General features: G+C 59.5%; 49 protein-coding genes (1 of these 49 running past the window's edge). 21 read left to right on the plus strand and 28 right to left on the minus strand.

Translation table 11 applies throughout. The features are described from left to right. The first annotated feature begins 131 nt into the window (after positions 1 to 131). Positions 132 to 1,280: an acyl-CoA dehydrogenase family protein gene (locus ACSFE6_RS07640; RefSeq protein ID WP_435427032.1), complete on the plus strand. Its 1,149-nt coding sequence runs from the start codon at positions 132 to 134 to the stop codon at positions 1,278 to 1,280. Positions 1,281 to 1,416: 136 nt separating this feature from the next. Here ACSFE6_RS07640 and ACSFE6_RS07645 read toward each other — a convergent pair whose 3' ends face one another. The 17 genes from ACSFE6_RS07645 to ccoN (ACSFE6_RS07725) form a co-directional block, all read right to left on the minus strand. Then, positions 1,417 to 1,965: an adenine phosphoribosyltransferase gene (locus ACSFE6_RS07645; protein WP_435427033.1), complete on the minus strand. Its 549-nt coding sequence runs from the start codon at positions 1,963 to 1,965 to the stop codon at positions 1,417 to 1,419. 78 nt (positions 1,966 to 2,043) lie between these two features. Further along, entirely contained in the window at positions 2,044 to 2,778 is a 735-nt protein-coding gene (gene fnr, locus ACSFE6_RS07650; protein WP_435427034.1) for a fumarate/nitrate reduction transcriptional regulator Fnr, read from the minus strand. A gap of 91 nt (positions 2,779 to 2,869) precedes the next feature. Beyond that, a complete protein-coding gene (gene hemN, locus ACSFE6_RS07655) occupies positions 2,870 to 4,252 on the minus strand; it encodes an oxygen-independent coproporphyrinogen III oxidase (protein WP_435427097.1) in 1,383 nt (460 codons plus the stop codon). Between the two features lie 121 nt (positions 4,253 to 4,373). Beyond that, on the minus strand, positions 4,374 to 5,057 hold the full coding sequence (locus ACSFE6_RS07660; protein ID WP_435427035.1) for a sulfite exporter TauE/SafE family protein: 684 nt from the start codon (positions 5,055 to 5,057) through the stop codon (positions 4,374 to 4,376). Continuing rightward, the gene (ccoS, locus tag ACSFE6_RS07665) at positions 5,050 to 5,268 is read right to left on the minus strand and encodes a cbb3-type cytochrome oxidase assembly protein CcoS (RefSeq protein ID WP_435427036.1); all 219 of its coding nucleotides are present in this window, start codon (positions 5,266 to 5,268) and stop codon (positions 5,050 to 5,052) included. Before ccoS ends, ACSFE6_RS07660 begins: the two co-directional genes overlap by 8 nt. A gap of 22 nt (positions 5,269 to 5,290) precedes the next feature. Further along, positions 5,291 to 7,741 (minus strand): heavy metal translocating P-type ATPase, encoded by a 2,451-nt coding sequence (locus ACSFE6_RS07670; protein WP_435427037.1) that lies wholly within the window; start codon positions 7,739 to 7,741, stop codon positions 5,291 to 5,293. A 155-nt stretch (positions 7,742 to 7,896) separates the two neighbouring features. Further along, positions 7,897 to 8,436: a FixH family protein gene (locus tag ACSFE6_RS07675; protein WP_435427038.1), complete on the minus strand. Its 540-nt coding sequence runs from the start codon at positions 8,434 to 8,436 to the stop codon at positions 7,897 to 7,899. A gap of 11 nt (positions 8,437 to 8,447) precedes the next feature. Further along, positions 8,448 to 9,863 carry a cytochrome c oxidase accessory protein CcoG gene (gene ccoG / locus ACSFE6_RS07680; protein ID WP_435427039.1) on the minus strand — a complete coding sequence of 472 codons (1,416 nt, stop codon included), beginning with the start codon at positions 9,861 to 9,863 and terminating at the stop codon, positions 8,448 to 8,450. 208 nt (positions 9,864 to 10,071) lie between these two features. Next, entirely contained in the window at positions 10,072 to 10,236 is a 165-nt protein-coding gene (locus ACSFE6_RS07685) for a hypothetical protein (protein ID WP_435427040.1), read from the minus strand. A 126-nt stretch (positions 10,237 to 10,362) separates the two neighbouring features. Beyond that, positions 10,363 to 11,346, minus strand: coding sequence for a cytochrome-c oxidase, cbb3-type subunit III (ccoP, locus tag ACSFE6_RS07690; protein ID WP_435427041.1), 984 nt, complete (start codon positions 11,344 to 11,346; stop codon positions 10,363 to 10,365). Then, on the minus strand, positions 11,343 to 11,528 hold the full coding sequence (locus ACSFE6_RS07695; RefSeq protein WP_032831505.1) for a CcoQ/FixQ family Cbb3-type cytochrome c oxidase assembly chaperone: 186 nt from the start codon (positions 11,526 to 11,528) through the stop codon (positions 11,343 to 11,345). The genes ccoP (ACSFE6_RS07690) and ACSFE6_RS07695 overlap by 4 nt, the downstream gene beginning before the upstream one ends. A 5-nt stretch (positions 11,529 to 11,533) precedes the next feature. After that, on the minus strand, positions 11,534 to 12,142 hold the full coding sequence (ccoO, locus tag ACSFE6_RS07700; RefSeq protein WP_435427042.1) for a cytochrome-c oxidase, cbb3-type subunit II: 609 nt from the start codon (positions 12,140 to 12,142) through the stop codon (positions 11,534 to 11,536). Then, a complete protein-coding gene (ccoN, locus tag ACSFE6_RS07705) occupies positions 12,142 to 13,584 on the minus strand; it encodes a cytochrome-c oxidase, cbb3-type subunit I (protein ID WP_435427043.1) in 1,443 nt (480 codons plus the stop codon). Before ccoN (ACSFE6_RS07705) ends, ccoO (ACSFE6_RS07700) begins: the two co-directional genes overlap by 1 nt. A gap of 492 nt (positions 13,585 to 14,076) precedes the next feature. Then, entirely contained in the window at positions 14,077 to 15,033 is a 957-nt protein-coding gene (ccoP, locus tag ACSFE6_RS07710) for a cytochrome-c oxidase, cbb3-type subunit III (RefSeq protein WP_435427044.1), read from the minus strand. Continuing rightward, positions 15,030 to 15,230, minus strand: a complete 201-nt coding sequence (locus ACSFE6_RS07715; RefSeq protein WP_435427045.1) for a cbb3-type cytochrome oxidase subunit 3 — start codon at positions 15,228 to 15,230, stop codon at positions 15,030 to 15,032. Before ACSFE6_RS07715 ends, ccoP (ACSFE6_RS07710) begins: the two co-directional genes overlap by 4 nt. 3 nt (positions 15,231 to 15,233) lie before the next feature. Then, complete coding sequence (gene ccoO / locus ACSFE6_RS07720) at positions 15,234 to 15,842, minus strand: cytochrome-c oxidase, cbb3-type subunit II (protein ID WP_435427046.1); 609 nt, start codon at positions 15,840 to 15,842, stop codon at positions 15,234 to 15,236. 10 nt (positions 15,843 to 15,852) lie between these two features. Then, complete coding sequence (gene ccoN, locus ACSFE6_RS07725) at positions 15,853 to 17,277, minus strand: cytochrome-c oxidase, cbb3-type subunit I (protein WP_435427047.1); 1,425 nt, start codon at positions 17,275 to 17,277, stop codon at positions 15,853 to 15,855. A gap of 86 nt (positions 17,278 to 17,363) precedes the next feature. On the opposite strand from ccoN (ACSFE6_RS07725), the gene ACSFE6_RS07730 reads away from it, so the two are divergent. Then, on the plus strand, positions 17,364 to 18,041 hold the full coding sequence (locus tag ACSFE6_RS07730) for an alpha/beta family hydrolase (RefSeq protein WP_435427048.1): 678 nt from the start codon (positions 17,364 to 17,366) through the stop codon (positions 18,039 to 18,041). Positions 18,042 to 18,246: 205 nt separating this feature from the next. Here ACSFE6_RS07730 and ACSFE6_RS07735 read toward each other — a convergent pair whose 3' ends face one another. Together ACSFE6_RS07735 and acnA are read right to left on the minus strand one after the other, a co-directional pair. Next, positions 18,247 to 19,812, minus strand: coding sequence for a methyl-accepting chemotaxis protein (locus ACSFE6_RS07735; protein ID WP_435427049.1), 1,566 nt, complete (start codon positions 19,810 to 19,812; stop codon positions 18,247 to 18,249). Between the two features lie 312 nt (positions 19,813 to 20,124). After that, positions 20,125 to 22,866, minus strand: coding sequence for an aconitate hydratase AcnA (gene acnA, locus ACSFE6_RS07740; protein ID WP_435427050.1), 2,742 nt, complete (start codon positions 22,864 to 22,866; stop codon positions 20,125 to 20,127). Between the two features lie 222 nt (positions 22,867 to 23,088). Between acnA and rlmM the strand changes: the two genes are divergently transcribed. Both rlmM and tusA read left to right on the plus strand, forming a co-directional pair. Then, a complete protein-coding gene (gene rlmM, locus ACSFE6_RS07745; RefSeq protein WP_435427051.1) occupies positions 23,089 to 24,162 on the plus strand; it encodes a 23S rRNA (cytidine(2498)-2'-O)-methyltransferase RlmM in 1,074 nt (357 codons plus the stop codon). Positions 24,163 to 24,331: 169 nt separating this feature from the next. Further along, complete coding sequence (tusA, locus tag ACSFE6_RS07750) at positions 24,332 to 24,583, plus strand: sulfurtransferase TusA (RefSeq protein WP_007987255.1); 252 nt, start codon at positions 24,332 to 24,334, stop codon at positions 24,581 to 24,583. 126 nt (positions 24,584 to 24,709) lie between these two features. Here tusA and ACSFE6_RS07755 read toward each other — a convergent pair whose 3' ends face one another. After that, entirely contained in the window at positions 24,710 to 26,119 is a 1,410-nt protein-coding gene (locus tag ACSFE6_RS07755; RefSeq protein WP_435427052.1) for an MATE family efflux transporter, read from the minus strand. A 254-nt stretch (positions 26,120 to 26,373) separates the two neighbouring features. Here ACSFE6_RS07755 and pdxB point away from each other — a divergent pair, with 254 nt between their 5' ends. Further along, positions 26,374 to 27,516 (plus strand): 4-phosphoerythronate dehydrogenase PdxB, encoded by a 1,143-nt coding sequence (pdxB, locus tag ACSFE6_RS07760; RefSeq protein ID WP_435427053.1) that lies wholly within the window; start codon positions 26,374 to 26,376, stop codon positions 27,514 to 27,516. A gap of 161 nt (positions 27,517 to 27,677) precedes the next feature. Here pdxB and ACSFE6_RS07765 read toward each other — a convergent pair whose 3' ends face one another. Further along, positions 27,678 to 27,857, minus strand: coding sequence for a PA1571 family protein (locus ACSFE6_RS07765; protein ID WP_435427054.1), 180 nt, complete (start codon positions 27,855 to 27,857; stop codon positions 27,678 to 27,680). A 250-nt stretch (positions 27,858 to 28,107) separates the two neighbouring features. Here ACSFE6_RS07765 and ACSFE6_RS07770 point away from each other — a divergent pair, with 250 nt between their 5' ends. Beyond that, entirely contained in the window at positions 28,108 to 29,895 is a 1,788-nt protein-coding gene (locus ACSFE6_RS07770) for an ABC transporter transmembrane domain-containing protein (RefSeq protein WP_435427098.1), read from the plus strand. Between the two features lie 99 nt (positions 29,896 to 29,994). Here ACSFE6_RS07770 and ACSFE6_RS07775 read toward each other — a convergent pair whose 3' ends face one another. After that, on the minus strand, positions 29,995 to 31,923 hold the full coding sequence (locus ACSFE6_RS07775; RefSeq protein WP_435427055.1) for a transglycosylase SLT domain-containing protein: 1,929 nt from the start codon (positions 31,921 to 31,923) through the stop codon (positions 29,995 to 29,997). A gap of 213 nt (positions 31,924 to 32,136) precedes the next feature. Here ACSFE6_RS07775 and ACSFE6_RS07780 point away from each other — a divergent pair, with 213 nt between their 5' ends. Then, positions 32,137 to 34,056 carry an ATP-binding cassette domain-containing protein gene (locus ACSFE6_RS07780; RefSeq protein ID WP_435427056.1) on the plus strand — a complete coding sequence of 640 codons (1,920 nt, stop codon included), beginning with the start codon at positions 32,137 to 32,139 and terminating at the stop codon, positions 34,054 to 34,056. Between the two features lie 186 nt (positions 34,057 to 34,242). Here the strand turns inward: ACSFE6_RS07780 and ACSFE6_RS07785 are convergent, their stop codons facing one another. Then, entirely contained in the window at positions 34,243 to 34,683 is a 441-nt protein-coding gene (locus tag ACSFE6_RS07785; RefSeq protein WP_435427057.1) for a universal stress protein, read from the minus strand. Positions 34,684 to 34,787: 104 nt separating this feature from the next. Between ACSFE6_RS07785 and ACSFE6_RS07790 the strand changes: the two genes are divergently transcribed. The 9 genes from ACSFE6_RS07790 to ACSFE6_RS07830 all read left to right on the plus strand — a co-directional run bounded on the left by ACSFE6_RS07790 (position 34,788) and on the right by ACSFE6_RS07830 (position 45,038). After that, on the plus strand, positions 34,788 to 35,225 hold the full coding sequence (locus tag ACSFE6_RS07790) for a hypothetical protein (protein ID WP_435427058.1): 438 nt from the start codon (positions 34,788 to 34,790) through the stop codon (positions 35,223 to 35,225). A 608-nt stretch (positions 35,226 to 35,833) separates the two neighbouring features. Continuing rightward, complete coding sequence (gene fadB, locus ACSFE6_RS07795) at positions 35,834 to 37,981, plus strand: fatty acid oxidation complex subunit alpha FadB (RefSeq protein WP_435427059.1); 2,148 nt, start codon at positions 35,834 to 35,836, stop codon at positions 37,979 to 37,981. 29 nt (positions 37,982 to 38,010) lie between these two features. Continuing rightward, entirely contained in the window at positions 38,011 to 39,186 is a 1,176-nt protein-coding gene (gene fadA, locus ACSFE6_RS07800) for an acetyl-CoA C-acyltransferase FadA (RefSeq protein ID WP_435427060.1), read from the plus strand. Positions 39,187 to 39,284: 98 nt separating this feature from the next. Then, on the plus strand, positions 39,285 to 39,521 hold the full coding sequence (locus tag ACSFE6_RS07805; protein ID WP_007986363.1) for a DUF1653 domain-containing protein: 237 nt from the start codon (positions 39,285 to 39,287) through the stop codon (positions 39,519 to 39,521). A gap of 114 nt (positions 39,522 to 39,635) precedes the next feature. Further along, positions 39,636 to 42,263: a type I DNA topoisomerase gene (gene topA, locus ACSFE6_RS07810; RefSeq protein WP_435427061.1), complete on the plus strand. Its 2,628-nt coding sequence runs from the start codon at positions 39,636 to 39,638 to the stop codon at positions 42,261 to 42,263. A 225-nt stretch (positions 42,264 to 42,488) separates the two neighbouring features. Next, on the plus strand, positions 42,489 to 43,013 hold the full coding sequence (locus ACSFE6_RS07815) for a DUF6586 family protein (protein WP_435427062.1): 525 nt from the start codon (positions 42,489 to 42,491) through the stop codon (positions 43,011 to 43,013). Positions 43,014 to 43,063: 50 nt separating this feature from the next. Beyond that, entirely contained in the window at positions 43,064 to 44,098 is a 1,035-nt protein-coding gene (locus ACSFE6_RS07820) for a hypothetical protein (RefSeq protein WP_435427063.1), read from the plus strand. A 3-nt stretch (positions 44,099 to 44,101) separates the two neighbouring features. Next, entirely contained in the window at positions 44,102 to 44,659 is a 558-nt protein-coding gene (locus ACSFE6_RS07825) for a LemA family protein (protein WP_435427064.1), read from the plus strand. A gap of 145 nt (positions 44,660 to 44,804) precedes the next feature. Then, on the plus strand, positions 44,805 to 45,038 hold the full coding sequence (locus ACSFE6_RS07830) for a hypothetical protein (RefSeq protein ID WP_007933173.1): 234 nt from the start codon (positions 44,805 to 44,807) through the stop codon (positions 45,036 to 45,038). 93 nt (positions 45,039 to 45,131) lie between these two features. On the opposite strand, the gene sulA is transcribed toward ACSFE6_RS07830, so the two are convergent. Together sulA and lexA are read right to left on the minus strand one after the other, a co-directional pair. Next, on the minus strand, positions 45,132 to 45,608 hold the full coding sequence (gene sulA / locus ACSFE6_RS07835; RefSeq protein ID WP_435427065.1) for an SOS-induced cell division inhibitor SulA: 477 nt from the start codon (positions 45,606 to 45,608) through the stop codon (positions 45,132 to 45,134). 10 nt (positions 45,609 to 45,618) lie between these two features. Continuing rightward, on the minus strand, positions 45,619 to 46,227 hold the full coding sequence (lexA, locus tag ACSFE6_RS07840; RefSeq protein WP_433739572.1) for a transcriptional repressor LexA: 609 nt from the start codon (positions 46,225 to 46,227) through the stop codon (positions 45,619 to 45,621). Positions 46,228 to 46,456: 229 nt separating this feature from the next. Here lexA and ACSFE6_RS07845 point away from each other — a divergent pair, with 229 nt between their 5' ends. The 3 genes from ACSFE6_RS07845 (at position 46,457) to ACSFE6_RS07855 (ending at position 49,083) form a co-directional block, all read left to right on the plus strand. Beyond that, entirely contained in the window at positions 46,457 to 47,164 is a 708-nt protein-coding gene (locus ACSFE6_RS07845; RefSeq protein ID WP_435427066.1) for a TetR/AcrR family transcriptional regulator, read from the plus strand. 170 nt (positions 47,165 to 47,334) lie between these two features. Continuing rightward, positions 47,335 to 48,333: a beta-N-acetylhexosaminidase gene (gene nagZ, locus ACSFE6_RS07850; RefSeq protein ID WP_435427099.1), complete on the plus strand. Its 999-nt coding sequence runs from the start codon at positions 47,335 to 47,337 to the stop codon at positions 48,331 to 48,333. A 12-nt stretch (positions 48,334 to 48,345) separates the two neighbouring features. Further along, on the plus strand, positions 48,346 to 49,083 hold the full coding sequence (locus ACSFE6_RS07855) for an S-methyl-5'-thioinosine phosphorylase (protein WP_435427067.1): 738 nt from the start codon (positions 48,346 to 48,348) through the stop codon (positions 49,081 to 49,083). A 115-nt stretch (positions 49,084 to 49,198) separates the two neighbouring features. Here ACSFE6_RS07855 and ACSFE6_RS07860 read toward each other — a convergent pair whose 3' ends face one another. The 3 genes from ACSFE6_RS07860 to mfd are packed head-to-tail and all read right to left on the minus strand — an operon-like array spanning position 49,199 to position 55,929. After that, on the minus strand, positions 49,199 to 51,889 hold the full coding sequence (locus ACSFE6_RS07860; RefSeq protein WP_435427068.1) for an SNF2-related protein: 2,691 nt from the start codon (positions 51,887 to 51,889) through the stop codon (positions 49,199 to 49,201). A 10-nt stretch (positions 51,890 to 51,899) separates the two neighbouring features. Then, positions 51,900 to 52,469, minus strand: a complete 570-nt coding sequence (locus tag ACSFE6_RS07865; protein ID WP_435427069.1) for a CsiV family protein — start codon at positions 52,467 to 52,469, stop codon at positions 51,900 to 51,902. A 10-nt stretch (positions 52,470 to 52,479) separates the two neighbouring features. Then, positions 52,480 to 55,929 (minus strand): transcription-repair coupling factor, encoded by a 3,450-nt coding sequence (mfd, locus tag ACSFE6_RS07870; RefSeq protein WP_435427070.1) that lies wholly within the window; start codon positions 55,927 to 55,929, stop codon positions 52,480 to 52,482. Positions 55,930 to 56,034: 105 nt separating this feature from the next. Here mfd and ACSFE6_RS07875 point away from each other — a divergent pair, with 105 nt between their 5' ends. After that, a complete protein-coding gene (locus ACSFE6_RS07875) occupies positions 56,035 to 56,271 on the plus strand; it encodes a hypothetical protein (RefSeq protein WP_435427071.1) in 237 nt (78 codons plus the stop codon). A gap of 20 nt (positions 56,272 to 56,291) precedes the next feature. Then, positions 56,292 to 57,341, plus strand: partial view of a glyceraldehyde-3-phosphate dehydrogenase gene (locus ACSFE6_RS07880; protein ID WP_435427072.1) — the 5' portion only. The gene runs 414 nt beyond the window's last position; the window shows 1,050 of its 1,464 coding nt (coding positions 1-1,050); its start codon is at positions 56,292 to 56,294; the stop codon falls past the right edge of the window.

Genomic DNA, 57,341 nt, shown 5'->3' on the forward strand with positions numbered 1-57,341 from the left:
CACATTGGATCACTTGTGGGAGCGAGCCTGCTCGCGAACGGCGCACCTCGGACTACCTGAATCACACAATTCTGTTGAAAACCAAGCAAGCGCTCGGTTAGCTTCGCTGAACCCTTCAGTGGAGTTCGCCGATGCCTGCCTTTCAGGAATATTTCGACCCCAGCCACCAATTGGTCCGTGACAGCGTCAGACGATTCGTCGAGCGCGAGATTCTTCCGGACATCGACCAGTGGGAAGAAGCCGAAAGCTTTCCCCGTGAGCTTTACCTCAAGGCCGGCGCAGCGGGGATTCTTGGCATCGGTTACCCGGAATCGCTTGGAGGGAGCCACGAAGGTGATCTATTCGCCAAGGTCGCTTCCAGCGAAGAGCTGATGCGCTGTGGTTCCGGCGGTCTGGTAGCGGGCCTGGGGTCGCTGGACATCGGTCTGCCACCGATTCTCAAGTGGGCCAGGCCTGAGGTCCGTGACCGGGTCGTGCCGCAAGTGTTGTCGGGTGAGAAGATCAGTGCCTTGGCCGTCACTGAACCCGGCGGCGGTTCAGACGTCGCCAATCTGCAAACCCGCGCTGTGCGAGACGGCGACTTTTACCGGGTCAGCGGCAGCAAGACCTTCATCACCAGCGGCGTGCGCGCGGACTTCTATACCGTCGCGGTGCGCACGGGCGAGCCGGGTTTCTCCGGTATCAGCCTGTTGATGATCGAGAAGGGAGCCCCCGGTTTCACCGTGGGTCGGCAGTTGAAGAAAATGGGGTGGTGGGCGTCGGATACGGCCGAGCTGTTCTTCGACGATTGCCGTGTGCCCGTGGGCAATTTGGTCGGCAGCGAGAACATGGGCTTTGCCTGCATCATGGGCAATTTCCAGAGTGAACGCCTGGCGCTGGCCCTGATGGCCAACATGACCGCGCAGCTTGCGCTGGAAGAAAGCCTGAAGTGGGCGCGGGAGCGTGAAGCCTTTGGCAAACCTATCGGCAAGTTCCAGGTGATCAAGCATCGCCTCGCCGAAATGGCCACTGAGCTGGAAGTCTCCAGGGAGTTCACCTACCGGCAGGCCGCGAAAATGGCGGCGGGGCAGAGCGTGATCAAGGAAATTTCCATGGCCAAGAATTTTGCCACTGACACGGCTGATCGCATTACCCACGATGCGGTACAGATTCTTGGTGGTCTGGGTTACATGCGGGAGAGTCTGGTTGAGCGTCTGTACCGGGATAACCGGATTCTTTCGATCGGCGGCGGTACGCGGGAAGTGATGAACGAGATCATCAGCAAGCAGATGGGGCTTTGAGATTTGCGGTGCCGCGGATGACGCTATCGCTGGCAAGCCAGCTCCCACAGTGTTCTCTGCCGTTCACAAGATTTGTGTACGCCGCGGATCCCTGTGGGAGCTGGCTTGCCAGCGATGGCGTCAGCGCAGACGCTGCTTATTTATCGGTCAACGCAAACTGCGTCAGGCAAAACGTAGGAATGCCCATGTCTTCCAAGCGCTGCGATCCACCCAGCTCCGGCAGGTCAATGATCGCCGCCGCCTCATGTACCCGGGCGCCCATGCGGCGGATCAGGTTCGCCGCTGCAATCAGGGTGCCACCCGTGGCGATCAAGTCATCGAACATCACCACCGAGTCACCCTCGCACAAGCTGTCGGCGTGCACTTCGAGGAAGGCTTCGCCGTACTCGGTCGCATAGCCTTCGGCCAGCACGTCAGCCGGGAGTTTGCCTTGCTTGCGGAACAGCACCAGCGGTTTGTTCAGCTGATAGGCCAACACCGAACCGATCAGAAAACCGCGGGCATCCATAGCACCGATATGGGTGAAATCGGCCTCTACATAGCGATGGGCGAAGCTGTCCATCACCAGGCGTAGGGCCTTGGGCGACTGGAACAACGGGGTGATGTCGCGAAAGATCACGCCCGGCTTGGGAAAGTCGATCACGGGGCGGATGAGGGATTTGATATCGAAAGAATCGATGACCATAGTCGTAGAGTCCTGGCAGGGCTGCAAACGGCGCAGTATACCCGCGGCTGAAACGCTTCGCTCAACCGCGGATCGAGATCAACCTTCGATCGAGCCGCCGGCCAGAGCGCACAGCTGGATCGGGTCGAGAATGCGGATTTCCTTGCCTTCGGCAGCGATTATCTCGTTCTGCTGGAAGCGCGTGAAAACCCGTGACACGGTTTCCACCGCCAGGCCCAGGTAGTTGCCGATTTCGTTGCGCGACATGCTCAGACGGAACTGATTGGCCGAGAAGCCCCGGGCGCGGAAACGTGCGGACAGGTTGACCAGGAAGGTGGCGATGCGTTCGTCGGCGGTTTTTTTCGACAGCAGCAACATCATCTGTTGATCGTCACGAATCTCGCGGCTCATCACCCGCATCAGCTGACGGCGCAGCTGTGGCAATTGCAGGGCCAGTTCGTCGAGGCGTTCGAACGGGATTTCACACACCGACGTGGTTTCCAGCGCTTGCGCCGATACCGGATGCTTTTCGGTGTCCATGCCCGACAGGCCGACCAGTTCGCTCGGCAGGTGGAAACCGGTGAGCTGCTCTTCACCGGCATCGCTCAGATTGAAGGTCTTGAGCGCGCCGGAGCGTACTGCGTAAACGGAGTCGAACGTGTCGCCCTGGCGGAATAGAAATTCACCTTTTTTCAGCGGACGGCCACGTTTAACGATTTCGTCCAGAGCGTCCATGTCTTCCAGATTCAGAGAAAGTGGCAAGCACAGCGGGGCCAGACTGCAATCCTTGCAATGGGCCTGGTTATGAGCACGCAGTTTTACTGGCTCGGACATTTCTTCAATCCTTGTGGGAAAACACACATAAGACGTAAGGGTAACCCACAGAAGGACTTTGAGGCCAGCATACGGCGCTTTTGTCGCACCTCTAAATGACCCTGGAAAACCGCTGACGGCTGTGTTGTTCCAGGTACGCATCGAACACCATGCACACCGAGCGCACCAGCAAGCGCCCGGCAGGCAGCACGGTTATTTTTTCTCGATCCAGTTCAATCAGGCCATCCTTGGCCATGTGCTGCAATTGCGGCCAAAGTTCGCCGAAATAGCCTTGAAAATCGATATTGAAAGCCTGCTCGATATCGGCGAAATCCAGGCTGAAATTACAGATCAGCTGTTGAATCACCGCACGTCGGAGCCGGTCATCGGCGTTGCACACCAGTCCACGGCTGGTGGCTAACTGAGCGGTGGCGAGGGTGTTCTGGTACTCGTTCAAGTCGCTGCTGTTCTGGCAGTACAAGTCGCCGATCTGGCTGATCGCCGACACGCCCAACCCGATCAGATCGCAATGGCCATGGGTCGTGTAACCCTGGAAGTTGCGTTGCAGGGTCGATTCTTCCTGGGCGATCGCCAGTTCATCGTCGGGCAGGGCGAAGTGATCCATGCCGATGTAGCGGTAACCGGCGCCGGTCAGTTGTTCGATGGTGCGCTGAAGCATTTCCAGCTTCTGTGCCGGAGTCGGCAATTCATTGCTGTTGATCCGCCGTTGTGGCATGAACCGTTCCGGCAGGTGTGCATAATTGAAGACCGAGAGCCGGTCCGGTTGGAGTCTGATGACCTCTTCCACGGTGCGGGCAAAGTTCTCGGGTGTCTGTCTCGGTAAACCGTAGATCAGGTCGATATTGATCGAGCGGTACTGCAGGGTGCGGGCGGCGTCGATCACCGCGCGGGTCTCCTCCAGGCTTTGCAGGCGATTGACCGCGCGCTGCACCGCCGGATCGAGGTCTTGCAGGCCAATGCTGACCCGATTGAAACCCAGCTCGCGCAACAGGCCCATGGTCGACCAATCGGCTTCGCGGGGGTCGATTTCGATGCCGTAGTCGCCGGAATCGTCGTCCAGCAAATTGAAGTGCTTGCGTAGGTGCGCCATCAGTTGGCGCAGCTCGTCATGGCTGAGAAAGGTCGGCGTGCCACCACCGAAGTGCAATTGCTCAACCTTTTGCGCGGGGTCGAGGTGGCAGGCGATCAGTTGGATTTCCTGCTCCAGGCGCTGCAAGTAGGGGAGTGCGCGGCCGCGATCCTTGGTGATGACTTTGTTGCAGGCGCAGTAGTAGCAAATGTTCGCGCAGAAGGGGACGTGTACATACAGCGACAATGGGCGCATGGCCTTGCGGCTGTCACGCAGGGCGTGAAACAGGTCGAAAGTGCCGACCTGGCCATGGAACTGCACGGCGGTCGGATAGGAGGTGTAGCGCGGTCCCGCCAGGTCATAACGGCGGATCAGGTCGGTATCCCAACGAATGGCGTCGAGCATCATGCGGGCATCCCCCGGAACAGGCTGGCAGTTTTCGGCCAGTCTAGGGGGTGTGACATTTAGGGATCTTGATTTGCATCAAGGGTGATTGTTGGCTTGGATGGTTTTTTGTGGCGAGGGATCAGTGCCCCATGAGCCAATGCTGATGCGGCCCCGGCAAGGTCCAGAGCCCAAACAGCATCACCAGCAACCCACCGGCCAGCCGCACGCTACGTTTGCGCAGCAGCGCTGTCATCCGTTCCGCCGCCAGCCCGGTGGCGAGCAGGACCGGCCAGGTACCGAGGCCGAACGCCAGCATCAGCAACGCACTGTCCAGCGCATTACCCTGGCTGGCCGACCATAAAAGGGTGCTGTAGACCAGGCCGCAGGGCAGCCAGCCCCAGAGTGCGCCGAGTAACAGGGCGCGGGGGATGTTTGAAACCGGCAGCAGTTGGTTGGCGACCGGCTGGATATGCCGCCACAGGCCGCGACCGAGGCTTTCGATGCGTGTCAGGCCGCTCCACCAGCCGGCCAGGTACAGGCCCATGGCAATCAGCAACAGCCCGGCGAGTATTCGCATGAACATCGCCGCCGGGCTGTTGGCCACCGCCCAGCCCGCCAGGCCGATCAGCAGTCCGGCGGCGGCGTAGCTAAGGATTCGCCCAAGGTTGTAGGCCAGCAACAGATGAAAGCGGCGGCTGCGTTGTTCCTTGGGAATCGCCAGGGTCAGCGCGCCCATCAAGCCGCCGCACATCCCCAGGCAATGACCGCCACCGAGCAGACCGAGAATCACCGCCGACACCAGCAAGGGCGCCAACTCAAGCATGGGGCGGAGCCTTGTCGTCGGGTTGGGCGGGATGGCCGCTGGCCTCGTCGACGGCCGCAGTGTGGTTCGGGTCCTGATCGTCGAACAGGATGCTATGGGCCGGACCGTCGAGGTCGTCGTACTGACCGCTGTCGACCGCCCAGAAGAAGATATAGATAGCGATGGCCACGATCAGCAGTGCGGCCGGGATCATCACGTAAAGAGCTGGCATCTGGACTCCATGCCCGCGCGGCTCAGGCCGGCAACGGGCGGGTTTCTGGTGCGGTACCGACAGCCGGCGTGCTCGGCAGGCGAGTCAGGCGCAAGGCGTTCAATACCACGGTCAGCGAACTGATGGACATGCCGACCGCCGCCCACACCGGAGTGATCCAGCCGAGGGCAGCGAACGGCAACATGAGGCCATTGTACAGCCCGGCCCACAACAGGTTCTCAATGATGACCCGGCGGGTGCGCCGGGCCAGGTTGAAGGCTTGTACAAGGGCATCGAGGCGATTGGACAGCAACACTGCGTCAGCGCTGGTTTTCGCCAGATCGGTGGCCGAACCCATGGCCACACTGATGTCGGCAGCCGCCAGCACCGGCACGTCGTTGACCCCGTCGCCGAGCATCAGCACTTTGCGACCTTGCTGATGCAATTGTTGCAGTACCGCCAGTTTGTCGTCCGGGCGCAAGCCTGCGCGAGCCTCATCTATGCCAAGTTCGGCCGCGACACTGGCTACCATCGGCGAGCTGTCGCCTGACAGCAACAAGGTGCGCCAGCCGCGTGCCTTGCAGGCTTCCAGCAGGGCCGGGGCGTCGGCGCGCAAACGGTCGTCGAGCACGAACCAGGCCAGGGGTCCTTGTGGGTCGCCGAGCAACAGCCATTGGCCCGGCTCATCCGGCATTGATGGCGTGACTGCGCCGCTGAGTTCACAGACAAAATCGGGTTGGCCGATGCGTAAACGCTGTTCGCCAACCTGTCCTTCAAGGCCAAGCCCCGGCGTACTGTGCACGTCCTCTGCGGCCATTGGTGCACGACCGAAGGCGCGTGCGATAGGGTGTTCGGAGCGGTTTTCCAGTGCGGCGGCGAGACTCAGGCACTGATCGCTGTCGAGGGCGCCGAGGGGGCGGATCGAACGCAGTGCCAGACGCCCTTCGGTGAGGGTGCCGGTCTTGTCGAAAATCACCGTATCGATCTGGTTCAAGCCTTCCAGCACATGGCCACGTGTCAGCAACAAGCCCAGCTTGTGCAGGGTCCCGGTGGCGGCGGTGAGGGCGGTTGGCGTTGCCAGGGACAAGGCGCACGGGCAGGTTGCGACCAGCATCGCCAGCACGATCCAGAAGGCTCGCGATGAGTCCAGCTCCCACCACAGCAGGCCAATGCAGGCGGATGCGATGAGTGTCAGCAACAGGAACCATTGCGCGGCACGGTCGGCGATTTCCGCCAGTCGCGGTTTTTCCGCCTGGGCACGATCGAGCAGGCGGACGATGGCCGAGAGACGGGTGTCCTGGCCAAGGGCTTGGACTTGCACGGTTAACGCGCCTTCGACATTCAGGGTGCCAGCGGTGACGGCGTCGCCTGGCATGCGAGGTTGCGGCAGGTATTCACCGGTCAGCAGCGATTCGTCGATGCTCGATTGGCCGTCGAGGATTTTGCCGTCAGCTGGGAGGACCGCGCCCGGATGCACCAGTACCTGATCGCCCAACCGCAGTTCGCTCAGCAGGATTCGTTCGCTTTGGCCGTCACTGTTCAGGCGCAGGCAGGAGGCGGGCAACAGGTTGACAAGCTGTGCGGTGGCGGCAGCGGTGCGTTCCCGGGCGCGGCGCTCCAGGTAGCGACCGGCCAGCAGGAACAGCGCAAACATGCCGACCGCATCGAAATACAGTTCGCCGACACCAGTGATCGAAGTCCAGATCCCGGCGACGTAGGCGCTGCCGATGGCCAGCGACACCGAAACGTCCATGGTCAGGTGGCGGGTGCGCAGGTCGCGCATGGCGCCCTTGAAGAACGGTGCGCAGCTGTAGAACACGATCGGGGTGGTAAGAAACAGCGCCACCCAGCGCAGGATGGTGTGGAGTTCCGGGCTGAGATCAATGTTGAATTCAGGCCAGGTGGCCATGGTCGCCATCATCGCCTGGAACCACAGCAGGCCAGCCACACCGAGCTGGCGCAGGGCCAGACGGTTTTCGCTGGCCAGTTGTTCGCTGGCGCGGTCGGCTTGATAGGGGTGTGCGGCGTAGCCGATGTGCCGCAGCTCGGCGAGCATCCGGCTGAGTGGCATTTGTGCGTCGGCCCAGCGCACGTGCAGTCGATGGTTCGACAGATTCAGGCGTGCTTCGGCCACCGCCGGCAAGGTGCGCAGATGTTTCTCGATCAACCAGCCGCAGGCGGCGCAACTGATGCCTTCCATCAACAGCGTGGTTTCAGCCAGTTCGCCCTCATGGCGGACAAAGGGCTGCTGCACCTCGGCGCGGTCGTACAGCACCAGTTCATCCACCAATTGCACCGGCAGCGCTTCGGGGTTGGCCGATGCTTCGCTGCGATGCTGGTAATAGTTCTCCAGCCCCCCGGCGACAATCGCCTCGGCCACGGCTTGGCAACCCGGGCAGCAGAACTCACGGGTTTGTCCCAGGACCGCAGCGGTGAAACGACTGCCAGCCGGGACGGGTAGGGCGCAGTGGTAGCAGGGGAGTGGGGAGGTCATGGAATATTCACTGATACTGCTGAATCTCTATCGCTGGATAGGGCCTCTTCGCGAGCAGGCTCGCTCCCACAATGGGTCGATGGTGCTCTCAATCTTGTGCGCGACACCGAACAACTGTGGGAGCGAGCCTGCTCGCGAATGCGCGAAGCGCGGTTTTACTTTTTCAGGTCTTCCGCGCCCTGTAGTGGTTCATCACCGAGCAGCAGGTCCTTGTCATGGCTGACCGATTCTTCTTCGAACATGCGCCAAACGTGGTCGTCCTGGTTGCCCAGCAGCTCGACAAAGCGGCGGCCTTCGATCTTGTCGCTCAGTTGGCCAATGTAGCGGCCCTGCTCGGTTTCGCTGCGGGTCAGGACGATCTTGCGGTCTTTCTCCGGTTGCGTCGGTGAAATCAGGTTCAGTTCAAGGGTTTTCGGTTGGCTGTTGCCGCTCAGGCGCAGGTCGACTTCACCGGTCACGCCATCCAGGTGAACGCTGGCACGCATCAACAGGGTTTGCGCCAGCAATTCACGGTCGAGGGAGCGGTTGATCCCTTTGCCGGCCTCGTAGTAGTTATCGTTGACCAGGTTGTCGGGGTTGTTCACCGCGATGGTCACCATGGACAAGGTCAGGGTCACCGAGCAGGCCAGAATCCCGATGATGATCCATGGCCAAAGGTGCTTGTACCAGGGGCTTGCGGCGTTTGCTGCGGACATGATCACTTCTCTCAACGATTTTGTGGGCCGATGAATCGGCTCTTGGCTTCAACGTGAATGCTGGCGTCATCGGCATCCTTGAGGATGAATTTCACCTCGTTGGTGCTCGATGGCAGGTGTTCCGGGGCCACGGACAGCTCGGCCGGTTGGCTGACGATATCGCCGGCCGCAACCTTGATCTCACGCCGGCCTTGAAGCTTGAGGTCCGGCAGGCCGGTGGCTTCAAGGACATAGGTATGGTCGCGCTGATCCTTGTTCATGATCTTCAGGCTGTAGACGTTTTCGATCCGGCCTTCGGCGTTTTCGCGGTACAGCACGCGGTCCTTGCTGACGTCGAATCCCACCAGGGAGCGCATGAAGAAGGCGGTCACCAACAGGCTGATCATGGCCAGCAAAACCAAGGCATAGCCAATCAGGCGCGGACGCAGTTTATGGGTTTTCTGCCCGGACAGGTTGTGTTCGGTGGTGTAGCTGATCAGGCCGCGCGGGTACTCCATCTTGTCCATGATGGCGTCGCAGGCATCGATGCAGGCGGCGCAACCGATGCATTCGATTTGCAGGCCGTCGCGGATATCGATACCGGTCGGGCAGACCTGAACGCACATGGTGCAGTCGATGCAATCGCCCAGACCCTGTGCCTTGTAGTCGATGCCTTTTTTGCGCGGGCCACGGCCTTCGCCGCGGCGCGGGTCGTAGGACACGATCAGGGTGTCCTTGTCGAACATCACGCTTTGGAAGCGCGCATACGGGCACATGTAAATGCACACCTGCTCGCGCAACCAACCGGCGTTGCCGTAGGTGGCGAGGGTGAAGAAGCCCACCCAGAAATACGACCAGCCATCGGCCTCGCCGGTGAAGAAGTCGATGGTCAATTCGCGGATCGGTGAGAAGTAGCCGACGAAGGTCATGCCGGTCACGAAGCCGATCAGCAGCCACATGATGTGCTTGCTGAATTTGCGCAGGAATTTGTTGGCGCTCATTGGCGCCTTGTCGAGCTTGATGCGTTGGTTGCGGTCGCCTTCGGTGACCTTTTCACACCACATGAAAATCCAGGTCCAGACGCTTTGCGGGCAGGTATAACCGCACCAGATCCGGCCGGCGTACACCGTGATGAAGAACAGGCCGAATGCGGCGATGATCAACATGCCGGACAGCAGGATGAAGTCCTGGGGCCAGAAGGTCGCGCCGAAGATGAAAAATTTACGCTCCGGCAGATTCCACCAAACCGCTTGATGACCGCCCCAGTTCAGCCACACCGTACCGAAATACAGCAGAAACAACACGGCACCGCCCGCCATTCGCAGGTTGCGGAACAGGCCGGTGAAGGCGCGGGTGTAGATCTTTTCTCGAGAGGCGTAAAGGTCGACGCTGTTGTTCGCGTTTTTGGCTGGCGGGGTAACGTCGTGTACCGGAATCTGGTTGCTCATCGGTTGCATCCCACGGCAGTGGAAAAATGCCTCGGTCAGTACGTGCCGACCGGGGTCAAAAAGGGGGTGTAGCAGTGGCGCAATGATACGCCTGTCGCTCTAGCTCAAGGGTGCGACCTTTGGTCACGTTGGTGGAAATCAACTGACCGTGTAATGACCTGTATCAATTGACTAATGAATTATGGCCGGTTTTGCGGGTGGGAGAGTGTCAATCCGGCAATGGCCTGCTGAGGATGATTGCTCGCTCAGGGTTGAAGTCGATGTTGTCTTGAGGCATCCGCAGACTTTCGACAAGGTTGGAATCGCTCTTGTACCCGGTGTTTTGCGCTTTTTGTTGGCCATCTTGTGTCGGCAAATCGGGTGCGTGGCTCATGAATAATCCTTTTGTGAAAATCCTGACGCCCCAAGCGTGGAGCCATTTGCATTTCAGAGCAACGATAAAAAAGGCCCCGCCAATTCACATTGGCGGGGCCTTTTAACATCGCATCAAGCGTTTGCCTTACTGAGCCTCTTGTGCTGCAGCCTTGTCGCCATGTGACAGGCTGTAGACGTAAGCGGCCAGCAGGTGAACCTTGTCGTTACCCTGCATTTGCTCTTGCGCAGGCATCTGGCCCTGACGGCCGTAACGGATGGTCTGCTGCAGTTGAGCGAAGCTCGAACCGTAGATGAACGCGGCCGGGTGAGTCAGGTTAGGTGCGCCCATGGCTGGGGTGCCTTTGCCTTCCGGACCGTGGCAAGCCACGCAGTTGGCGGCGAACAGTTTCTGCCCGGCAACCGGGTCAGCCTTGGCGCCTTCCGGCAGCTTGCGGCCATCGAGGTTGGTCAGGACGAATGCAGCCACATCCGCAACGCCTTGCTCGCCAATCACTTCGGCCCACGCCGGCATGACCGCGTGACGGCCACCCATGATGGTGGTCTTGATGGTTTCCGGTTCGCCGCCCCAGCGCCAATCGGCGTCGGTCAGGTTAGGGAAGCCATAAGCGCCTTTGGCGTCGGAACCGTGGCAGACCGAGCAGTTGGAGGCGAACAGGCGGCCACCCATCTTCAGGGCTTGCGGGTCCTTGGCGACTTCTTCGATCGGCATGGAAGCGAACTTGGCGAAGATCGGACCGAACTTGGCGTCCGAACGAGCCATTTCCTTTTCCCACTCGTGTACGCCGGTCCAGCCGGTCTGGCCGTTGGCGAACGGGGTCTGCTTCTCGGTATCCAGGTAGTTGTAACCTGGCAGCAGGCCTTTCCAGTTGCCCAAGCCTGGGTACAGCACCAGGTAGCCCAGGGCGAAAATGATGGTGCCCACGAACAGCATGAACCACCATTTCGGCAGCGGGTTGTCGTATTCCTCGATCCCGTCGAAGGAATGTCCAACCGTCTCATCGGTGGCTTCGGTGCGCTGGCCCTTGCGGGTCGACAGCAACAGCCAGGTCAGGGAAAAGATCGTACCGAGACTGAGGACTGTGACGTACAGACTCCAGAATGTAGTCATTCTTTGTTACTCCTAGAAGCTTGCTCGACGTGCTTGATGGCTTCGGGATCATCCGCGAAAGGCAGCAAGGTCGCGTCTTCAAACTCCGACTTGCGCTTGGGGCTGAAGACCCACAAGGCCAGACCGACGAAGGCCACCATGACAACAACGGTGCCCAGGCCACGAATCATCCCGATATCCATTTAGATCACCGTTTGCTTTTGATGATGGTGCCCAGGCCTTGCAGATAGGCCACCAGCGCGTCCATTTCGGTTTTGCCCTTCACGGCATCCTTGGCACCGGCGATGTCTTCGTCGGTGTAAGGGACGCCGAGCGCGCGCAAGACTTCCATTTTCTTGGCGGTGTCTTTGCCGTCGAGCTTGTTTTCCACGAGGAACGGGTAGGCCGGCATTTTCGACTCAGGCACTACGTTGCGCGGGTTGTACAAGTGCGCACGTTGCCAGTCATCGGAGTAACGACCACCGACACGGGCCAGGTCCGGACCGGTACGTTTGGAACCCCACAGGAACGGGTGATCCCAGACGCTTTCACCGGCGACCGAGTAGTGGCCGTAGCGTTCGGTTTCAGCACGGAACGGGCGGATCATCTGCGAGTGGCAGCTGACGCAGCCGTTGGCGATGTAGATGTCGCGGCCTTCCAGTTCAAGGGCGGGGCGAGGCTTCATGCCTTCGACCGGCTTGTTGGTGACGTCCTGGAAAAACAGCGGAACGATCTGGGTCAGGCCGCCGACGCTGACGGCGATGACCATGAAGAAGGCCAGCAGGCCAATGTTCTTCTCGACTGCTTCATGCTTCATCAGTGAGCTCCAACTACAGCAATCTGTTCGGCGGCTTTGGCTTCAGCCGGGTTCGAGGCGCGTACGGTACGGAACACGTTGTAAGCCATAAACAGCATGCCGGCAGCGAAGAACGCACCGCCCAGGGCACGGACGATGAAACCAGGATGGCTGGCTTGCAGGGCTTCGACGAAGGAGTAGGTGAGGGTGCCGTCATCGTTGATTGCACGCCACATCAGGCCCTGGGTGATGCCGTTGACCCACATCGAAGCGATGTACAGAACGGTACCGATGGTCGCGAGCCAGAAGTGCGTGTTGATCAGGCCGGTGCTGTGCATCTGCGCGCGGCCGAACAGTTTCGGGATCATGTGGTAGATCGCGCCGATCGAAATCATCGCTACCCAGCCCAGGGCGCCAGCATGTACGTGGCCGATGGTCCAGTCGGTGTAGTGCGAGAGCGAGTTGACGGTCTTGATCGCCATCATCGGACCTTCGAAGGTCGACATGCCGTAGAACGCCAGGGAGACCACCAGGAAGCGCAGGATCGGGTCGGTGCGCAGCTTATGCCAGGCGCCCGACAGGGTCATCATGCCGTTGATCATGCCGCCCCAGCTCGGTGCCAGCAGGATGATCGACATCGCCATGCCCAGCGATTGTGCCCAATCCGGCAGTGCGGTGTAGTGCAGGTGGTGCGGACCGGCCCAGATGTACAGGGTGATCAGTGCCCAGAAGTGCACGATGGACAGGCGATAGGAGTAGATCGGACGTTCGGCCTGCTTCGGTACGAAGTAGTACATCATGCCGAGGAAGCCGGTGGTCAGGAAGAAGCCCACGGCGTTGTGGCCGTACCACCACTGGATCATCGCGTCAGTCGCACCCGAGTAGGCGGAGTAGGACTTGAACAGGCTGACTGGCAACGACATGTGGTTGACGATGTGCAGCATCGCGGTCACGACGATGAAGGCACCGTAGAACCAGTTGCCCACATAGATGTGCTTGGTCTTGCGCTTGACGATGGTGCCGAAGAACACCAGACCGTAGGTGACCCAGACGATGGCCAGCAGAATAGCGATAGGCCATTCCAGCTCAGCGTATTCCTTGGTGGTGGTGTAACCCAACGGCAAGGTAATACCGGCAGCAACGATCACCGCTTGCCAACCCCAGAAGGTGAAGGCCGCGAGGCTGTCGGAAATCAGTCGCGTTTGGCAGGTTCGCTGCACGACGTAATAAGAAGTGGCAAACAGTGCACATCCACCGAAGGCGAAAATCACCAGGTTGGTGTGCAACGGGCGCAGGCGTCCAAAGCTCGTCCATGGCAGACCGAAATTCAATTCCGGCCAGACCAGTTGAGAGGCGATGAAGACACCGAGCCCCATGCCAAGGATCCCCCAGACCACCGTCATGATGGCGAACTGGCGGACTACCTTATAGTTATAAGCAGTCGGACTGATTGCTGTGCTCATTCTAAGGTTCCACGGTTTGGGTGTTTTATTAGGATTAAAAATCGGCCGCAAGTATGTAGAAAGCGTAGGGTCATTGCAACGCGCCATGACCTGGGTCAATGCTTTCAAATGCTGATTCTGCGGCCTTTCCATGCGCCGCGTAGGGTCAAAATTGTCCGCGAACAAAACGTCCCGTAAGACTGATCAGGCGAGGGGGTCAGGTCGGATGTAACGAGGTGTGTTCAAACGCAACGATTGGGTGACCGAAGGTCATTGGCGCGACAGCCGGTATCTACCAGCCTTTGCGGCCTGTCTTCGGGCAGATTCGTCGAACACATCGTTCAGGGTCGACCTGGAACCGGCACTGGCCAGTCCGCATCGGGGGAAGCTTAGACCCGAATCAGGGGAACCGAAAGGAAGACTCAATGAGGGTGCGACAAAAAGAAGCAGCTGCAAGCCGCAAGCTACAAGCTCCAAGATAGAGCCCGTTGCCTGCGGCTTTTGCTTTTGTAGTTACTTGTCGCTTGTAGCTTGAAGCTTGCCGCTCAACTGCTCCTCTCCTTTCGAGAGGCTGTACACATAAGCCGCGAGCAGCTGAACCTTATCATTGCCGAGCAGTTCGTTCTGCGCCGGCATATGGCCCTGGCGGCCATGGCGGATCGTTTGTTCAAGCTGCGCCAGGCTTGTTCCGTAGATAAAACCGGCCGGATGCGTCAGGTTCGGCGCGCCCATGGCTTCGGTGCCCTGGCCGTTTGCTCCGTGACAGGCTGTGCAGGTGGTACTGAACAGTTGCTGTCCGGTTTGCAGGTTGGCATCGCTGTCGGCAGGCAGCGGCAGGCCAGCCAAGTCGTGGCGAACATAAGCCGCCACGTTTTTCACGCCGGCCTCACCGAGGATTTCACCCCAGGCCGGCATTGCCGCCATGCGACCGCCCATGATGGTGGTCTTGATGGTTTCCGGGGCACCGCCCCAGCGCCAGTCGCTGTCGGTCAGGTTAGGGAAGCCGTAAGCACCCTTGGCGTCTGAGCCGTGGCACACCGAACAGTTGGACGCGAACAGCCGGCCACCCATTTTCAATGCTTGTGGGTCCTTCGCCACTTCTTCCAATGGCATGGCTGCGAATTTGGCGAAGATCGGGCCGAACTTCGCATCCGCCTTGTCCATCTCCTTTTCCCATTCATGTACGCCAGTCCAGCCATTTTCGTAGCCAGGCAGGATGCCTTTCCAGTTGCCGAGGCCCGGGTAGAGAATCAAATAGCCGACACCAAACACCAGGGTGCCGACAAACAGCATGAACCACCATCGCGGCAACGGATTGTCGTACTCCTCGATGCCGTCGAAGCTGTGGCCCATGGTCTGGTCGGCGCTACCCTTGGTTTCACCCCGGCGGGTGGCGATCAGCAGCCAGGTCAGGCCGATCAGGCTGCCGATGGTCAGTACGCAGATCCACGTACTCCAGAAGGTGGTCATGGCCGGGTACTCCTTGCGGCGGATTCTTGTTCAGTACGGTTGTCGGATTGCGGCTCGTCGGCGAACGGCAGCAGGCGCGCTTCGGCGAATTCCGGGCTGCGCTTGGCGTTGAATACCCACAGGGTCAGGCCGACGAAGGCCACGAAGACCACGACGGTGCCCAGGCCGCGGATCATTCCAGTGCTGATTTCAAACATGGCTCACCTCTTGCTCTTGATGGCAGTGCCGAGCACTTGCAGGTAGGCGACCAGTGCGTCCATCTCGGTCTTGCCTTTGACCGACTCTGTTGCGCCGGCGATGTCGGCGTCGGTGTACGGCACACCCAGGGTACGCATGGCCTTGAGCTTGGTTTCGGTATGGCTGGTGTCGAGCTGATTGGCTACCAGCCATGGGTAGGCCGGCATCTTCGATTCCGGCACGACGTTGCGCGGGTTGTACAAATGCGCGCGGTGCCAGTCATCCGAGTAACGCGCGCCGACCCGGGCCAGGTCCGGTCCGGTACGTTTCGACCCCCACAGGAACGGATGATCCCAGACGCTTTCACCCGCAACCGAGTAGTGGCCGTAGCGTTCGGTTTCCGCGCGGAACGGACGAATCATCTGCGAGTGGCAACCCACGCAGCCTTCACGGATATAGATGTCGCGACCTTCCAGTTGCAGTGCGGTGTAGGGCTTCATGCCTTCCACCGGTTTGTTGGTCACGTCCTGGAAGAACAGTGGGACGATCTGGGTCAGGCCGCCGATGCTCACAGCCAGCACCATCAGGATCATGAGCAGGCCGACATTTTTCTCGATTGTTTCGTGTTTCATGGCGGACTCCTCAGGCCATCTGCGCGGCTGCGGCGACTTCGGCAGGCTGCGAGGCCCGCACGGTACGCCAGGTGTTGTAAGCCATCAGCAACATGCCGCTGAGGAAAACTGCCCCGCCGATCAGTCGCACGATGAAGCCTGGATGGCTGGCCACCAGGGTTTCGACGAAGGAGTAGGTCAGCGTGCCGTCCTCGTTCACTGCACGCCACATCAGGCCCTGGGCGATGCCGTTGACCCACATCGAAGCGATGTACAGTACGGTGCCGATGGTGGCGAGCCAGAAGTGCGCGTTGATCAGGCCGATGCTGTGCATCTGCTCGCGGCCGAAAACTTTCGGGATCATGTGGTACAGCGCACCGATGGAAATCATCGCCACCCAGCCGAGTGCGCCGGCGTGTACGTGGCCGATGGTCCAGTCGGTGTAGTGGGAGAGGGCGTTTACCGTCTTGATCGCCATCATCGGCCCTTCAAAGGTCGACATGCCGTAGAACGCCAGGGAAACCACCAGGAAGCGCAGGATCGGGTCGCTGCGCAACTTATGCCAAGCGCCCGACAGGGTCATCATGCCGTTGATCATGCCGCCCCAGCTCGGTGCCAGCAGGATCAGCGACATCACCATGCCCAGCGACTGTGCCCAGTCCGGCAGAGCCGTGTAGTGCAAGTGGTGGGGACCTGCCCAGATGTACAGGGTGATCAGCGCCCAGAAGTGCACGATCGACAGGCGATAGGAGTACACCGGGCGTTCAGCCTGCTTCGGCACGAAGTAATACATCATGCCGAGGAAACCGGCGGTGAGGAAAAAGCCTACGGCATTGTGGCCGTACCACCACTGCACCATGGCGTCGGTCGCACCGGCGTACAGCGAGTAGGATTTGGTGAAGCTCACCGGCAATTCCATGTTGTTGACGATGTGCAGGATGGCGACGGTGATGATGAACCCGCCAAAGAACCAGTTGCCGACATAGATGTGCTTGGTCTTGCGCTTCATCACCGTGCCGAAGAACACGATGGCATAGGCGACCCAGACGATGGTGATCAGGATGTCGATCGGCCACTCCAGCTCGGCGTATTCCTTGGAGCTGGTGTAACCCAGCGGCAGGCTGATGGCCGCCAGCAGAATCACCAGTTGCCAGCCCCAGAAACAGAACGCGGCGATTTTCGGCGCGAACAGCTGTGTCTGGCAGGTGCGTTGCACCGAGTAGAACGAACTGGCAAACAGCGCGCAGCCGCCAAAGGCGAAGATCACCGCGTTAGTGTGCAGCGGACGCAAACGTCCGAAGCTGGTCCACGGCAAATTGAAGTTGAGTTCGGGCCAGACCAACTGGGCAGCGAGAAAAACCCCGAGCCCCATGCCGACGATGCCCCACACCACCGTCATAATGGCGAATTGGCGGACCACCTTATAGTTGTAGGCGGTACTGATAGAAGTGTTCATGGTTCCCCATCCACGGTTCAGCCCAAGCGAGCGCCAACGGCACATCCTCGGGCTGGAGTTATAGGCAGACTAAAAGCGAGGCAAGCATGGACAAACGGCACAAGGCCGGTATTGACGGGGATCAATGGGCGCAGTGCGTGCAGGATCATGGATGGCTGTGGAATGCCGCTGTGGCGCCAGCGTCGGCGACACTGATCCTCGCCCATGGCGCCGGTGCGCCGATGGACAGCGACTGGATGAACGACATGGCCGCACGCCTCGCGGCGCTTGGCGTCAACGTGCTGCGTTTCGAGTTTCCGTACATGGCGCAACGTCGTGTCGATGGCGGCAAGCGTCCACCCAATCCAGCACCCAGACTCCTCGAATGCTGGCGTGAGGTGTATGCCGAGGTGCGGCGCCATGTCACTGGGGCGTTGGCCATCGGCGGCAAGTCCATGGGCGGGCGGATGGCGAGTTTGCTGGCGGATGAACTGGGGGCGGATGCGTTGGTGTGTCTGGGGTATCCGTTTTATGCGGTGGGCAAGCCGGAGAAACCTCGGGTCGAGCATTTGGCTGGGTTGAAGACGCGGACGTTGATCGTGCAGGGGGCGCGGGATGCGTTGGGCAGTCGTGAGGCGGTTGAGGGGTATTCGCTATCGCCGAGCATTCAGGTGTTTTGGCTGGAGGCGGGGGATCATGATCTGAAGCCGTTGAAGGCTTCCGGGTTTAGTCATGAGCAGCATCTCGCGGCTGCGGCGCAGAAGGTTGCGGCATTTCTCCAGTGAGATTTGCGGTGCCTTTCAAGGCCTTTTCGCGAGCAGGCTCGCTCCCACAGTTGATTTTTTTCGGACATGAAATCTATGCCCGCTGCAGATCCTTTGTGGGAGCGAGCCTGCTCGCGAAGGCGGCTTTTCAGGCGACATCACTTTCAAAATGGCAATAAAAAACCCGGAGGCTTCCACCGTCCAGGTTTTGTTATTCCAGCATCAATCAGCGATTGAATCGCTCCACCAACGAATACTGGGTATTCGCGGTTTTGGTCAGCTCTTCACTCAACAGCGCCGAGTTCTGCGCCTGTTCCGAGGTCTGGTCGGCCAGTTCGGAAATGTTGCTGATATTGCGGCTGATTTCTTCGGCCACGGCGCTTTGCTCTTCGGTCGCGGCGGCGATCTGGGTGGTCATGTCAGTAATGTTGGCTACCGCTTCGCTGATACCCACCAGTGCCTGATCCGCTTCCAGTACCCGTGCCACGCCTTCTTCGGCCTGGCGATGCCCGGCTTCCATGGTCTGTACGGCGGTGCTGGCGGTTTGCTGCAGCTTGGCGATCAGGGCGTGAATCTGCCCGGTGGATTCGCTGGTGCGTTGCGCCAGTTGCCGAACCTCATCCGCCACCACCGCAAAGCCACGACCCATTTCACCGGCGCGCGCCGCTTCGATGGCGGCGTTGAGCGCCAGCAGGTTGGTCTGGTCGGCAATGCCCTTGATCACATCGACCACGCCGCCGATTTCGTCGCTGTCCTTGGCCAGTTGAGTCACGGTCATACCGGTTTCACCGACCGCCACCGACAGACGCTGAATGGCTTCACGGGTTTCCCCGGCAATGTCACGACCGCGGCCGGTCAGGCGATTGGCCTCTTGAGTCGCATCGGCGGTGCGCTGCACATGGCTGGCCACTTCCTGAGTGGTGGCGGCCATCTGGTTGACTGCCGTGGCCACCTGCTCGGTTTCGACGCGCTGACGCTCTAGACCGGAGGAACTGTTATGCGCCAGAGCGTCGGATTGCTTCGCCTGGTCGGTCAGATGCTCGGCGGTGTCCTGCAGACGGGTCAGGCAGGTTTTCAGGCGAGCATCCTGGCTGAGGATCGACATTTCCAGGCGCGCCTGGACACCGCGACTGTCGGTGTACATCTGCGCGATCAGCGGATCGGAGGTGGTCTGTTCGGCCAGGCGCAACAAACGCTTGATCCCGCGTTGTTGCCAGCTCAGCCCCATCAGACCCAGCGGCACCGAGAGACCGGCGGCCAGGGCGAACCCCCAATGGGAGTTGAGCGAGGCACCGATCATGAAGCTCAACTGGCTGACCAGAATGAACGGCAGCCAGTCCTGCAGGACCGGTAGCCATTTATCGGTGCCCGGAATGGCCGACTTGCCCTGATTGATGCGTTGGTAGAGCGCTTCGGCGCGGCTGATCTGTTCGGCGGTGGGTTTGACCCGCACCGACTCGTAACCGATCACCTGATTGCCTTCGAAGACCGGCGTCACATAGGCGTTGACCCAGTAGTGGTCACCGGTCTTGCAGCGATTCTTGACAATGCCCATCCATGGCAAGCCTTGTTTCAGTGTGCCCCACATGTGCGCGAACACCGCGGCTGGCACATCTGGGTGACGCACCAGGTTGTGCGGCGCACGGATCAGTTCCTCACGAGAGAACCCGCTGATCTCGACGAAGGCGTCGTTGCAGTAGGTGATCACGCCCTTGGCATCGGTGGTGGAAATCAACCGTTGCTGAGCCGGAAAGGTCCGTTCACGTTGTGTAATTGGCTGGTTATTACGCATGGCTTTTTTAATCCGCAAGGCTTTCAAGTGCTGTATCGGCAAGGGTTGCGATTTGTTGAGGTTATTTTTCGATAATCAGCGATGCGTCGCAAAATGCCCCTTGCGTCAGCCGGCAAGCATCGGATAGGTGAACAGCTCAAAGTGCAGGAGGTTGTATCGAATTGTGATGTGTCCGTCCCATTGTGGGAGCGAGCCTGCTCGCGATTGCGTTATATCAGTCAACAATGATTTTGAATGGGGCGCCCCCTTCGCGAGCAGGCTCGCTCCCACAAAAAGACACCGCCCGAAGGCGGTGTCTTTGCCTGCGGTAAATTACGAAGCAATCAACTGCCGCAACACATAATGCAAAATCCCGCCCGACTTGAAGTATTCCACTTCGTTGAGCGTATCGATCCGGCACAGCACTTCGACTTTCTCGCGGGTGCCGTTTTCACGGGTGATGTTCAGGGTCAGGTTCATCCGCGGCGTTAGTTCGATGCCAGTCAGACCGAGGATGTCCAGGGTTTCGGTGCCTTTGAGATTCAGGCTCTTGCGATTCTGATCGAGTTTGAACTGCAGCGGCAGCACGCCCATGCCCACCAGGTTGGAGCGGTGAATCCGTTCGAAGCTTTCGGCGATGACCGCTTTGACGCCCAGCAAATTGGTGCCTTTGGCCGCCCAGTCGCGGCTCGATCCAGTGCCATATTCCTGCCCTGCGATCACCACCAGCGGTATGCCCGCGGCCTGGTAACGCATGGCTGCGTCGTAGATCGCCAGCTTTTCCCCGGTCGGTATGTAGAGTGTGTTGCCGCCTTCTTCGCCGCCCAGCATTTCATTGCGAATGCGGATGTTGGCGAAGGTGCCGCGCATCATCACTTCGTGGTTGCCGCGTCGCGAACCGTAGGAGTTGAAGTCCCGAGGCTCCACGCCTTTTTCACGCAGGTAACGGCCGGCTGGGCTGTCGGCCTTGATGTTGCCGGCGGGGGAGATGTGGTCGGTGGTGACCGAATCACCGAGCAACGCCAGGACACGGGCACCGTTCACGTCTTTGACTACTGGCGGTGGCCCGCCGATGTCGTCGAAAAATGGCGGATGCTGGATGTAGGTCGAATCGTCCTGCCAGACATAGGTGGCCGCTTGCGGCACTTCGATGGCCTGCCACTGGGCGTCACCGGCGAACACCTCGGCGTACTCCTTGTGGAACATGGAGGTATTGACCCGCTCCACAGCGTCGGCGATTTCCTGGCTGCTCGGCCAGATGTCGCGCAGGTAGACCAGCTTGCCGTGTTTGTCCTCGCCCAAAGGTTCGCGGCTGAGGTCTATGCGCACGGTGCCGGCCAGCGCATAAGCGACCACTAGCGGCGGCGAGGCCAGCCAGTTGGTTTTCACCAGTGGATGGACGCGACCTTCGAAGTTGCGGTTGCCCGACAACACCGAAGCCACGGTCAGGTCGGCTTTCTGGATGGCTTTCTCGATCGGTTCCGGCAAAGGCCCGGAGTTGCCGATGCAAGTGGTGCAGCCATAACCGACCAGGGCAAAACCCAGTTCATCCAGGTATTGCGTCAGCCCGGCCGCCTTATAGTAGTCGGTGACCACTTTCGAGCCTGGGGCCAGCGAGCTTTTCACCCAGGGTTTGCGTCGAAGGCCCTTTTCCACGGCTTTCTTCGCCACAAGGCCGGCGGCCATCATGACGCTCGGGTTGGAGGTGTTGGTGCAGGACGTGATCGCGGCAATCACCACCGCGCCGTTTTTCAGGCGAACCGTTTGCCCTTCAAAGTCATAGTCCACTTCGCCCGCCAGATCGGCGTTGCCCACTGCAACTCCGCCGCCACCCTCGCTTTCCAGGCGACCTTCTTCCTTGCTGGTCGGTTTGATTTGCAGGCCGATGAAGTCGCTGAACGCTTGCGCGACATTCGGCAGCGATACGCGGTCTTGCGGGCGCTTGGGGCCGGCGAGGCTGGCCTCGACGCTGGCCATGTCCAGCGCCAGGCTGTCGGTGAATACCGGCTCCTTGCCCGGCAGGCGCCACAGGCCTTGCGCCTTGCTGTAAGCCTCGACCAGTTTCACGGTTTCGATAGGGCGACCGGACAGGCGCAGGTAGTCCAGCGTCACGTCGTCCACCGGGAAGAAACCGCAGGTGGCGCCATACTCCGGGGCCATGTTGGCGATGGTCGCACGGTCCGCCAGCGGCAGATCGGCGAGGCCGTCGCCATAGAACTCGACGAATTTACCGACCACGCCTTTTTTGCGCAGCATCTGGGTGACGGTCAGCACCAGGTCGGTGGCGGTGATGCCTTCCTTGAGCTTGCCGGTGAGTTTGTAGCCGATCACTTCCGGAATCAGCATCGACACCGGTTGGCCGAGCATCGCCGCTTCCGCCTCGATGCCGCCGACGCCCCAGCCGAGCACGCCCAGGCCGTTGATCATGGTGGTGTGGGAGTCAGTGCCGACCAGTGTGTCCGGGAAGGCATAGGTACGGCCGTCTTCGTCCTTGGTCCAGACCGTGCGGCCCAGGTATTCCAGGTTCACCTGATGGCAGATCCCGGTGCCCGGCGGCACCACGCTGAAGTTGTCGAAGGCTCTCTGGCCCCAGCGCAGGAATGCGTACCGCTCGCCATTGCGCTGCATTTCGATATCGACGTTCTGCTCGAAGGCGCTGCTGGTGGCGAATTTGTCGACCATCACCGAGTGGTCGATCACCAGGTCCACCGGCGACAGCGGGTTGATTCGCTGTGGATTGCCGCCAGCCTTGGCCATCGCCGCGCGCATGGCGGCCAGGTCGACCACCGCGGGTACGCCGGTGAAGTCCTGCATCAGCACCCGCGCCGGGCGGTACTGGATTTCACGATCGGAGCGGCGCTCCTTGAGCCAGGCGGCAATCGCCTTGAGGTCGGCGCCGGTGACGGTTTTTGCGTCTTCCCAGCGCAGCAGGTTCTCCAGCAGCACTTTCAGCGACATCGGTAGCTTGTCCAGATCGCCCAGGCTTTTGGCGGCGTCCGGCAGGCTGAAATAGTGGTAGGTCTTGTCGTCGACTTGCAGGGTTTTAAGGGTGTTCAAGCTATCGAGAGACGGCATTACGATCACTCCTTTGGGTCCGCACGGCTACGGACTGAGGGGACGGGCAGAGCATTAAACCTAGCCCTGTTTTAAGTAGCTGGCTAATAACTGGACTCTATGGCCGAGCCCGGGGTTCCGAAGTCGGCTATCATGCGCCGGTTTTCGTGACAGGCTTTGCTCCAGCGCAAGCCAGGGCATCGCGCAGTGGTTGAATTTTTCGCCATCTGCCCAGGAGTAAGAATGAACACCCTTTTTATGCATTGCCGGCCAGGCTTCGAAGGTGAAGTCTGTTCCGAGATTGCCGACATCGCCGCACGGCTGAATGTGGCGGGTTATGCCAAGGCCAAACCTGCCAGCGCCTGTGCCGAGTTCGTCTGCACTGAAGAAGACGGCGCCGAACGCTTGATGCGCGGTCAGCGTTTCGAACAGTTGATCTTCCCGCGCCAGTGGGCCCGGGGGATGTTTATCGATCTGCCGGAAACCGACCGCATCAGTGTGATCCTTGCGCACCTGACGGATTTTCCGACCTGTGGCAGCCTGTGGCTGGAAGTGGTCGATACCAACGATGGCAAGGAACTGTCGAACTTCTGCAAGAAATTCGAAGGCCCATTGCGCAAGGCGTTGACCGGTGCCGGCAAACTGGTGGACGACGCGAGCAAGCCGCGTCTGCTGCTGACCTTCAAGAGCGGTCGTGAAGTGTTCGTAGGACTGGCGGAATCGAACAACTCGGCGATGTGGCCGATGGGCATTCCGCGTTTGAAATTCCCTCGCGAGGCTCCGAGCCGTTCGACCTTGAAGCTGGAAGAGGCCTGGCATCACTTTATCCCGCGCGATCAGTGGGATGAGCGCCTGCACAGCGACATGACGGGCGTCGACCTCGGGGCCGCGCCCGGTGGCTGGACCTGGCAACTGGTCAATCGCGGCATGCTGGTCACCGCCATCGACAACGGCCCGATGGCCGAAAGCCTGATGGACACGGGGCTGGTGCAACACTTGATGGCCGACGGTTTTACCTTCAAGCCCAAGCAGCCGGTGGACTGGATGGTGTGCGACATCGTCGAGAAACCGGCACGCAACGCCGCGATGCTGGAAGAGTGGATTGGCGAAGGGCATTGCCGTGAAGCGGTGGTCAACCTCAAGTTGCCGATGAAGCAGCGTTATGCCGAAGTGAAACGCCTGCTGGAACGCATCGCCGAGGGCTTCAAGGCACGGGGCATCAAGGTCGAGATCGGCTGCAAGCAGCTGTATCACGACCGTGAAGAAGTGACCTGCCATTTGCGTCGGTTGGATGTTAAGAAACCAAAGTCCCGCTGACACACAGCGAATTCACTGTGGGAGCGAGCCTGCTCGCGAAAGCGTCCGGTCAGTCAATACAACGTTGCATGACACTCCGTATTCGCGAGCAGGCTCGCTCCCACAAATGCCACAGATGACCGAACACCCGGCAATGCGCGACAATGCCGGCTAGTTTCAGGAGTAGATCATGAGTGAAATGCTTGATACGCCGGTTGACGGCACCCTCGACGCCACCGGCCTCAACTGCCCCGAGCCCGTGATGATGCTGCACCAGCACATCCGTGACCTGGTGCCCGGCGGCCTGCTCAAGGTGATCGCCACCGACCCGTCGACCCGTCGCGACATCCCCAAGTTCTGCGTATTCCTTGACCACGAACTGGTAGCACAGCACGAAGAAGCCGGCACCTACCTGTACTGGATTCGCAAGAAGTCCGGTTAACGGCAACGCAAACCTTGTGGGAGCGAGCCTGCTCGCGAAGGCGATCTGTCAATCAACATCGATGGTGTCTGACCTGGTCTCTTCGCGAGCGGGCTCGCTCCCACAGTTTTTTGTCCCGTCTGAAGCTCAGGCTGCGGATTGGCTGCTGCGAATCCGTTTGCGCGCACTGCGCGTCAGTCGAATCGACAGCATCAGCGCCGCACAACTCAGGCCCGCGATCAAACCTTCCCACAGCCCGCTCGGGCCGCTGGCCGGACCGAACCAATCCGTCAGCCCCAGCACATAGCCCACCGGCAGACCGATGCCCCAGTAGGCGAACAGCGTCAGGATCATCGTCACCCGGGTGTCCTGATAGCCACGCAGCGCGCCGGCGCAGATCACCTGGATCGCGTCGGAGAACTGATACAGCGCAGCGTAGACAATCAACATCGACGCAATCTGGATCACGGTCCTGTCGGGCGTGTAGATCGAAGCGATAGGTTCGCGCAGCAACATGATCAGGCTGGCCGAGAACGCGGCAAACACCAGGGCCGCGCCGAGCCCGACCTTCGCCGCAAAGCGCGCCTGCCAAGGGTTGCCGGCGCCCAAAGCCTGGCCGACCCTGACCGTCACCGCCATGCCCAGGGAATAAGGAATCATGAACAGCAGCGAGCTGATGTTCAGGGCGATCTGGTGCCCAGCTACGACAGTGGACCCGAGGCTGCCGATCAACAGCGCAATGACCGCGAAGATGCTGGACTCGGCAAACACAGCGATACCAATCGGCAGGCCGATACTCACCAGGCGTTTGATCACCGTCCACTGTGGGCGCTCGAAACGCGCCAGCACACGGGTGCGGGCATAGAAGGGCGCCCGGCAGGTCCAGCCGGCCATGCTCAACGCCATGAACCACATCACGATGCCGCTGGCCCAGCCGCAACCGACGCCGCCCAGGGCAGGCAGGCCGAAATGACCATAGATCAGTGCATAGTTCAGCGGGATATTCAGCAACAAACCGCACAGGCCGATGACCATGCTTGGCCGGGTGCGGCCCATGCCGTCGCTGTAGCAGCGCAGTACATAGTAGAAAGCAATGCCTGGCAGGCCGAAGGCGATACCGTGCAGGTAGCCCATGCTCGGCTCAATCAACTGTGGATCGACTTTCATCCAGTGCAGAATCGGCTCGGCGCTAAGTAGCAAGCTGCTGCCGATCAGTCCGACACACAGTGCCAGCCACAGTGCCTGGCGTACCAGTGGAGCGATTTCGTCATGCTGCGATGCCCCGAAGCGTTGGGCGACCTTGGGTGTGGTGGCCAGCAGAACGCCCGACATTAGCAGGTAGACCGGAATCCAGATCGAATTGCCCAGGGCCACCGAAGCCAGGTCCCGTGGACTGACACGGCCGGCCATGACGGCATCGACAAAGCCCATGGCGGTCGTGGCCAGTTGCGCGATCATGATCGGCAACGCCAGCCCCAGCAGGCCTTTGAGTTCCAGGCGAACCGGTGTCGTGCGAGGGGCGGTGGTTGGGGCGGTGGTGTCAGTCACGGAATTCACAGGCGAAGCGTCCAGAGGATTTTGATGCGCAAGGCCGCGCATTCTACGCGTTGACGCAACGGTCAGGAAAAGACTGTGTTGGGGATTTGTAATTACACATGCCCCTGTAGGAGCGAGCTTGCTCGCGATGGTGGATAACGATAACGCACGCTTCCTGATTCAACGCGGTGCCTTCAACGCCATCGCGAGCAAGCACGCTCCTACACAGCGATGCATTCTGCGCCTACACTGCCAACCCGCCAAAGGAGCCTGCCATGCTGATTGTTGCCGATGAAAATATTCCCCTGCTTGATGCGTTCTTCGAAGGTTTTGGCGAAATCCGCCGGGTGCCGGGGCGTTCCATCGACCGAGCCACCGTCGAGCAGGCCGATGTCTTGCTGGTGCGATCGGTGACCAACGTCAACCGCGCATTGCTCGAAGGTAGCAAGGTGCGGTTTGTCGGCACTTGCACCATCGGCACTGATCACCTGGACCTGGACTACTTTCAGCAGGCCGGTATCACCTGGTCCAGTGCGCCGGGCTGCAACGCCCGGGGCGTGGTCGACTATGTGCTGGGCAGCCTGCTGACCCTGGCCGAAATCGAAGGGGTCGACCTGACGGGGCGTACCTACGGCGTAGTCGGAGCGGGTGAGGTGGGTGGTCGATTGGTCAAGGTCCTGCAAGGACTGGGTTGGAAGGTATTGGTTTGCGATCCGCCACGGCAAGCCGACGAGGGCGGTGATTACGTCAGCCTCGAGGAGATCATCGAGCAGTGCGACGTGATCAGCCTGCACACACCGCTGACCAAGAAAGGCCCGCAATCGACCTGGCACCTGTTCGATAAAAAACGCTTGAACCAACTCAAGCCCGGCACCTGGCTGATCAACGCCAGTCGCGGTCCGGTGGTCAATAACGCCGCGTTGCGCGATGTAATGCTCGAGCGCGAGGATCTGCAAGCCGTGCTGGACGTCTGGGAAGGCGAGCCGGAGGTCGATGTGGCGCTGGCCGAGCTTTGTGTACTGGCGACGCCGCACATTGCCGGGTATAGCCTGGATGGCAAGCAGCGTGGCACGGCGCAAATTTATCAGGCGTTCTGCGATTTTCTCGGGCAACCGGCCACGGTCAGCTTGAAGGATCTTCTGCCTGCACCCTGGTTATCGCAAGTGACCTTGAGCGCTGAAAGCGACCCGGCCTGGGCGCTGGCGATGTTGTGCCGCGGGGTCTACGACCCGCGCCGTGACGATGCGGACTTTCGCCGCAGTCTTGTCGGCAGTGTGACCGAGCAGCGGGCGGCGTTCGATGTGTTGCGCAAGAACTACCCGTCGCGGCGTGAGATCGACGGGTTGCAGGTCCGGATCGACGGGGAAGCTCTTGCATTGCGGCAGATTGTGGCGGCGTTGGGGGCGACGGAGGTTTAGAGACCGGGTTGGCCCCTTCGCGAGCAGGCTCGCTCCCACAGGATCTTCGTCGAGCCCTTGTGGGAGCGAGCCTGCTCGCGAAGGGTCGCGGCACAAATCTGATGTGAACAGATATAAAAAACCCGGCCAACCAGGGCCGGGTCAAGAAGACGGTGGCTATATCACTTTTGTTCGGCAGGCTTGACCAATCGCTCTTCCAGTTCCCGGCAAGCGGTCTGGATCATGTCTTCAGTGATCGGTACTTCGCGGCCCTTTTCATCGACGATCGAGCAACCCAGAGACTGATCTCGTTTCGGGCGGATCACTGGAACGGTGACATCGCTGCTGTTTTGCAAGGACATGGCCTGTCTCCTCATCAGGTGTGTGCTCACTGTAGAACCGCCAAGTGACCAGGCTGTGACAACTCCCTGCGATCGTTTCATGGCGGCAACACCAGTCCACCAGAAATACCGTGACGTTGCCACCCGGACTTTAGACCAATAGCGTCTAGGGTCTAGTGTTGGCGGTCATAATTAACCTGACTCATTGTGATTTACCAAGTTCCACCCCATTGAGCGGTGTAGGGTGAACCTGTCAATTGCTCCGCTCTGGATGATGCCAATGCTCTCTGTCCGACACCGCCGTGCGATTCGCCTGGCCAGCCGTTTCATTGCGCCGTATCGCTGGCATGCGTTTGGTGCGTTGCTCGCATTGATCGTCACGGCGGGCATTACCTTGTCCATGGGGCAGGGTATTCGCCTGTTGGTGGATCAGGGCTTCATGACCCAGTCACCGCACCTGCTTAACCAGTCCATCGGGCTGTTCATGCTGCTGGTGCTCGGTCTGGCGCTGGGCACATTTGCCCGGTTTTACCTGGTGTCATGGATCGGCGAGCGTTGCGTTGCGGACATCCGTCGTCAGGTGTTCAACCATCTGATTTACCTGCACCCGGGTTTCTACGAAAACAATCGCAGTTCCGAGATCCAGTCACGGCTGACCGCTGACACCACGCTGCTGCAATCGGTGATCGGTTCTTCGTTGTCGATGTTCCTGCGTAATTTGCTGATGGTGATTGGCGGGATCGTGCTGCTGTTTATCACCAACCCCAAGCTCACCAGCATAGTTGTAGTCGCCTTGCCGCTGGTGATCGCGCCGATCCTCGTCTTCGGTCGCCGGGTGCGCAACCTGTCGCGCCTGAGCCAGGACCGGATCGCCGATATCGGCAGCTATGTCTCCGAAACCCTGGGACAGATCAAGACCGTGCAAGCCTATAACCATCAGGGCCAGGATGAGCAGCGTTTTGCCGTGACCGTGGAAGAGGCGTTCGATACTGCGCGCAAGCGCATTTTTCAGCGAGCCTGGCTGATTACCCTGGTAATCGTACTGGTGCTGGGTGCCGTGGGTGTCATGCTCTGGGTCGGCGGTATGGATGTGATTGCCGGGCGGATCTCCGCCGGTGAGCTGGCGGCGTTTGTCTTCTATAGCCTGATCGTCGGCAGTGCGTTCGGCACCTTGAGTGAAGTGATTGGCGAACTGCAGCGAGCGGCAGGCGCGGCAGAGCGGATCGCTGAACTGTTGCGTTCGGAAAACATCATCCTGCCGCCGAGCCGCGATGGGGTGGCCTTGCCCCCTCGGGTGAGGGGCGATCTGCTGTTGCAGGATGTGCGTTTTTCCTACCCGTCACGCCCCGAAAGCTATGCCGTCGATGGTCTGAGCCTGACGGTCAGGGCTGGCGAAACCCTGGCGTTGGTCGGCCCGTCCGGTGCTGGCAAGTCGACGGTTTATGACCTGCTGCTGCGTTTCTACGACCCCGCTGAAGGCCGTATCCTGCTCGATGGCGTGCCTTTGACACAGCTAGATCCATTGGACCTGCGCCGCTGTTTCGCCCTGGTGTCGCAAACCCCCGCGCTGTTTTTCGGCAGCATCGAAGACAACATCCGCTATGGCAACCCGACGGCAACGCTGGCTGAAGTTCAGGAGGCGGCAAAAATCGCTTACGCCCACGACTTTATTGAAGCCATGCCCAACGGCTACCAGACCCATTTGGGGGACGCTGGCCTCGGTTTGTCCGGTGGGCAACGCCAGCGCCTGGCCATCGCCCGGGCGTTGCTGGTGGATGCGCCCATCCTGCTGCTGGACGAAGCCACCAGCGCCCTCGATGCCCAGAGCGAACACCTGATCCAGCAGGCTCTGCCGAGCCTGATGAAAAACCGTACCACCCTGGTCATCGCCCATCGCTTGGCGACGGTTAAAAACGCCGACCGTATCGCGGTGATGGATCAGGGGAGGCTGGTGGCTGTGGGGACACATCAGGAGCTGATTGCCAGCAATGCGCTGTATGCGCGGTTGGCCGCGTTGCAATTCAGTGATGGATTAATCAACGCAGGGGAGCCCCTGTAGGAGCGAGCCTGCTCGCGATGGTCGTCAACGATGACGCGGGATGCCTGGCACCCAGCGGCGCTCTAACATTCATCGCGAGCGTGCTCGCTCCTACAGCGATCATTGATCGTCGAAGTACCGTTCATGCCAATCCACCAGCGGTTGCGGTGAATTGAGTTTCTGGCCGTAGATCACCGAGTAAGACAGCACGTTCTGTACATACTGGCGGGTTTCGTCGAACGGGATGCTTTCTACCCATACGTCAAAACTCAAGTGATCCGCACCGCGCAGCCACTGGCGTACGCGACCGGGGCCGGCGTTGTAGGCAGCCGAGGCGAGGACGCGGTTGCCGTTGAACTGGCTGTGGACCTGGCTCAGGTACGCGGCGCCGAGCTGGATGTTTTTGTCCGGGTCGAATAACTGCTGCGGCGAAGCGTAAGGAATGCTGAACTTGCGTGAAGTTTCCTTGGCGGTAGCGGGCATCAGTTGCATCAGGCCTGAGGCACCGACACCGGAGCGGGCGTCGTCCATGAAGGCGCTTTCCTGGCGGGTGATGGCGAATACCCAGCTCGAATGCAGGCCACGATTCTTGGCCTCACGCACCAGTGTATTGCGGTGGGCCATCGGGAAGCGGATATCCAGATCATCCCAATACTGTGCCTGACTGATGGTGCGGATGGCCGGGAAATACCATTTCAGGTCGTAGGCCAGTTTTGCCTGGGCGACCATCTCGTCACGGCTGAAGTGGCGGCTGACGTGGTACCACTCGCGGCGGCCGTCCACGATCTGCCCTCGTGCATGGAACTCCAGGGCGCGGCGTATACCAGGGGTGTTGCGCACTTTGTTGATGGTCGCCTGGCTCAGAACCAGCGGTTTATTGATCAACGAGTAAGGCGACTGCGAACGGTCGGCGGCGAGGAAACCATAGAAATCGCGCTCGCGAGCAAGGCTTTTATAGAGGTTTTGCGCTTCCGGATTCTGCGGTTGCGCCAGTTCCAGGCTGCGGGCCTGCCAATAGCGCCAGCGGTTGGTGGTGGCCAGGTCCTGAGGAAGGCGACGGGTCAATTGATACGCATCGTCCCAGCGGGCCAGGCGCAGGAGCAAACGCAGACGCCATTCCGACACGGTATTGTCGCGCAATTCAGGGTCGTACTTGGTCATCACGTCCAGCGCGCGGCTGTCGAAGCGCCGAGCGAGGGTCAAGCCGATTTCCCGGGCGATGGCCACTTTTTCGTCGCGGGAGAAGTGCATGCTGCTGGCATAGCCATCAAGCAGTGCCATGGCCTTGTCCGGGTCCTGGCGGGCAAGACGGCGCAGGCCAAGGCTGACGATGTCCGACATCGGCTCGTCGGCCGGTGTGAAGCGCGACGGCTGGTTGAGCAATTCGGGCTTTTGCGCCACATCGACCAACAGGCGACCGCGAGGGGCGAGGCTGGTCAAACCGTTGACCAGGCTGTTGGCCAGCGGATAGTTGCGTGCCTGGGCCGCGAGTTTGGCGCGCTCCCAGCGTTTCTGCTCGGTCAACTGGCCTTCGGCGGCCCACATGCCGAACAGCGCGTCGCAGGCCTCGGGTTGGGATTTTCCGGTCAGCCAGAGTTTGTTGGCGTTGGCGTAACCTTCGGACTTGAGGTTGTGGCTGATCTGATACTGCGCATTCAGGCAGTCCAGTTCAGTGAAGTTCATCTTGGGGTCGTAGTACTTGACGAAGGTCGCCCAGTCTCCGCGATCGGCCAGCCAGCGCAACCAGCGCAGTTTCATCCAGTTGGCCTGTGGCAGGTCACCGTGTTCGGCGAGGAATTTTTCGATTTCGGCATTGCTCGCGGTTTTCAAGCGCGCGGTCAGCTCGTCATACGCCAGATAGGGCTCCAGCGGATAATCGGCCAAGGCTTGGCTGTAACGGAAGTAAGGGCCGGAATCACCCTTGGCCAGGGCGCGCTTGGCCTCATCGTAATATTGGCGTTGTGTGGACAGGTCCACCGCCTGGGCGGATTGAACGGCAGCGGCAGAGAGTAAAAAACAGGACAAAAGATTGAGAAGGCGACTGCGCATGAGACGTCCGGACAGAGAAATCATGACAAGTGCGGGCGATGCCGACACTGAATTATCCGTAGCTTAGCCTTTTGCCAGCAGCGGGTGAAAGGTTTGCGGACCTGTCTGCATCAGTTCGCAACATTTGTTGTGCAGAGTGCTTCGACAGTGAAATTGCCGGCCTTCTGAAGCCTCGATTCAGGTAGAATGCGCGCCCGGTTTTTGGAGAAGCTCATGACCCTGCTCAAATTCAGCGATGTGTCCCTTGCTTTCGGCGCTATGCCGTTGTTGGACAAGGTGTCCTGGCAGATCGCCCGTGGAGAGCGGGTGTGCATCATCGGCCGCAACGGCACTGGCAAGTCCAGCATGATGAAGCTCGTCAAGGGCGACCAGAAGCCCGACGACGGCTCCGTTTGGCGCACACCCGGCCTCAAGATCGGCGAATTGCCGCAAGAATTGCCGGTAGCCGACGAGCGGACAGTGTTCGACGTCGTGGCCGAAGGCCTCGACGGTGTCGGTGCCTTGCTGGCCGAATATCACCACCTGAGCCAGAACATCGTCACCGACGCCGACCTGGACAAACTGATGCACGTCCAGCACGACCTCGAAGCCCGCGATGGCTGGCGTTTGCAAACCCTGGTCGACAGCACCCTCAGCCGCCTGCAGCTGCCGGCCGACAAGACCCTCGCCGAATTGTCCGGTGGCTGGCGTCGTCGCGTCCTGCTGGCCCAGGCCCTGGTGTCCGAACCGGATCTGCTGCTGCTCGACGAGCCGACCAACCACCTGGACATCGGTGCGATCGCCTGGCTCGAAGAAGCCCTGAAGGATTTCCAGGGCGCCGTGCTGTTCATCACCCACGACCGTTCCTTCCTGCAAAACCTCGCGACCCGCATCCTCGAGCTGGATCGTGGTGGCCTGATCGACTGGAACGGCGACTACGCCAGTTTCCTTGTGCATAAAGAAGCCGCGCTCGCTGCCGAAGAAACCGCCAACGCGTTGTTCGACAAACGCCTTGCCCAGGAAGAAGTGTGGATTCGCCAGGGCATCAAGGCCCGACGTACCCGTAACGAAGGCCGTGTGCGTGCCTTGAAAGCGCTGCGCGTGGAGCGCAGCGAGCGTCGCGAGCGCACCGGCAAGGCCAACATCCAGCTGGAAACCGCCGAGAAGTCAGGCAAGCAGGTCATGGTGCTGGACAACGTCAGCTTTGCGCATCCAGGCGGCCCATTCCTGATCAAGGATTTCTCCATGGTGCTGCAGCGCGGCGACCGCATCGGTCTGCTCGGCGCCAACGGTACCGGCAAGACCACGCTGCTGAAACTGATGCTCAGCGGTTTGCAACCGACCAGTGGCAAAGTGGAAGAGGGCACGAAGATCGACGTTGCTTACTTCGACCAATTGCGTCACCAGCTGGATCTGGAAAAGACCGTGATCGACAACGTCGCCGAAGGTCGCGACTTCATCGAGATCGACGGCCAGAGCCGCCACGTGTTGAGCTACCTGGGCGACTTCCTGTTCAGCCCGCAGCGTGCCCGCACGCCGGTCAAGGCGCTGTCCGGTGGCGAGCGTGCCCGCCTGTTGCTGGCCAGGCTGTTCAGCAAGCCGGCGAACCTGCTGGTCCTCGACGAACCGACCAACGACCTCGACGTCGAAACCCTCGAGCTGCTGGAAGAGGTCTTGCTGACATTCAGCGGTACCGTGCTGATGGTCAGCCACGACCGGGCATTCCTCGACAACGTAGTGACCAGCACCTTGGTCTTCGAAGGCGAAGGCAAGGTCCGCGAATACGTCGGCGGTTATCAGGACTGGCTGCGTCAGGGCGGCTCGCCGCGCCTGCTGGGCGTGACTGAAAGCAAATCCGGCAAGGCCGACCTGAATTCCGCTGTGGTCAAAGCCGAGCCTGCGCCTGTCGCGGCCGTCGTCGAAGCACCGGCCGCCAAGAAGAAACTCAGCTACAAGTTGCAGCGCGAGCTGGAAGCGTTGCCAGGGCAGATCGAAGCGATGGAGCAGCAGATCGCTGCTGTTGAGGCGCAGATGGCGGATGCCGGATTCTACCTGCGTCCGGCTGCCGAGACGGCAGCGGTGATCGAACAGTTGTCGCAGTTGCAGGCCGAACTTGATGTGATGGTCGAGCGCTGGGCTGAACTGGATGCCTGATTGATCCTGCTTTAAAAAAGCCCGCTGTAGGAGCGAGCATGCTCGCGATGGTCGTCAACGATGACGATTGAAACCTGACACCCCGCGGTGTTCTCAGGTCCATCGCGAGCACGCTCGCTCCTACAGTGAATCCATGGTGATCATTTAGATCGCATCCAATACGAGCATTCCGCCGCTCGCGTATTGTCAGCTTTTGCTTTGCAAGCGCACCGCCAGCACATCACAAGGTGCGCCGTGTAATACGTCGTTGGCGGTCGACCCCAGCAGCAATGCCAACCCATGACGGCCATGACTGCCCACGACGATCAAGTCGCAATCCTGCTCCTTGGCCAGGTGGTGAATTTCCTGGCGGGGCTGGCCGTAGGTCAGGTGGCAATTGGCGCCTTGCAGTTCCTCGTACTTGTGCTTCAGCCTTTCGAGGCGCTCCTTGGCCTGATCGAACTGCTGTTGTTGCAGTTGTGACAGGTCCATCGGCACGTCGCCACCAAAGGCCATGGCCATGGGCTCGACAATATGCACCAGGGATAATTTCGCACCGTTGCTCACCGATAGTTCACGAGCGCGGTGGATTACAGGGTCGCACTCTTCGGTTAGATCTACAGCGACCAGAATGTGGTTGTAGGGCATGAGGTGCTCCTCCTGAGGAACGCAATATTGGTAAGTATGGCTGGTTTCAAGCGCATTGGTTCCAAAGTGAACGAATGCGCTCATTCAAAATCGGGAGTACAGATATGACGGTCTGGATAGTGGTGTCAATCCTGCTGGTGGTACTCAGCCCTCTGGCATGGTTGCGACCGTCCCGTCACCAGAGTGGCCGAATGGCCCTGCGCATGGAGGCGCGGCGTATCGGGCTGGCCATGCAATTGGCGCCTCAGGAGTGGCCGCACTGGCTCGGACAGGAGCCACCAAACCCTTGTGCGCAATACCATCGGCCACGACGCGGCACCCAGCCGGCCTGCTGGAGTTATTGGCAAAAGTCGCCGGGTCTGTGGGTGAACCAGTGGCAGGAAGTTTGTGACGATCGAACGCTGCTCAATCATTTCGAAAAATTGCCGGGCAATGTCTATAAGGTCGAAGCCGACAAGCAAATGATTGCTTTGTACTGGGGTGAGAAAGGCGAAGCCGAGGTGTTGCAGCACATCGATGCCACCCTCAAGGCGCTCGCCTGACCACCGATTTCCCTGTGGGAGCGAGCCTGCTCGCGATGGTCGTCAACGATGACGAGAAAAACCTGACTCTCCGTGGTGTTCTCAGGTTCATCGCGAGCAGGCTCGCTCCCACAGTTTTTTGCAGGCAATAAAAAGCCCGACAGCAGCATCGGGCGGGGATTGGCCAGGCAGGCCGGTAATTCGGTTTGGGCTGATTGCTTGGCATTCGCCAAATGCGTTCAAATTTTCCCTGAAGTCCCGCCAGCATAGCCTGTTAAACAAAGGCTGCAGTGAATTAGGGCGACTTTTCTAATGATTGATCCTATGAATGTCTATACATGCAACCGCGTGTTGCAGGCCTTCGTCTTACAGAAATGACCGCAAAGTCGCATTTCAACCCGCATTTTGGGCGATTGACAATTGTCGGAAATTCCGTGAAGGTGGCGTACCCAAATCAAACGGGCGTATGAATTGAGCGTTTGTTTATAAGGCGCTCCTACAGAATCCCGACTATCGCGTTGGCGGGTGTGCCGGGTGGATAGGCGTAGCATCGACGATTGAAGTCCCTGCGAAGCCTTCGCCTGCGTCCGACGTGTACTGTTCAGCTTCCATATCGTGGAGATCAGTTGATGATTTACGAAGGTAAAGCCATCACGGTTAAGGCTCTTGAAAGTGGCATCGTCGAACTGAAGTTCGACCTCAAGGGTGAGTCCGTCAACAAGTTCAACCGTCTAACCCTGAACGAACTGCGTCAGGCCGTAGACACCATCAAGGCAGATGCTTCGATCAAGGGTGTGATCGTCAGCAGTGGCAAGGACGTATTCATCGTCGGCGCCGACATCACCGAATTTGTCGACAACTTCAAGCTGCCGGATGCAGAGCTTGTTGCTGGCAACCTCGAAGCCAACAGGATTTTCAGCGATTTCGAAGACCTCAACGTCCCGACTGTCGCCGCGATCAATGGCATCGCGTTGGGTGGCGGTCTGGAAATGTGCCTGGCGGCGGACTACCGCGTCATGTCCACCAAGGCCAAGATCGGTCTGCCGGAAGTCAAGCTGGGCATCTACCCGGGCTTCGGCGGTACCGTACGTCTACCGCGCCTGATCGGTGCCGACAACGCCATCGAGTGGATTGCCGCCGGTAAGGAAAACCGTCCTGAAGACGCGCTGAAAGTCGGTGCCGTCGATGCCGTGGTTGCCCCTGAAAAACTGCAGGATGCCGCGCTGGAACTGATCAAACGCGCCATTTCCGGCGAATTCGATTACAAGGCCAAGCGCCAGCCGAAGCTGGAAAAGCTCAAGCTGAACGCTATCGAACAAATGATGGCTTTCGAAACCGCCAAAGGTTTTGTGGCCGGCCAGGCGGGCCCGAACTACCCGGCCCCGGTCGAGGCGATCAAGACCATCCAGAAAGCCGCGAACTTCGGTCGCGACAAGGCGCTGGAAGTTGAAGCCGCCGGTTTCGTCAAACTGGCCAAGACCTCTGCCGCGCAGAGCCTGGTCGGCCTGTTCCTGAACGATCAGGAACTGAAGAAAAAGGCCAAGGCCTACGATGAAATCGCCAAGGACGTGAAGCAGGCCGCTGTACTGGGCGCTGGCATCATGGGTGGCGGCATCGCCTATCAGTCGGCTTCCAAGGGGACGCCGATCCTGATGAAAGACATCAACGAACACGGCATCGAGCAGGGGCTGGCCGAAGCCGCCAAGTTGCTGGTTGGTCGCGTTGATAAAGGTCGCATGACTGCTGCGAAAATGGCTGAAGTGCTCAACGGCATTCGTCCGACCCTGTCTTACGGAGACTTCGGTCACGTAGACCTGGTAGTTGAAGCGGTCGTCGAGAACCCGAAGGTCAAGCAAGCCGTTCTGGCTGAAGTTGAAGCTCAGGTCAAAGAAGGCACCATCCTTGCCTCGAACACCTCGACCATTTCCATCAGCCTGCTGGCCAAGGCCCTCAAGCACCCGGAAAACTTCGTCGGCATGCACTTCTTCAACCCGGTGCACATGATGCCGCTGGTGGAAGTGATCCGTGGCGAGAAGTCCAGCGAGCTGGCGGTCGCCACCACCGTTGCCTACGCCAAGAAAATGGGCAAGAACCCGATCGTGGTCAACGACTGCCCGGGCTTCCTGGTCAACCGCGTACTGTTCCCGTACTTCGGCGGTTTCGCCAAGCTGGTCAGCGCCGGTGTCGACTTCGTGCGCATCGACAAGGTCATGGAAAAATTCGGCTGGCCGATGGGCCCGGCATACCTGATGGACGTGGTCGGTATCGACACTGGCCACCACGGTCGCGACGTGATGGCTGAAGGCTTCCCGGACCGCATGAAAGACGACAGTCGCTCGGCTGTAGACGTGCTCTACGAAGCCAAGCGCCTGGGTCAGAAGAACGGCAAGGGCTTCTACGCCTACGAGACCGACAAGAAGGGCAAGCAGAAGAAAGTCGCCGATCCGTCGGTACTGGAAGTGCTCAAGCCAATCGTCTTTGAGCAGCGCGAAGTCACTGACGAAGACATCATCAACTGGATGATGATCCCGCTGTGCCTGGAAACCGTGCGTTGCCTGGAAGACGGCATTGTCGAAACCGCCGCCGAAGCCGACATGGGCCTGGTCTACGGTATTGGTTTCCCTCCATTCCGTGGCGGTGCGCTGCGCTACATCGACTCGATCGGTGTTGCAGAGTTCGTTGCCCTGGCTGACCAGTACGCTGATTTGGGCGCGCTGTACCACCCGACCGCGAAGCTGCGCGAAATGGCCAAAAACGGCCAGAGCTTTTTCGGTTAAGCGCCCCCAACTAGAGTGAGAGTGAACTTATGAGCTTGAATCCTAGAGACGTCGTGATTGTCGACTTCGGTCGTACTCCGATGGGCCGCTCCAAGGGCGGCATGCACCGCAACACCCGCGCCGAAGACATGTCGGCGCACCTGATCAGCAAATTGCTGGAGCGCAACGTCAAGGTCGACCCTAATGAAGTCGAAGACGTAATCTGGGGCTGTGTGAACCAGACCCTGGAACAAGGCTGGAACATCGCCCGCATGGCGTCGCTGATGACCCAGATCCCGCACACCTCGGCCGGCCAGACCGTCAGCCGTCTGTGTGGCTCGTCCATGAGTGCGCTGCACACGGCTGCGCAAGCGATCATGACCGGTAACGGTGACGTCTTCGTCGTCGGCGGCGTCGAGCATATGGGTCATGTGAGCATGATGCACGGTGTCGATCCGAACCCGCACATGTCCCTGTACGCGGCGAAAGCCTCGGGCATGATGGGCCTGACCGCTGAAATGCTGGGTAAAATGCACGGCATCACTCGCGAACAGCAGGATGCTTTCGGCCTGCGCTCCCACCAGCTCGCTCACAAAGCGACCGTGGAAGGCAAGTTCAAAGACGAAATCATCCCGATGCAGGGCTATGACGAGAATGGTTTCCTGAAACTGTTCGACTACGACGAAACCATTCGTCCGGAAACCACCCTGGAAAGCCTGGCGACCTTGAAGCCAGCGTTTAACCCGAAGGGCGGTACCGTGACTGCCGGTACTTCGTCGCAGATCACCGATGGTGCTTCGTGCATGATCGTGATGTCGGCGCAGCGTGCACAGGACCTGGGCATCCAGCCTATGGCGGTGATTCGCTCGATGGCGGTGGCAGGTGTGGATCCGGCGATCATGGGCTATGGTCCAGTACCGGCCACACAAAAAGCATTGAAGCGCGCGGGCCTTGGCATCAACGATATCGACTTCTTCGAGCTCAACGAAGCTTTCGCCGCACAGGCCCTGCCGGTGCTGAAAGATCTGAAAGTGCTCGACAAGATGAACGAGAAGGTTAACCTGCACGGCGGTGCGATCGCCCTGGGTCACCCGTTCGGTTGCTCCGGTGCGCGTATCTCCGGCACTTTGCTCAATGTGATGAAGCAAAATGGCGGCACCTTCGGGGTAGCCACCATGTGCATTGGTCTCGGCCAAGGCATCTCCACCGTCTTCGAACGCGTTTAAGCGTTTCGTTGATGGAAGCCGGGGCCAAGTGCCCCGGTTTTTGTTTTTCCGGATTTATTTTGTTTTTATTTTGAAAAAATTTGAGTGAGGGCCGAAGCATGCCGATACAACCTGGGCTCTACCAACATTACAAAGGCCCGCAGTACCGTGTGTTCAGTGTCGCGCGGCATTCGGAGACAGAGGAAGAAGTGGTCTTTTACCAAGCCCTGTATGGCGATTACGGCTTTTGGGTGCGCCCCTTGAGCATGTTCCTGGAGTCGGTCGAAGTTGACGGCGAACAGGTGCCACGCTTTGCTTTGGTGCAAGCCGAAGAAAGCCTTTTTACCAAGCCATAAGCTGAGTGCGCGCAAGACCCTGCGCTTGACCTCACCTTGTAGCCACTATATATAGCGGTGCCGCGTCAGGCGCCAACCGCCTTTCACTTCTAGAATTCAGGAATTTTCTGATCCATGGGCAAATCGCTGGTCATTGTGGAATCCCCGGCTAAGGCCAAGACCATCAACAAGTATTTGGGCAACGAATACGTGGTGAAGTCGAGTATCGGCCATATCCGAGACCTGCCCACCAGCGGTTCGGCTAGCGCAAGCAAAGAGCCAGCCGCCAAGCGCGGCAAGGCCGCCGCGGGTGAAGCGCCGGCACTGTCGCCGAAAGAAAAGGCGCGCAAGCAGCTGGTCGCTCGCATGGGAGTCGATCCCGATCATGGCTGGAAAGCCAAGTACGAGATCCTTCCGGGCAAGGAAAAGGTCATCGAAGAGCTGCGCCGGCTCGCCAAGGATGCTGACACCATCTATCTCGCAACCGACTTGGATCGCGAGGGGGAAGCCATTGCCTGGCACCTGCGCGAAGCCATCGGTGGTGACGACAGCCGCTACAAGCGCGTGGTGTTCAACGAAATCACCAAGAAGGCGATTCAGGAAGCTTTCTCCGAGCCAGGCGAGCTGGACATAGACCGTGTCAACGCCCAGCAGGCGCGTCGTTTCCTCGATCGCGTGGTGGGTTATATGGTTTCGCCGTTGTTGTGGGCCAAGATCGCTCGCGGTCTGTCCGCTGGCCGAGTGCAGTCGGTAGCCGTAAAGCTGGTGGTCGAGCGTGAGCGTGAAATTCGCGCGTTTATCCCGGAAGAGTACTGGGAAGTTCACGCCGACCTCGGCACCGCCAAAGGCGCCACTGTGCGGTTTGACGTCGCTCGCGAGAAGGGTGAAGCCTTCAAGCCGCTGAACGAAGCCCAGGCCATGGCTGCGCTGGAGAAGCTCAAGGCTTCCAGCTACAGCATCGTCAAGCGTGAAGACAAACCGACCAGCAGCAAGCCGTCGGCACCGTTTATCACTTCCACTCTGCAGCAGGCCGCGAGTAACCGCCTGGGCTTCGGTGTGAAGAAAACCATGATGATGGCCCAGCGTTTGTACGAAGCCGGGTACATCACTTATATGCGTACCGACTCCACCAACCTCTCGGCCGATGCCGTGGCGATGGCGCGTACTTATATTGAGGGCGAGTTCGGCAAGAAGTACCTGCCGGACACTCCGAACGTGTATAGCAGCAAGGAAGGCGCACAAGAGGCTCACGAAGCGATTCGTCCGTCCGACGCCAACACCGTGCCAAGCAAGCTGTCGGGCATGGAGCGTGATGCTGAGCGGCTGTACGAGCTGATCTGGCGTCAGTTCCTCGCTTGCCAGATGCTGCCGGCGCAATACCTGTCGACCACGGTCACCGTCGGTGCCGGCGATTTCGAGTTGCGTGCCAAGGGCCGTATCCTCAAGTTCGACGGTTACACCCGTGTCATGCCGCAAATCGCCAAGCCAGGCGATGACGATGTATTGCCGGACATGGCCCAGGGTGACGCGATGAAGCTGATCAAGCTTGATCCGACCCAGCACTTCACCAAGCCGCCGGCGCGCTACTCGGAAGCCAGCCTTGTAAAGGAAATGGAAAAACGCGGCATCGGTCGTCCTTCGACCTACGCGGCGATTATTTCGACCATCCAGGACCGCGGCTACGTGGCGCTGCACAACCGTCGTTTCTATTCGGAAAAGATGGGTGACATCGTTACCGAGCGTCTGGCCGAGAGCTTCTCCAACCTGATGGACTACGGCTTCACCGCCGGTATGGAAGAGCATCTCGATGACGTGGCCCAGGGCGAACGCGACTGGAAGAACGTACTCGACGAGTTCTACGGCGACTTCAAGAAGAAACTCGAAGTGGCCGAAAGCCCGGACAACGGCATGCGCGCCAACCAGCCGGTCATGACCGACATTCCGTGCACGACTTGCGGCCGTCCGATGCAGATTCGTACCGCGTCGACCGGCGTGTTCCTCGGTTGCTCGGGCTACAGCCTGCCCCCGAAAGAACGCTGCAAAGCCACTGTGAATCTGGTGCCAGGCGATGAAATCGCTGCGGACGACGAAGGTGAGTCGGAGTCGCTGGTGCTGCGCGGCAAGCATCGTTGCCCGATTTGCAGCACGGCGATGGACGCTTACCTGCTCGACGAGAAGCGCAAGTTGCACATCTGCGGTAACAACCCGGATTGCGATGGCTACGAAATCGAAGAAGGTGTGTATCGCATCAAGGGCTATGAAGGTCCGAGCCTGGAGTGCGACAAATGTGGCAGCGAGATGCAGCTCAAGACTGGTCGTTTCGGCAAGTTCTTCGGTTGCACCAACGCGACCTGCAAGAACACCCGCAAGCTGCTGAAAAGCGGTGATGCAGCGCCGCCGAAGATGGACCCGGTGAAGATGCCTGAGCTGAAATGCGAAAAGGTCAACGACACCTACATCCTGCGCGACGGGGCTTCCGGCCTGTTCCTGGCGGCCAGCCAGTTCCCGAAAAACCGCGAGACCCGTGCCCCGCTGGTGATTGAAATCATTCCGCACAAGGATGAGATCGATCCGAAGTACCACTTCCTGTGCGAAGCGCCGAAGAAAGACCCGGACGGCCTCCCAGCCGTGATCCGTTACAGTCGCAAGACCAAGGAGCAATACGTGCAGACGGAAGTCGACGGTAAGCCGACTGGCTGGAAAGCGTATTACGACGGTGGCAAGTGGACCGTTGAAGACAAGCGCCCTGCAGCGAAAGCTTGAAATTGTAGGAGCGAGCATGCTCGCGAAAAACGAAAGGTAACTCGGGTATTCAGATAGCCCGCGTCATCGTTGAAGTCCATCGCGAGCAAGCTCGCTCCTACAAGGCCGCATGGAAACCTACGGGTTTTCATGCGGCCTTTTTGTTTGGGGCTTGCGGTCGAGTCAGGTGATCCATGACACTGTCAGACCTGTGTAAAGCATCATTTCGTTGTGGAGGCTGCCGTCATGGCCCACGAACTTTATACCCGTACCAACCAGAAGATTTATTTCGCCGGCTTGTCGCTGGAAGCACTCGCCAGGGCCGAAGAGGCTCGGACGATGAATTCGTTGGCATTGATTCAGGCGGGTCGCGAATCGGCATTGTTTCACCTGTATGGGGCGCTGCTAGGGCTGTGCCATGAAATCGCCGGCTTTTATCGGTTACCCCAGGCCAATGCGGCCCGGGCCGAATCACTGCTGACCCGCGAAGTGCTGGAAAGTATCGCCATTCCTGAAATGGCCGAGATGGTCGAGCTGGCCAACAATCCGGAAACCTGGCTGGCCAAGCTGCTGGCGGCCCATACCGCGTTGTTTCAGCCGCCACGGGCGCCGCACAAACCCAAGGGCGATGTGACGCAGCCGCTGATTCAGGCTGTAAACCTGAATGAAGAAGAGGCACCTCAAGAGCTGAGTCGGGAGGAGTTGGAGAGCTGGCGTCAGAACCTCAAAAGCCTGGCGTTTCGGTTTCGCGAAGGTTTGAACGAGTGTTGAGCGCATAACTGCATTGGAATCTGCTTGTTTTCGCTCTTCAGGGATGAAGTATGTCTACGGTTTTGCATAACAAAAAACTGCGCCAGTTGATTGAGCAATGTGACGCTCGTGTCGAGGCGGCCACAAGCAAGGCTGACTTGCTTGATGTGATTAAGCAATTGAGGTCATTTGGTGGGACGTTGGCGTACGACAACTCAACTCCAAAGTTGTTTGTGTATGGTGGTTTGGTGTTGGTTGCGGCGGCATTCCTTTTTGTGCCCGTCATCGTACTGGGCATTGCCTTTTTGATTGGTGGCTGGTTGGTCATGGAGAACAGGTCTGGTGCGATCCAGACCCTCTCCAGAGACATCATCCACAAATCATCGTTGTTTACTCATGGATTGACGGAACGTTTCAAGCCCGGCGTGCAGGTGCTCGAGAGGTTGGCCGGTGAGTTCAGGGATTTTCGCAGGGGCTCCTATAGCCGGACGATTCTCAAGACCGCGCAGGGTGTCTACCCTGGAGCTATCCATGAGTTGTCCTTCAGCTATCAGAGTTTGCAATATGTTGATCGGGAAACCTACAAGGTCAGCGTGCCGGATGGAGCGGGTGGTACCAAAGAGGAAACCAGGACGCGAGATCTTGAGTTTGCCCGTTTCAGCCTGGTGCTGGATTTTCCCTGGGTCAAAAATGTAGCCGTGCGCGGTGACCAGCATCGAGCTGTGGACCTTGAGGAGTCACTGGATACAGCTTCCACTGAATTCAACAATGCTTTTTGCCTGACGGGCGCGACCCGGATGACCTGCGCTGTTTTTGCAAAGCCTGCGACTGTGCTGCATCTCCTGCAACTTCGTCAGCAACTCAGTGCCGTCAATCTGGAGTTCTCCGAACAGGGGCGGCTGTGCCTGGGTTTCAGCGATCCCGAGCTTTTGGCTTCAGCCGCAACCGACGGCTTCGATGATTTGCAGGCTTTGGAGCAGCAGGTTGAGGCTGGGATTCGAATGCCTCGTCTGGATCTTTTACTGTCGTGGGTGCATCGCCTGGCCGAATTGCATGACGACAACTTCGCACGTCCGCCAATTTCTTTGAAAGACATGGAGCATTAAACGATGGGACTTCTTTTGGTTATTGCGGTGATACTCGGAGGGTTCTTCTGGGTCTGTTACAACCGCATCATTGGGCGTCATAACCGGGCTCAGCGTGCTTGGGCCGATGTCCTTGTTTATGAGCGTCAGAAAACCAGAGTGCTTGATTTGCTTGAGCAGCAAGTCATGAGCTTCAAAGAGTACGAAGGCGCGCTGCTGGAAAAGATCACGGGGCTGCGCTCAGCTATTGGGAAATTGCCACAAGAAGCCAATGGGGATGCACTTGCGCCGGTGCAGAAGGGAACTCGGGATTTGATTGCTGGATTGACCGTGGCATTTGAAGCTTACCCAGAGCTCAAGTCCAGCGATCTGGTTAACAGCTTCATGCGGGAAATAACCGAGCAGCAGGAAAATATCGGTGCGGCCATCACGATCTTCAATGGCGCGGTAGAGGAGTTCAACAACTCCATCCAGATGTTTCCTAACTCCTTCGTTAACAATTGGCTTAACAAAAAGTCGGTGATCGTTCCATTTTCCGACGTCCAAGCGTCAACAGCCTTTGAGTACAAGCCGAATTTTTGAAAGGTATGGAGCAGCATGTGCATCGGACTGGGAGTGATCTCAGGAGATTTCTTGTAACGGCTGGTTGATTACCGTTCCTCAAGATCCCGAGCGAAGCTTGGCCGATGCCTATATAATCCCGGCCTTTCGTGGAGAACAGACCTTTATGCCAACGTCCTTTCTAGAAATTGTCGAGTTACCAGACGGCCGTATCGAGCTGCGCAGGGCTGAGGACGAGGGTTCTTTGGTTACTTTGGATTTCTCAGAGGACGCCAAAGCATTTCTGCAAGGGCAGCATGTAGAAGTCGCCAAGGCAATGTTGAGCGTCGGCGTTCAGATGGCTGGGCGCTTGGTTGAGGGTGAATTCGACAAGGAAGAGGGGCCGCGGGTTCTTCATTGATATCCGTTCGTCGTTTTCTCGAATACCACGATAGAGCGGCTTCTCTATCCTTTGAGAAGCCTCGCACCGTTTAGCGTGCGTCGTACTTGCCAGTTAACCCAATCGAATATTCAAGCTTTGTGCGTCCCCGGTCCGGGCGGCGCTGATGAGCTGTTGCCGCGAAGCCGAGCTTAGCGGGTTGAGCCAGCTGACGACGGTGTGGCTGCGGCCGAGACGAAGGGCTTCGCAGGCCAGTTGCTGGGCGCTCTGGGTGCCACGCGGTTGCAGCAGCAGGATGCGTTCGCGATTAAGGCCAGCGTCTCTCAACCAGGTTTGAGTCAGGCTGGCGGGTGGGGCGATCAATGTCAGCCAGCGTGCATCCTGATCCTGGCTCAACTCTCTGAGTATGGGGGCCAGAAGGTTCAGGCAGTTCCCGGTTGCACCACGCAGAGACAATTCGCTGAAGACCTCGGGTTCGGCGCTCCAGGGCGACTCGACCACTTCCTGCAGAATCGGCGCCAGCGGTTGCGCCAGGAATGCCTCGAACAACAGTGGCAATTGAGCTTGCTGTGATGATTGTGGGAACTGCATAAAGCCTCCTTTAGCGGCGAATGACGCCGACACTCAAGCCTTCGATCACCAGTTCCTGATCTTTAAGGTTCACTTCGATAGGGGCGAATTCAGGGTTCTCGGCAATTAGCCAGACCTTGCTGCCGTCACGCTTGAAACGTTTGACGGTCACTTCGTCGCCGATGCGCGCAACCACGATCTGGCCATTACGCGCCTCTCGGGTGGTATGAACGGCCAGCAGATCGCCATCGAAAATGCCGACATCCTTCATGCTCATGCCATGCACACGTAGCAGATAGTCGGCACGTGGGTGGAAGAACGAAGGATTGATATTGCAGGACTCTTCTACGTGCTGCTGGGCGAGGATCGGCGCACCGGCCGCCACCCGGCCGATGATGGGCAGGCTGGTGTCATCTGCCTTGGCCTCGAAGCCGGGAATGCGAATACCGCGCGAAGCACCGGGCGTCATTTCGATCGCTCCCTTGCGGGCGAGTGCCTTGAGGTGCTCTTCCGCCGCATTAGGCGATTTGAAACCCAGTTCCTGAGCGATTTCCGCACGGGTCGGCGGGTAGCCGTTGTCTTCCAGGCAGCGCTTGATGAAGGCCAGAATCTCGGCTTGGCGTGGCGTCAGCTTTAGCATATTGATCGCTCTGTTTTTTTATACAGTGACTGGGATTATATACAGTGAGGCAGTCTTGGCAATGCCCGTTTTTTTGCCGGCCGCCCGACGGTCGATCAGCCTTCTGATTGAAGCTTTGCGGTTGTATGGTTAAATGTCTGACCGACCATTCCCAAAACGAACTGCCAGACTTGACAAGGCACAGGCTGAAACGTATGTTTCAAACAAGTGTTTGTCAGGCGGAGTAGCCATGGCCCAGTCGGAAACCGTTGAACGCATTCTTGATGCTGCCGAGCAATTGTTCGCGGAAAAAGGTTTCGCTGAAACCTCGTTGCGTCTGATCACCAGCAAGGCCGGTGTCAATCTGGCGGCGGTGAACTATCACTTCGGATCAAAAAAGGCGCTGATTCAAGCGGTCTTTTCGCGTTTTCTCGGGCCATTTTGCATCAGTCTCGACAAGGAGCTGGAGCGGCGCCAGGCCAAACCTGAAGTCAAGCCCACGCTCGAAGAGCTGCTGGAAATCCTGGTCGAGCAGGCTTTGGTGGTGCAGCCGCGCAGCGGCAACGATCTGTCTATCTTCATGCGTTTGCTGGGTCTGGCTTTCAGTCAGAGCCAGGGGCATTTGCGCCGTTATCTGGAGGACATGTACGGCAAGGTGTTCCGCCGCTACATGATGCTGGTGAACGAAGCTGCACCGCGCATCCCGCCCATCGAACTGTTCTGGCGCGTGCACTTCATGCTGGGGGCGGCCGCGTTCAGCATGTCCGGTATCAAGGCTCTGCGTGCGATTGCCGAAACCGACTTCGGGGTGAACACCTCCATCGAGCAGGTCATGCGTTTGATGGTACCGTTCCTCGCGGCCGGCATGCGTGCCGAAACCGGTGTCACCGATTCGGCCATGGCCACCGCGCAACTGCGTCCGCGTAGCAAATCGACTCCGGTTGCCGCCAAGGTTTGACCGCTCACGGGTGGGCGCGGCAGCTGACATCCGTTAAGCTAGCCGCCCATGCCGACTCTCGTTCTGAACCTGTTTCCCATTGATTTCGCCGATCTGCCGGGCACCGTCCACGGCAGTGAATTCGTGCGAGCCGGGTTTATCGTTATCAAGGAATCTCTATGACTGCTGGCCTGCAAGGCTCGTTGATGGTGGACGTCGCCGGTACCTGGCTGACGGCCGAAGATCGCCAATTGTTGCGCCAGCCCGAAGTGGGCGGCCTGATCATTTTTGCCCGCAATATTGAGCACCCGCGCCAAGTGCGCGAGTTGAGCGCGGCTATTCGTGCCATCCGTCCTGACCTGCTGTTGGCCGTGGACCAGGAGGGGGGGCGTGTTCAGCGGCTGCGTCAGGGATTTGTGCGGTTGCCTGCCATGCGTGCGATTGCCGACAATCCGAATGCCGAATACCTGGCCGAACAATGTGGCTGGATCATGGCCACCGAAGTGCTGGCTGTTGGCCTGGATCTAAGCTTCGCCCCGGTCCTGGATCTCGATTACCAGCGCAGCGCGGTGGTGGGTACCCGGTCGTTCGAAGGCGATCCTGAGCGTGCCGCGCTGCTGGCCGGTGCATTCATCCGCGGCATGAACAGTGCCGGCATGGCGGCTACCGGCAAGCATTTCCCTGGACACGGTTGGGCCGAAGCGGATTCCCACGTGGCGATCCCGAATGACGAGCGCAGTCTCGACGAAATCCGCGCCAATGACCTGGTGCCGTTCGCCAGGTTGAGCAAGCAACTGGCGGCGGTCATGCCAGCCCACGTTATCTACCCGCAAGTCGACTCCCAGCCTGCCGGCTTCTCCCGTCGTTGGTTGCAGGAAATTCTGAGGGGCGAATTGCAATTCGACGGTGTGATTTTCAGTGATGACCTGTCCATGGCCGGCGCTCACGTGGTGGGCGATGCCGCCAGTCGCATTGAGGCGGCACTGACCGCTGGTTGCGACATGGGGCTGGTGTGCAACGATCGCGCCGCCGCCGAACTGGCCCTGAGCGCCGCGCAGCGCTTGAAGGTCAAGCCGTCTGCGCGCATCGCGCGGATGCGCGGTCAGTCGTTTGCCAGTACCGAATACCGTCAGGACCCGCGTTGGCTGGCAGCCGTCGGCGCACTCAAAGAAGCTCAATTGATTGATTAAGGACTGTTCGTTATGACGGTTTACGCGATTATCGGTGGTACCGGCCTGACCCAACTCGAAGGACTGAGCATTCGTCAGTCATTGGCGGTCGATACGCCCTACGGCGCACCTTCTGCTGAAGTGCAGATCGGCGAGTATGCCGGCAAGGAAGTGCTGTTCCTCGCGCGTCACGGCCACCCGCATCGGTTTCCGCCGCACCAGGTGAACTACCGCGCCAACCTCTGGGCGCTGAAACAGGCCGGGGCCGAGGCGATTCTCGCGGTTAACGCTGTCGGTGGGATTCATGCCGCGATGGGCACCGGACATTTCTGTGTGCCGCATCAGTTGATCGATTACACCAGCGGTCGCCAGCACACCTATTTTGCCGACGACCTGGAGCAGGTTACGCACATCGATTTCAGCTACCCCTACAGTGAATCGTTGCGTCAGCAATTGATCGCGGCACTGGCGGCTGAAGGCGTCGGCTACAGCACTCACGGCGTCTATGCCTGTACCCAGGGGCCGCGCCTGGAGACTGTCGCCGAGATCGCCCGCCTGGAGCGTGACGGTTGTGACATCGTTGGCATGACCGGGATGCCGGAAGCGGCATTGGCCCGTGAGCTGGAGCTGGATTATGCCTGCCTGGCGCTGGTGGTGAATCCGGCTGCAGGCAAGTCGACGGCGGTGATTACCATGGCCGAGATCGAGCAGGCGTTGCATGACGGGATGGGCAAGGTGAAGTCGACATTGGCGCGGGTCCTCAGGGGCTGAGTTAGGCGTTAGACCGAGTTGCTCCCTTCGCGAGCAGGCTCGCTCCCACTGGGGCGGTGATCACCCTGTGGGAGCGAGCCTGCTCGCGAAAGCGATCTGTCAGGCACAGCTAATCTCAACGCTTCTCCAGCTTGTCCGGCAATGGCGCAAACAGCGCCTCGATATCATCGCTTTGCAGTTTCCAATCCCCAGCCTGGCGCCCATCCAGCACACCGGCCGCAAGATCGGATTTTTCTTTCTGCAGGTGCTGAATCTTCTCTTCCACCGTGCCGCGCGCGATCAGTTTGTAGACGAACACCGGTTTTTCCTGGCCGATGCGATAGGCGCGGTCGGTCGCCTGATTTTCCGTCGCCGGGTTCCACCACGGGTCGTAATGGATCACGGTGTCTGCTTCCGTCAGGTTCAGGCCAACTCCACCTGCCTTCAGGCTGATCAGAAAGATCTGCAGCTTGCCGTTTTGGAAGTCCTTCACTGGCGTGCGCCGGTCGCGGGTTTGTCCGGTCAGGAGCGCATAGGGCACGCTGCGTTTGTTCAGTTCGTCTTCAATCAACGACAGCATTGACGTGAACTGTGAAAACAGCAGGATCCGCCGACCTTCTTCGAACAACTCCTCGAGCATTTCCATCAGGCTATCGAGCTTGCCCGAGGTGCTGCCGCGCGCCGGCAGGGCTGCATCGTTGACCAGGCGCAAATCGCAGCACACCTGGCGAAGTTTCAGCAGTGCCTCAAGGATGATGATCTGGCTGCGGGCCACGCCCTTGCGGTTGATCTCATCGCGGACTTTCTTGTCCATGGCCAGGCGCATGGTTTCGTAAACGTCGCGTTGGGCCTCGTTGAGTTCGACCCAGTGGATGATTTCGGTTTTTGGCGGTAGCTCGGTGGCTACCTGTTCCTTGGTCCGGCGTAGCAGGAACGGCTTGATCCGACCGTTCAGGTGCTGAAGTCGTACTTCGCTGGTGCGTTTTTCTATCGGTACGCGGTAATCGCGGTTGAAGCTTTTCACGTCACCGAGCCAGCCCGGCAACAGGAAATGAAACAGCGACCACAGCTCGCCCAGGTGATTTTCCAGCGGCGTGCCGCTCAGGCACAGACGTTGGCGGGCGTTCAGCTCGCGGGCGGCCTGGGCGGCCTTGCTGTTCGGGTTCTTGATGTACTGCGCTTCATCCAGCACCAGTATGTGCAGCGGCTGCGCCGCCAGGCGCTCGACATCCTTGGGTAGCAGCGCGTAGGTGGTCAGGATCAGATCGTAATCCGCCAGGTTCTCGAAATGCTTTTTGCGACTGGCGCCATATAGCGCCAGCACGTTGAGCTGCGGCGTGAAGTGCGCAGCTTCGTCGAGCCAGTTGGGGATCAGGCTGGTCGGCATCACCACCATGCAGGGGCGATCGAGACGCCCAGCGTTTTTCTCGCTGAGAACGTGTGCCAGGGTTTGCAGGGTTTTACCCAGGCCCATGTCGTCCGCAAGGATTCCACCGACCTCCAGTTGTCGCAGCGACTGCATCCAGCTCAAGCCTTCCAGCTGATAAGGGCGCAGTGTCGCGTTCAGGCCTTCCGGTACGGAGGCGGTGTAGTCCTTGATGTCGCGCAGGCGTTGGGCAAAAGTGCGGATCTGTTCGCCGCCCTCCCAGAGCAGCGGCAGGTCTTCCAGCGGATTCAGGCGGGTGGCGTCAGCCTTGCTCAGACGCAGCGTGGTTTCGCCGGGCTCCTGCAGATAGAACTCGCCGAGGGTCGCCAGCACCGGTTTCAAGCGGCCGAAGGGTAGGGCGACTTGTAAGGGGCCGTGCTCGGAATTTGGCCGATTGGGGATGTTCACCAGGATCAGCTCGTCGTCGCGGCGTCGGGCCAGGCGTTCCGGGTTGAGGATTTCGGTGTGTGAGCGCATCAGGTTCAACAGGATCGGCAGCAGGCTCAGCCGCTCGCCGTTGACGATGATCCCCAGTTCCAGATCGAACCAGTCGCGCTCCGGCGTTTGTTCGACGGTGGCGTACCAGTCGTCCACTGCCGTCAGGTCGAAGCCGAAGTCCTCATTGATCTGCAACTCCCAGCCCTGGGTGCGCAGCTTCGGCAGTTCGTTCAGGGTGAACGTCAGCCAGGCGCTGTCATTGACCATCTCGTACAGTTCGCCGGCACTTTCCGGCAGTGCCTTGCTTTGCCGGGTGGCGATCTTGAAGCCGAGGATGCGCAGCTGTTCCCGGAAGGACTGTTCTACCTCGGGGTGACGTTTTATCCGTAACGTTTGTGTTTCCTGGCGAATCAGGATGTCGGTATTTCTCTGCCCGGAAACGTATTCATCCAGGTAGCTGAACGACAGCGCCGCGCGGTGCTGAATGTAGCGTTGCATTCGACCATTGCGCGGCTCAAAGGCGCTGAACTCGATGCTCGCCAGCCACAGGCGCGGAACCGGCTGCACGTTGTCCACCAGCACTTGCGGTGGCGCTTTCACACTGCGGTTTTCCAGTACTGCCTGGAGTTTTTCCAGCAGCTCGGCGTCTTTGGCGGCAGCGGGGTAGGCGAGGGTTTCCTGCACTTGCAGCAAGACCGCCGCGCAATGCTTGCAGTTGCTATGGACCGGGCAGGAGCAGGTGGCGTCGATCATCAGCAACGTGCCTTTGGCCGACTCCCGCAAGCGAATGGTCTGACGGTAGACGTTACCCCCAGAGCCTTCGCATGCGGCGGTGATCGTGGCGTCGCCGGCCTCGACGATCCTGACGCGGTTTTCCAGTGCGTAGCGGCGGCCACGCTCCAGGCTCTGTTCCTTGAATCGGCTGACCCAGGAAGGTGCCAGGGGTTTGCTCAGGGTCGACATAGGGACTCGATCAGTCCGGAATTTCTTCGGGGACTGGGCGCGGCGCAGGGGCCGTCAGCGAGGTGATCTTGATCAGCAGGCCGAGATGGCCGGCATCGAGGAAGTTCAGCTGTCCGTTTTTGGTGTGGCTTTCGGTCTTCAGTCGCTCGCTGGCGGTAACCAGGCCATCGGTGTTGATCTGGTTGACCCAGAAGTCTGCATCGACGTCAGTAAAGCGCCCCAGTTTCATGCTCAGCGTGCCCTCGATCGGAAACTGGCCGAATTGCTCCTTGCCGTCGCTGATCGCAACCTTGGTGGTCTCCTCGCCAAGGTTCTGTTGCCAGGCCTTGTGCAGCAACACCGTGTATTCATTGCTCGCAGTGAGTTTTTCCACTTCGCCGTTGAGGCTCGGGGTGCGCAGGCTGTCGGGGTTGAGGCGTGGGGCGCCGGCGTCCCAGTCTTCCGGCGCTGCACGGCTGACTATTGCTGGCACGGCATTTTGCCGTACCAGAATCATTTCAATCTGATACAGATCATCGGCAAAAGCCGATGGGGTGACCAACGTCATCATCAACAAGGTCAGAGAGCGAAACAGGCGCATGCGGCGTCCTTCAAGCAGTTTTCGGAATGAGGCGCTCAAACAGCGCCTCTACAGTATTAAAGCGCTCTTCCGGGCGCTCCATTGGAACCATGAATTTGAACATCGTGGCGCCTTCGAATTTGTAGCGTTTGGGCTGGCCCTGGATCAGTTTGATCAAGGTCAGCGGGTCAACCGGGGTTTGCGCCGCGAACTCGACTCGACCGCCTTGCGGGCCGCCGTCGACCTTCTTGATGCCCAGCAGCTCGGCCTGCAATTTCAGGGCGGTGATGCGCATCAGGTTCTTGGTCGGCTCCGGCAGCAGGCCGAAACGGTCGATCATCTCCACCTGCAGATCCTTGAGGCCGTCCTCGTCGGTGGCTGAAGCGATGCGCTTGTAGAGAATCAGGCGTGCATGGACGTCCGGCAGGTAGTCTTCGGGAATCAGTGCCGGCACGCGCAGGTTGACTTCCGGACCGCCACCCAGCGGTTGGTCGAGATTCGGCTGTTCGCCCTTGCGGATCGACTTGACCGCGCGCTCGAGCATTTCCATGTACAGCGTGAAACCGACGGCCTGGATCTGCCCGCTTTGGCCGTCACCGAGCAGTTCGCCGGCGCCGCGGATTTCCAGGTCGTTGGTGGCAAGCACAAAGCCTGCGCCGAGGTCCTGGGTATTGGCGATTGCTTCCAGGCGCTTTTCTGCGTCCGGGCTGATTTGCTGGCGCGGTGGCGTCAACAGGTAAGCGTAGGCCTGGTGGTGACTGCGTCCGACCCGGCCGCGCAATTGGTGCAACTGCGCCAGGCCGAACTTGTCGGCGCGTTCGATGATGATGGTGTTGGCGCTCGGCACATCGATGCCGGTCTCGATGATGGTCGAGGCGATCAGCACGTTGAAGCGCTTGTGGTAGAAGTCGCTCATCACCTGTTCGAGTTCGCGCTCGCGCATCTGCCCGTGGCCGATGCCTATCCGCGCTTCAGGCACCAGTTCGGCGAGGTCGGCGGCGCATTTCTCGATGGTCTTCACGTCGTTGTGCAGGTAGTAGACCTGACCACCGCGCAGCAGCTCACGCAGCAGCGCCTCCTTGACCGTGCTTTTGTTCTGTTCCATGACGAAGGTGCGTACGGACAGGCGACGGGCCGGTGGCGTGGCGATGATCGACAGGTCGCGCATGCCCGACACCGCCATGTTCAGCGTGCGCGGAATCGGCGTGGCGGTCAGGGTGAGGATGTCGACTTCGCTGCGCAGGGCCTTGAGCTGTTCTTTCTGGCGCACACCGAAACGGTGCTCTTCGTCGATGATCACCAGCCCCAGGTTTTTGATTTTTACGTCATCCTGCAGCAGCTTGTGCGTGCCGATGACGATATCGATCTTGCCTTCGGCCAGGTCCGCGACTGCAGCATTCACTTCCTTGGCCGTCTTGAAGCGGCTCATCACTTCCACGGTCACCGGCCAATCGGCGAAGCGATCACGGAAGCTGTTGTAGTGTTGCTGGGCGAGCAGGGTGGTCGGCACCAGAATGGCGACCTGACGACCGCCATGCACGGCGATGAATGCCGCGCGCATCGCCACTTCGGTCTTGCCGAAACCGACGTCGCCGCACACCAGGCGATCCATCGGCTTCGCGGCGAGCATGTCCTCGCGCACGGCTTCGATGGTCGTTTGCTGGTCAGGGGTTTCCTCGAACGGGAAGCCGGCGCTGAACGTGGCGTAGTCGGCTTTCGGGTCGGCGAAGGCATAACCTTCGCGGGCGGCGCGACGGGCATAGATATCGAGCAGCTCCGCCGCTACGTCGTGCACCTGTTCGGCGGCCTTGCGCTTGGCTTTCTGCCAGGTCTCGGAGCCGAGGCGATGCAGCGGGGCCAGTGCATCGTCGCTGCCGGTATAACGGGCGATCAAATGCAGGTTGGCCACCGGCACGTAGAGCTTGGCACCTTCGGCGTATTCCAGGGCGAGGAATTCGGCGGTCTGGTTGTCGATTTCCAGCGTTGCGAGGCCCAGGTAGCGACCGACGCCATGATCGATATGTACCACCGGCGCGCCTTCGCGCAACTCGGTGAGGTTCTTGATGACGGCATCGTTGTTGGCGTCGGCACGCTTCTCACGACGACGGCGTTGCATCACGCGTTGGCCGAACAGCGGGCTTTCGGCAACCAGTGCCAGGGCCGGATCGTCCAGCAGCAAGCCTTCGTCCAGCGGCGCGATGGTGATCGCCAGGCGTTCCTTGCCTGCAACGAAGTCCGGCCAGCTATCGACAGTCTTTGGCCGCAGCTTCAGGCGTTCCAGCAATTCCAGCAGCACCTCGCGCCGGCCCGCGGATTCGGCGGTAAACAGCACGCGTCCGGGGAACTCGTCGAGGAAGTTAGAGAGTGCCGCCAGTGGTTGGGTAGCCTTGGCTTCGATAGCCAGGTCCGGCAATTCCCGTGCGGGAAAACGCTCGCGGCCGGAGCCGGTTTCCACGTCCTGTTGGCTGGCGACCACCCGTGGCCAGTTCTTCAGGCGCGCGAAGCAGTCTTCCACCGGCAGGAACAGCTCGGCGGGTGGCAATAAAGGACGGGATGGATCGACGCGGCGCTCTTCATAGCGATTGCGCACATCGTTCCAGAAGTTCTCCGCGGCTTGCTCGATACCCGGCAATGAGAACACTTGCGTGTCCTGTGGCAGGTAATCGAACAGCGTGGAGGTTTCTTCAAAGAACAGCGGCAGGTAGTACTCGATGCCAGCCGGGGTAATCCCGCTGTTCAGGTCCTGGAAGATCGGGCAGCGACGGAAGTCGACATCGAAGCGCTCGCGAAAGCGGGCCTTGAAACGGATGACGGCTTCTTTTTCCAGCGGGAATTCCTTGGCCGGTAACAACTTGACCGAGTCGACCTTGTCGATGGAACGCTGGTTTTCCGGATCGAAGGTGCGCAGGGTTTCGATTTCGTCGTCGAACAGGTCGATGCGGTAGGGCAATTTGCTGCCCATCGGGAACAGGTCGATCAGCGAGCCGCGTACGGTGAATTCGCCATGCTCGTAAACGGTATCGACATAGCGATAACCGGTGGCTTCAAGCCGGGTGCGCATCTGCTCCACATCGAGCTTCTGGCCGACGTCCAGCACCAGGCTGCTGCCGAGCAGGAATGTGGTCGGTGCCAGGCGGTGCAGGGCGGTGGTGATGGGTACTACCAGCACGCCGTGGCTCAGCTCTGGCAACCTATAAAGAGCCGAGATGCGCTGGGAAATGATGTCCTGGTGCGGCGAGAACAGATCGTAGGGCAGGGTTTCCCAGTCGGGGAAATGCAGCACAGGCAAATCCGGGGCGAAGAAACCCAGCTCCTGCTCCAGCCGTTCAGCACTTTGGCTGTCGGCGGTCAGCAGCAGGGTAAAGCGCTTGGCAGCGCTGGCGGCCTCGGCGATGGCCAGGCTCAGGGTGGCACCGGGCAGGTTGCCCCAATGCTGTTTACCTGCCGCGGCAGGGAGGTGCGGTAGACGCAGAACGGGCACGGAAGGTTGAGCTCCAAGCGTTGCGACAAAGTCGGTAATTGTAGCGGTCTAGGATGCCGGCTGTCAGTTGCAGATGTGTCTATTGCGCAGTTGAAGAGAAATGTAGTGGTAATGACAAAATCGGGCGGTTTTTTGGCGGAAATTGCTGATTATGTAGTGGCAAAACGAGCTGGTGTTACGGATGGTTACGGACAAGGTAGCGCTGCCCCCAAAAAAATGACGACGCTGGAGGCCCCGGTTTTATTGGGCTGCAGCGAGGCGTGTTATTTTTGGGCAGGAATTTGTTACGGCGATTACGACAAGCGCGCATTGCTACACGGGGCGGGCGGCGGCATAATGTAGCCCCTTTTTTCTGCCCCTACATGTGGAAGGTTCCCGTGACTCAGAAGCCCGACCAGTGTCTTGGTGAATGGATCGACCGTGAAGCACTCGCAGAAGCGATGATTCCGCTTATCGGTCAGCTCTACCGCAATAACAACGTGGTGAGCTCGATCTATGGCCGCAGCCTGATCAACCGCTCGGTGATTTCGATCCTCAAAGCGCACCGCTTTGCCCGTCATCGCCAGACCGACGAAACCGAACTCTCCGTCCACGAGACATTCCCGCTGCTCAAGGCCATGAGCGAGCTGAAACTGGGTGCCGCTTCGGTGGACCTGGGCAAGCTGGCCAACAAGTTCAAGCAAGAAGGCAACGGCCGTAGCGCCGAGCAGTTCGTGCGTGAAGAAATGGCCGACGTGGTAGGCCAGCAGAACGCCTCCGCCCGCAAAGGTACTGACGTTGTCCTGTACGGCTTCGGTCGTATCGGCCGTCTGCTGGCGCGCATCCTGATCGAGAAAACCGGTGGTGGCGACGGCTTGCGTCTGCGCGCCATCGTTGTCCGCAAGGGCTCCGAGAATGACCTGGTCAAGCGCGCCAGCCTGCTGCGCCGTGACTCGGTTCATGGTCCGTTCGATGGCACCATCACCATTGATGAAGCCAACAACACCATCACCGCCAACGGCAACCTGATTCAGGTTATCTACGCCAAGAGCCCGAGCGAAGTCGACTACACCCAGTACGGCATCGAAAACGCTCTGATCGTCGACAACACCGGTGTATGGCGTGACGCTGACGGCCTGGGCCAGCACCTGGCCTGCCCGGGCGCTGCCCGCGTGATTCTCACCGCACCTGGCAAGGGCGCGCTGAAGAACATCGTTCACGGCATCAACCACGGCGACATCACTCCTGACGACAAGATCATCTCGGCGGCGTCCTGCACCACCAACGCCATCGTGCCGGTGCTCAAGGCCGTCAACGACCAGTACGGCATCGTCAACGGCCACGTCGAAACCGTTCACTCGTTCACCAACGACCAGAACCTGATCGACAACTTCCACAAGGGCAGCCGTCGTGGCCGCGCCGCGCCGCTGAAC

The sequence above is a fragment of the Pseudomonas baetica genome, from assembly GCF_051216495.1.
GTDB lineage: Bacteria > Pseudomonadota > Gammaproteobacteria > Pseudomonadales > Pseudomonadaceae > Aquipseudomonas > Aquipseudomonas baetica_B.

Excerpts from the sequence above, each read along its gene's own strand:
- ACSFE6_RS07640 (WP_435427032.1), top strand. The coding sequence starts at position 132 with ATGCCTGCCTTTCAGGAATATTTCGACCCCAGCCACCAATTGGTCCGT.
- ACSFE6_RS07645 (WP_435427033.1), bottom strand. The coding sequence starts at position 1,965 with ATGGTCATCGATTCTTTCGATATCAAATCCCTCATCCGCCCCGTGATC.
- fnr (WP_435427034.1), bottom strand. The coding sequence starts at position 2,778 with ATGTCCGAGCCAGTAAAACTGCGTGCTCATAACCAGGCCCATTGCAAG.
- hemN (WP_435427097.1), bottom strand. The coding sequence starts at position 4,252 with ATGCTCGACGCCATTCGTTGGGATACCGACCTGATCCGCCGTTATGAC.
- ACSFE6_RS07660 (WP_435427035.1), bottom strand. The coding sequence starts at position 5,057 with ATGCTTGAGTTGGCGCCCTTGCTGGTGTCGGCGGTGATTCTCGGTCTG.
- ccoS (WP_435427036.1), bottom strand. The coding sequence starts at position 5,268 with ATGCCAGCTCTTTACGTGATGATCCCGGCCGCACTGCTGATCGTGGCC.
- ACSFE6_RS07670 (WP_435427037.1), bottom strand. The coding sequence starts at position 7,741 with ATGACCTCCCCACTCCCCTGCTACCACTGCGCCCTACCCGTCCCGGCT.
- ACSFE6_RS07675 (WP_435427038.1), bottom strand. The coding sequence starts at position 8,436 with ATGTCCGCAGCAAACGCCGCAAGCCCCTGGTACAAGCACCTTTGGCCA.
- ccoG (WP_435427039.1), bottom strand. The coding sequence starts at position 9,863 with ATGAGCAACCAGATTCCGGTACACGACGTTACCCCGCCAGCCAAAAAC.
- ACSFE6_RS07685 (WP_435427040.1), bottom strand. The coding sequence starts at position 10,236 with ATGAGCCACGCACCCGATTTGCCGACACAAGATGGCCAACAAAAAGCG.
- ccoP (WP_435427041.1), bottom strand. The coding sequence starts at position 11,346 with ATGACTACATTCTGGAGTCTGTACGTCACAGTCCTCAGTCTCGGTACG.
- ACSFE6_RS07695 (WP_032831505.1), bottom strand. The coding sequence starts at position 11,528 with ATGGATATCGGGATGATTCGTGGCCTGGGCACCGTTGTTGTCATGGTG.
- ccoO (WP_435427042.1), bottom strand. The coding sequence starts at position 12,142 with ATGAAGCATGAAGCAGTCGAGAAGAACATTGGCCTGCTGGCCTTCTTC.
- ccoN (WP_435427043.1), bottom strand. The coding sequence starts at position 13,584 with ATGAGCACAGCAATCAGTCCGACTGCTTATAACTATAAGGTAGTCCGC.
- ccoP (WP_435427044.1), bottom strand. The coding sequence starts at position 15,033 with ATGACCACCTTCTGGAGTACGTGGATCTGCGTACTGACCATCGGCAGC.
- ACSFE6_RS07715 (WP_435427045.1), bottom strand. The coding sequence starts at position 15,230 with ATGTTTGAAATCAGCACTGGAATGATCCGCGGCCTGGGCACCGTCGTG.
- ccoO (WP_435427046.1), bottom strand. The coding sequence starts at position 15,842 with ATGAAACACGAAACAATCGAGAAAAATGTCGGCCTGCTCATGATCCTG.
- ccoN (WP_435427047.1), bottom strand. The coding sequence starts at position 17,277 with ATGAACACTTCTATCAGTACCGCCTACAACTATAAGGTGGTCCGCCAA.
- ACSFE6_RS07730 (WP_435427048.1), top strand. The coding sequence starts at position 17,364 with ATGGACAAACGGCACAAGGCCGGTATTGACGGGGATCAATGGGCGCAG.
- ACSFE6_RS07735 (WP_435427049.1), bottom strand. The coding sequence starts at position 19,812 with ATGCGTAATAACCAGCCAATTACACAACGTGAACGGACCTTTCCGGCT.
- acnA (WP_435427050.1), bottom strand. The coding sequence starts at position 22,866 with ATGCCGTCTCTCGATAGCTTGAACACCCTTAAAACCCTGCAAGTCGAC.
- rlmM (WP_435427051.1), top strand. The coding sequence starts at position 23,089 with ATGAACACCCTTTTTATGCATTGCCGGCCAGGCTTCGAAGGTGAAGTC.
- tusA (WP_007987255.1), top strand. The coding sequence starts at position 24,332 with ATGAGTGAAATGCTTGATACGCCGGTTGACGGCACCCTCGACGCCACC.
- pdxB (WP_435427053.1), top strand. The coding sequence starts at position 26,374 with ATGCTGATTGTTGCCGATGAAAATATTCCCCTGCTTGATGCGTTCTTC.
- ACSFE6_RS07765 (WP_435427054.1), bottom strand. The coding sequence starts at position 27,857 with ATGTCCTTGCAAAACAGCAGCGATGTCACCGTTCCAGTGATCCGCCCG.
- ACSFE6_RS07770 (WP_435427098.1), top strand. The coding sequence starts at position 28,108 with ATGATGCCAATGCTCTCTGTCCGACACCGCCGTGCGATTCGCCTGGCC.
- ACSFE6_RS07775 (WP_435427055.1), bottom strand. The coding sequence starts at position 31,923 with ATGCGCAGTCGCCTTCTCAATCTTTTGTCCTGTTTTTTACTCTCTGCC.
- ACSFE6_RS07780 (WP_435427056.1), top strand. The coding sequence starts at position 32,137 with ATGACCCTGCTCAAATTCAGCGATGTGTCCCTTGCTTTCGGCGCTATG.
- ACSFE6_RS07785 (WP_435427057.1), bottom strand. The coding sequence starts at position 34,683 with ATGCCCTACAACCACATTCTGGTCGCTGTAGATCTAACCGAAGAGTGC.
- ACSFE6_RS07790 (WP_435427058.1), top strand. The coding sequence starts at position 34,788 with ATGACGGTCTGGATAGTGGTGTCAATCCTGCTGGTGGTACTCAGCCCT.
- fadB (WP_435427059.1), top strand. The coding sequence starts at position 35,834 with ATGATTTACGAAGGTAAAGCCATCACGGTTAAGGCTCTTGAAAGTGGC.
- fadA (WP_435427060.1), top strand. The coding sequence starts at position 38,011 with ATGAGCTTGAATCCTAGAGACGTCGTGATTGTCGACTTCGGTCGTACT.
- ACSFE6_RS07805 (WP_007986363.1), top strand. The coding sequence starts at position 39,285 with ATGCCGATACAACCTGGGCTCTACCAACATTACAAAGGCCCGCAGTAC.
- topA (WP_435427061.1), top strand. The coding sequence starts at position 39,636 with ATGGGCAAATCGCTGGTCATTGTGGAATCCCCGGCTAAGGCCAAGACC.
- ACSFE6_RS07815 (WP_435427062.1), top strand. The coding sequence starts at position 42,489 with ATGGCCCACGAACTTTATACCCGTACCAACCAGAAGATTTATTTCGCC.
- ACSFE6_RS07820 (WP_435427063.1), top strand. The coding sequence starts at position 43,064 with ATGTCTACGGTTTTGCATAACAAAAAACTGCGCCAGTTGATTGAGCAA.
- ACSFE6_RS07825 (WP_435427064.1), top strand. The coding sequence starts at position 44,102 with ATGGGACTTCTTTTGGTTATTGCGGTGATACTCGGAGGGTTCTTCTGG.
- ACSFE6_RS07830 (WP_007933173.1), top strand. The coding sequence starts at position 44,805 with ATGCCAACGTCCTTTCTAGAAATTGTCGAGTTACCAGACGGCCGTATC.
- sulA (WP_435427065.1), bottom strand. The coding sequence starts at position 45,608 with ATGCAGTTCCCACAATCATCACAGCAAGCTCAATTGCCACTGTTGTTC.
- lexA (WP_433739572.1), bottom strand. The coding sequence starts at position 46,227 with ATGCTAAAGCTGACGCCACGCCAAGCCGAGATTCTGGCCTTCATCAAG.
- ACSFE6_RS07845 (WP_435427066.1), top strand. The coding sequence starts at position 46,457 with ATGGCCCAGTCGGAAACCGTTGAACGCATTCTTGATGCTGCCGAGCAA.
- ACSFE6_RS07855 (WP_435427067.1), top strand. The coding sequence starts at position 48,346 with ATGACGGTTTACGCGATTATCGGTGGTACCGGCCTGACCCAACTCGAA.
- ACSFE6_RS07860 (WP_435427068.1), bottom strand. The coding sequence starts at position 51,889 with ATGTCGACCCTGAGCAAACCCCTGGCACCTTCCTGGGTCAGCCGATTC.
- ACSFE6_RS07865 (WP_435427069.1), bottom strand. The coding sequence starts at position 52,469 with ATGCGCCTGTTTCGCTCTCTGACCTTGTTGATGATGACGTTGGTCACC.